The 40,574-nt window shown below is 38.7% G+C and carries 33 protein-coding genes and 1 other RNA gene; 15 read left to right on the top strand and 19 right to left on the bottom strand.

Annotated elements, in window-relative coordinates; all coding sequences use genetic code 11:
- The 9 genes from ACSHXM_RS09980 to pilM form a co-directional block, all read right to left on the bottom strand.
- Positions 1 to 234, bottom strand: a 234-nt coding sequence (locus tag ACSHXM_RS09980) for a DNA adenine methylase (protein ID WP_435688614.1), incomplete at its 3' end; no start/stop codon positions are given.
- A 136-nt stretch (positions 235 to 370) separates the two neighbouring features.
- A complete protein-coding gene (locus ACSHXM_RS09975; RefSeq protein WP_435688613.1) occupies positions 371 to 1,894 on the bottom strand; it encodes an SPOR domain-containing protein in 1,524 nt (507 codons plus the stop codon).
- 58 nt (positions 1,895 to 1,952) lie between these two features.
- Positions 1,953 to 3,020 carry a 3-dehydroquinate synthase gene (gene aroB / locus ACSHXM_RS09970; RefSeq protein WP_435688612.1) on the bottom strand — a complete coding sequence of 356 codons (1,068 nt, stop codon included), beginning with the start codon at positions 3,018 to 3,020 and terminating at the stop codon, positions 1,953 to 1,955.
- Positions 3,021 to 3,058: 38 nt separating this feature from the next.
- Positions 3,059 to 3,574 carry a shikimate kinase AroK gene (gene aroK, locus ACSHXM_RS09965; protein ID WP_235311150.1) on the bottom strand — a complete coding sequence of 172 codons (516 nt, stop codon included), beginning with the start codon at positions 3,572 to 3,574 and terminating at the stop codon, positions 3,059 to 3,061.
- 227 nt (positions 3,575 to 3,801) lie between these two features.
- Positions 3,802 to 5,568: a type IV pilus secretin PilQ gene (locus tag ACSHXM_RS09960; protein WP_435688611.1), complete on the bottom strand. Its 1,767-nt coding sequence runs from the start codon at positions 5,566 to 5,568 to the stop codon at positions 3,802 to 3,804.
- The gene (locus tag ACSHXM_RS09955) at positions 5,561 to 6,097 is read right to left on the bottom strand and encodes a pilus assembly protein PilP (RefSeq protein WP_435688610.1); all 537 of its coding nucleotides are present in this window, start codon (positions 6,095 to 6,097) and stop codon (positions 5,561 to 5,563) included. Before ACSHXM_RS09955 ends, ACSHXM_RS09960 begins: the two co-directional genes overlap by 8 nt.
- A complete protein-coding gene (locus ACSHXM_RS09950) occupies positions 6,097 to 6,723 on the bottom strand; it encodes a type 4a pilus biogenesis protein PilO (RefSeq protein ID WP_435688609.1) in 627 nt (208 codons plus the stop codon). The genes ACSHXM_RS09955 and ACSHXM_RS09950 overlap by 1 nt, the downstream gene beginning before the upstream one ends.
- Positions 6,723 to 7,304, bottom strand: coding sequence for a PilN domain-containing protein (locus ACSHXM_RS09945; RefSeq protein WP_435688608.1), 582 nt, complete (start codon positions 7,302 to 7,304; stop codon positions 6,723 to 6,725). Before ACSHXM_RS09945 ends, ACSHXM_RS09950 begins: the two co-directional genes overlap by 1 nt.
- Positions 7,292 to 8,356, bottom strand: a complete 1,065-nt coding sequence (pilM, locus tag ACSHXM_RS09940; protein ID WP_435688607.1) for a type IV pilus biogenesis protein PilM — start codon at positions 8,354 to 8,356, stop codon at positions 7,292 to 7,294. The genes ACSHXM_RS09945 and pilM overlap by 13 nt, the downstream gene beginning before the upstream one ends.
- A 138-nt stretch (positions 8,357 to 8,494) precedes the next feature.
- Between pilM and ACSHXM_RS09935 the strand changes: the two genes are divergently transcribed.
- The 5 genes from ACSHXM_RS09935 to ACSHXM_RS09915 all read left to right on the top strand — a co-directional run bounded on the left by ACSHXM_RS09935 (position 8,495) and on the right by ACSHXM_RS09915 (position 16,858).
- Positions 8,495 to 11,110, top strand: a complete 2,616-nt coding sequence (locus ACSHXM_RS09935) for a penicillin-binding protein 1A (protein WP_435688606.1) — start codon at positions 8,495 to 8,497, stop codon at positions 11,108 to 11,110.
- 53 nt (positions 11,111 to 11,163) lie between these two features.
- Complete coding sequence (locus ACSHXM_RS09930) at positions 11,164 to 12,858, top strand: NAD-dependent malic enzyme (RefSeq protein ID WP_435688605.1); 1,695 nt, start codon at positions 11,164 to 11,166, stop codon at positions 12,856 to 12,858.
- Between the two features lie 117 nt (positions 12,859 to 12,975).
- On the top strand, positions 12,976 to 13,698 hold the full coding sequence (locus ACSHXM_RS09925; RefSeq protein ID WP_435688604.1) for a substrate-binding periplasmic protein: 723 nt from the start codon (positions 12,976 to 12,978) through the stop codon (positions 13,696 to 13,698).
- A gap of 38 nt (positions 13,699 to 13,736) precedes the next feature.
- Positions 13,737 to 14,103: RNase P RNA component class A (rnpB, locus tag ACSHXM_RS09920), an RNA gene on the top strand.
- Between the two features lie 151 nt (positions 14,104 to 14,254).
- A complete protein-coding gene (locus ACSHXM_RS09915) occupies positions 14,255 to 16,858 on the top strand; it encodes an ATP-binding protein (protein WP_435688603.1) in 2,604 nt (867 codons plus the stop codon).
- Positions 16,859 to 16,891: 33 nt separating this feature from the next.
- Here ACSHXM_RS09915 and ACSHXM_RS09910 read toward each other — a convergent pair whose 3' ends face one another.
- Both ACSHXM_RS09910 and ACSHXM_RS09905 read right to left on the bottom strand, forming a co-directional pair.
- Positions 16,892 to 17,359, bottom strand: a complete 468-nt coding sequence (locus ACSHXM_RS09910) for a DUF6436 domain-containing protein (RefSeq protein ID WP_435688602.1) — start codon at positions 17,357 to 17,359, stop codon at positions 16,892 to 16,894.
- A gap of 56 nt (positions 17,360 to 17,415) precedes the next feature.
- The gene (locus ACSHXM_RS09905) at positions 17,416 to 18,894 is read right to left on the bottom strand and encodes a methyl-accepting chemotaxis protein (RefSeq protein ID WP_435688601.1); all 1,479 of its coding nucleotides are present in this window, start codon (positions 18,892 to 18,894) and stop codon (positions 17,416 to 17,418) included.
- A gap of 223 nt (positions 18,895 to 19,117) precedes the next feature.
- Between ACSHXM_RS09905 and ACSHXM_RS09900 the strand changes: the two genes are divergently transcribed.
- Positions 19,118 to 19,591 (top strand): thioredoxin, encoded by a 474-nt coding sequence (locus tag ACSHXM_RS09900; protein ID WP_435688600.1) that lies wholly within the window; start codon positions 19,118 to 19,120, stop codon positions 19,589 to 19,591.
- Between the two features lie 34 nt (positions 19,592 to 19,625).
- Here the strand turns inward: ACSHXM_RS09900 and yjeH are convergent, their stop codons facing one another.
- Positions 19,626 to 20,897: an L-methionine/branched-chain amino acid transporter gene (yjeH, locus tag ACSHXM_RS09895; RefSeq protein ID WP_435688599.1), complete on the bottom strand. Its 1,272-nt coding sequence runs from the start codon at positions 20,895 to 20,897 to the stop codon at positions 19,626 to 19,628.
- Positions 20,898 to 21,039: 142 nt separating this feature from the next.
- Between yjeH and ACSHXM_RS09890 the strand changes: the two genes are divergently transcribed.
- The 3 genes from ACSHXM_RS09890 (at position 21,040) to ACSHXM_RS09880 (ending at position 23,818) form a co-directional block, all read left to right on the top strand.
- Complete coding sequence (locus ACSHXM_RS09890) at positions 21,040 to 21,468, top strand: Lrp/AsnC family transcriptional regulator (protein ID WP_435688598.1); 429 nt, start codon at positions 21,040 to 21,042, stop codon at positions 21,466 to 21,468.
- Positions 21,469 to 21,506: 38 nt separating this feature from the next.
- The gene (locus ACSHXM_RS09885; RefSeq protein WP_435688597.1) at positions 21,507 to 22,646 is read left to right on the top strand and encodes a helix-turn-helix domain-containing protein; all 1,140 of its coding nucleotides are present in this window, start codon (positions 21,507 to 21,509) and stop codon (positions 22,644 to 22,646) included.
- 119 nt (positions 22,647 to 22,765) lie between these two features.
- On the top strand, positions 22,766 to 23,818 hold the full coding sequence (locus tag ACSHXM_RS09880; RefSeq protein WP_435688596.1) for a hypothetical protein: 1,053 nt from the start codon (positions 22,766 to 22,768) through the stop codon (positions 23,816 to 23,818).
- A 105-nt stretch (positions 23,819 to 23,923) separates the two neighbouring features.
- Here the strand turns inward: ACSHXM_RS09880 and ACSHXM_RS09875 are convergent, their stop codons facing one another.
- The 5 genes from ACSHXM_RS09875 to ACSHXM_RS09855 form a co-directional block, all read right to left on the bottom strand.
- A complete protein-coding gene (locus ACSHXM_RS09875; RefSeq protein ID WP_435688595.1) occupies positions 23,924 to 24,778 on the bottom strand; it encodes an alpha/beta hydrolase in 855 nt (284 codons plus the stop codon).
- A 62-nt stretch (positions 24,779 to 24,840) separates the two neighbouring features.
- On the bottom strand, positions 24,841 to 25,980 hold the full coding sequence (gene nspC, locus ACSHXM_RS09870; protein WP_435688615.1) for a carboxynorspermidine decarboxylase: 1,140 nt from the start codon (positions 25,978 to 25,980) through the stop codon (positions 24,841 to 24,843).
- A 152-nt stretch (positions 25,981 to 26,132) separates the two neighbouring features.
- The gene (locus tag ACSHXM_RS09865; protein ID WP_435688594.1) at positions 26,133 to 27,338 is read right to left on the bottom strand and encodes a saccharopine dehydrogenase family protein; all 1,206 of its coding nucleotides are present in this window, start codon (positions 27,336 to 27,338) and stop codon (positions 26,133 to 26,135) included.
- A gap of 90 nt (positions 27,339 to 27,428) precedes the next feature.
- Positions 27,429 to 28,412, bottom strand: a complete 984-nt coding sequence (locus ACSHXM_RS09860) for an ion channel (protein WP_435688593.1) — start codon at positions 28,410 to 28,412, stop codon at positions 27,429 to 27,431.
- A gap of 63 nt (positions 28,413 to 28,475) precedes the next feature.
- Positions 28,476 to 29,387: a 1-aminocyclopropane-1-carboxylate deaminase/D-cysteine desulfhydrase gene (locus tag ACSHXM_RS09855; protein WP_435688592.1), complete on the bottom strand. Its 912-nt coding sequence runs from the start codon at positions 29,385 to 29,387 to the stop codon at positions 28,476 to 28,478.
- A gap of 147 nt (positions 29,388 to 29,534) precedes the next feature.
- Between ACSHXM_RS09855 and ACSHXM_RS09850 the strand changes: the two genes are divergently transcribed.
- Positions 29,535 to 29,927 carry a hypothetical protein gene (locus ACSHXM_RS09850; protein WP_435688591.1) on the top strand — a complete coding sequence of 131 codons (393 nt, stop codon included), beginning with the start codon at positions 29,535 to 29,537 and terminating at the stop codon, positions 29,925 to 29,927.
- 62 nt (positions 29,928 to 29,989) lie between these two features.
- Here the strand turns inward: ACSHXM_RS09850 and ACSHXM_RS09845 are convergent, their stop codons facing one another.
- On the bottom strand, positions 29,990 to 32,050 hold the full coding sequence (locus tag ACSHXM_RS09845) for a response regulator (RefSeq protein WP_435688590.1): 2,061 nt from the start codon (positions 32,048 to 32,050) through the stop codon (positions 29,990 to 29,992).
- A 481-nt stretch (positions 32,051 to 32,531) separates the two neighbouring features.
- Between ACSHXM_RS09845 and thrA the strand changes: the two genes are divergently transcribed.
- The 5 genes from thrA to ACSHXM_RS09820 all read left to right on the top strand — a co-directional run bounded on the left by thrA (position 32,532) and on the right by ACSHXM_RS09820 (position 39,781).
- On the top strand, positions 32,532 to 34,991 hold the full coding sequence (thrA, locus tag ACSHXM_RS09840; RefSeq protein WP_435688589.1) for a bifunctional aspartate kinase/homoserine dehydrogenase I: 2,460 nt from the start codon (positions 32,532 to 32,534) through the stop codon (positions 34,989 to 34,991).
- A gap of 2 nt (positions 34,992 to 34,993) precedes the next feature.
- Complete coding sequence (gene thrB / locus ACSHXM_RS09835) at positions 34,994 to 36,001, top strand: homoserine kinase (RefSeq protein ID WP_435688588.1); 1,008 nt, start codon at positions 34,994 to 34,996, stop codon at positions 35,999 to 36,001.
- An 80-nt stretch (positions 36,002 to 36,081) separates the two neighbouring features.
- Positions 36,082 to 37,365 (top strand): threonine synthase, encoded by a 1,284-nt coding sequence (thrC, locus tag ACSHXM_RS09830; RefSeq protein WP_435688587.1) that lies wholly within the window; start codon positions 36,082 to 36,084, stop codon positions 37,363 to 37,365.
- Between the two features lie 10 nt (positions 37,366 to 37,375).
- A complete protein-coding gene (gene ung / locus ACSHXM_RS09825; protein WP_435688586.1) occupies positions 37,376 to 38,035 on the top strand; it encodes a uracil-DNA glycosylase in 660 nt (219 codons plus the stop codon).
- A 114-nt stretch (positions 38,036 to 38,149) separates the two neighbouring features.
- A complete protein-coding gene (locus ACSHXM_RS09820) occupies positions 38,150 to 39,781 on the top strand; it encodes an FMN-binding glutamate synthase family protein (protein WP_435688585.1) in 1,632 nt (543 codons plus the stop codon).
- A gap of 357 nt (positions 39,782 to 40,138) precedes the next feature.
- Here ACSHXM_RS09820 and ACSHXM_RS09815 read toward each other — a convergent pair whose 3' ends face one another.
- The gene (locus tag ACSHXM_RS09815) at positions 40,139 to 40,309 is read right to left on the bottom strand and encodes a DUF3545 family protein (protein ID WP_435688584.1); all 171 of its coding nucleotides are present in this window, start codon (positions 40,307 to 40,309) and stop codon (positions 40,139 to 40,141) included.
- Positions 40,310 to 40,574 lie beyond the last annotated feature (265 nt).

The following is a 40,574-nucleotide window of genomic DNA, read 5'->3' as shown; positions in this document are numbered from 1 at the left end:
GTCCTTAATATAATTATCAGAACTTTTCTTAATAATTTTATAAAGGTTGATTAAATCTGGATTGATATCGTTGAGTAAATACTTTGGGTAATCGGTATTTAAAAACACCGAACCTGCGCCGACAAAAGGCTCAATTAACTTATTACCTGCTGGTAGCTGATCACTGATAGCTTCAATAAGATTATATTTTCCGCCGGCCCATTTTAAAAAGGCTCTAGTTTTTTTGTCTTTCATTATGAGTTGTTTTGCGCTACCTACAAACTTACGGAAATGACTGGTTATTGTTTTAATGCCATAAATGCCAATTTACAAAAACAGACCTGAGAGAGAATTGTAACGGCCTAAGCAGCAAACAACAATTAGCTTCTGTCTACAAAAGTGGTATTTCTTGTTGAACTTGACTCACTGGTTTTGCAAAAGGAACATTGTCTAAAAAGTTGACCGGCAATTGCGCAGTTTTTTGCCGAGCTTGTTCAATACTTGAAAAATCTTGGTTATACAATAAAACATACCAATCTCCTCCATACCTTTGTGTTGTGTAAAGCCAAAGGTGTTGGCTTAATTTTTTGTCTGCTACATATTCTTGCAATAACGTGAAATTACTCATGGCAGCTATTTGGATGACAAAGTGACTGTTTGGCAGTGTTGTGAGTAGGGCAGATTGATCTGTTAGCAACTCTGTTTGTAAGACATTTTCAATAGATTTTGAGCTAGGTGACTCAGTACTTTCTGTTTGGGCTTCTTGAGTCAGATTTAAGGGCGTTAGCTCAACTATGGCAACGTCTTCTACTTTATAGTCTGTAACTTCTTTGGAAGTAGATGATACTTCATCATCAGATATTGCAGAGTTTTGTTCATTTTCTTGAGGGATAGTTGATTCTAGAGGTGTGATGTTTTCCTCGTTCGTGCTGAGCTTTTTTATTATATTTTCACGATTATTACTAAGCTCTTCACTCGCTGTTTGCCAATCGGTCACTAATTTTTGACCATCACTAGCGATGTCTTTAACGGGTAAATTGGGTTCTTTAACACTAATAACTTTCTCAACTAGCTGTGTTTCTTGGGCTTTAACTTTACTTTGATTTAAGGGCGTTTCTGAAGGCATTAAAGGTACAGCCACTTCTCTTTCTGGCTGTGGGCTGTTAAAAGAAAATATTTCGAATGTGTTGAGAGAATTACCAAATGTTTGTTTTATTTGGTCTGAATAAAGCCAATAAAGTATCCCTGAAAATGAAACGAAGAATACTAACAAAGCTAAGCTAATACTGGCCCACTTTTTATAAATTGCGGTGTTCGAAAAACGACTTTTTTCGTCTTGATTGAGAGGTTCATAATATCCGAGTTTTGATTCTGGCAACTGTTTGACATTTGTACTTAATGTTTCTGAAACATTGGAATGAAAGCTGTGTCCGTTCAGTAAAATTGGCTTTTCCTTTGAACGGGCGCCAAGACCATTTTTAATTTTCTCTGCCCAATCAGATTTTCCGATTAACAATACGTTTAGGTGTTGCTTATTTTTAGCAAAACGACTTTGTAAAACTAATTCCCATAATTCTTTAATGAGTTTGACAGGTAATCGATCTGCTTGAAAAAGGCTAATTAAAACAGGGCCATCGTGTTTATTTAAACTAACCAACAATTGGTTGAGAGGTAAGTTAAAGTCGGCTATTTTTTCTTGGCTAATCAGTTGCTTGTATAAGGTTTCTCGGTAGCTGACTAAAGGAGTGAGTTCATTGGCTGTAATTATGGCAAGATTGGTGTCTTCATTTTGTTGACCAATAAAGCTTTCTACAATTTGTGATTGCTGTTTCACTTTGTCAGAACAAACAAAAACGAGTTGTGATGAAAAGCTTGTTAAACAGTCTAGTCTATTACTGAGTTCAGATGTCGCCATGATTCCTTTACCTAATTCATTAGGCTTGTTGGGTTAACAACAAGCCTCGTTTAATGAACTAAGATAAAACGGATCGTAACACCTCTTCTGAGACATCTTTGGTGACTACAGATTTGCCAATTCCTTGAGGAATAACAAACACTAGATCGCCAGCCTGTACTTTTTTGTCGTGGCGCATATGTTTGACGAAATCGTCATAAAACATATCACTCGGTGCTTCTATCGGTAAATCGAACGCACTTAACAAGGCTTTAATACGACTATATTCTGACGCTTCGAGCCAATTCATCTTAGTAGCTACTGCAGAAGCAAGAACAATGCCGGCTGATACGGCTTCACCGTGTAACCAGTTACCGTATCCTTGCTCAGCTTCAATCGCGTGACCGAAAGTATGGCCCAAATTAAGAATGGCTCGCAAACCAGATTCTCTTTCGTCAATTGCTACTACTTCTGCTTTTATTTCACAACAGCGGGCAACCATATGTTGCAGAGCCTGTTGATCTTGCTGTTTAATTAATTGTTGATTTTCTTCAAGCCATGCAAAAAATTCATGATCATAAATGATCCCATATTTTATTACTTCGGCCATACCTGCTGAAAACTCAGCCTTAGGCAATGATGTTAAACTGTCTGTATCAATGATGACGGCTTTAGGCTGGTAAAAAGCACCGATCATGTTTTTACCTAAAGGGTGATTCACAGCGGTTTTTCCACCTACTGAAGAATCGACTTGAGATAATAAAGTGGTAGGGATTTGAATAAACGGAATGCCGCGCTGAAAGCTCGCAGCAACAAAGCCCGTTAAGTCCCCAATTACACCGCCACCTAAAGCAATCAGTGTGGTGTCTCTGCCTGCTGACATTTCAAGTAATTGAGATATCACAGATTCAAAAGTTTGTAAGTTTTTGTATTGCTCGCCATCAGGCACCACAATTTTACTGACTTCACAGCCTTCTAATGCTTTTAAAACTTGAGGATAGAATAACGATTCAATTACGTCATTAGTGACTACAACCACTTTTTTTGTGGTTAGATGTGAAGTAAGGACGCCTTTTTGATTTAATAAATTGGCTTGAATAGAGATAGGGTAGCTACGCGCTCCCAACTCAACTTTTAATGTTGTCATTTGCGAGCGCTGCCCTATTTAGAATAGTTTAGTTAAGGTTACAGACCTATTTTTTCGATGATTTGATTCGCTACTGCGCGAGCGCTTTGATCATCTGTATCAACAATATAATCGGCTGCTTCTTCATACATAGGATTACGCTCTTCTGCTAATTTGCGTAAAACTAGTTCAGGATCATCTTTTTGTAATAAAGGACGACGTTTGTCACGTTGAGTTCTAGCAACTTGTTTATCTATTGTTGTCTGTAAGTACACAACAATGCCACGTGCAGATAATCTATTACGCACATTTTTGTTGATAACCGAGCCACCGCCGGTTGCTAGCACTATGCCTTGTTTATCGGTTAAGTCATTGATGACGTTTTCTTCGCGATCTCGGAACCCGTCTTCACCTTCAAGATCGAATATCCAGGCAATATCTGCGCCTGAGCGTTTTTCTATTTCGTGATCGGAATCAAAGAATTCTAAATGAAGTTCATCTGCTAGGTGCCTACCAATTGTGCTTTTACCAGCACCCATGGGGCCTATAAGGAATATATTACGTTTTTCAGCCATTTTTGCTTATTTCACAATTTTGTTTATTTAAGGGGTAGAAAGTGTTGTTCGGCTACCCTTTTATGGATTAACCAGACCTCGTTAAAATTTCGAGACGAGGATTATCTCAGCTTTAACCTGAATTTTGCAAGCTTTGTCATTTTAAACTTCAAGGATTCGGTTAAATAAGTGCAAAAAAAAGGGAAATGAGTACATTTCCCTAATATTTTCGTCTAATTTTGCGAGTTTCAATTACGCGATTGTAGTTTGTCTGTAATTATTTTAGGTGTAACAAAAATCAATAGTTCTCTTTTTTCTATTCTTTCTGCCGAATTTTTAAACAAATTGCCCACTACTGGTAGATCACCTAATAAAGGTACCTTGGAAGTATCATCAGTAGAAGCTTGTTGGAATATGCCACCTAAAACAATTGTTTCTCCGTTTTCTACTAATACTTGGGTGCTAATTTCTTGAGTATCAATTGCTACTGCTGGGCCTGTTGAAGTTGACACTGTGTCACCTCTAGTATCTTGGGTAACCACTAAATCGAGAATGATTCGATTATCTGGTGTGATATGAGGAATAACCTTCATGCTCAATACCGCTTTTTTGAATTCTACGGACGTTGCACCACTTGAAGTAGATTGTACATAGGGTATTTCAGTACCTTGTTCTATGTATGCTTCGTGCTGGTTCGCAACAGTGATCCGTGGACTCGCAATAATTTCACCTTTATTTTCAGACTCTAAAGCTGATAACTCTAAATCAATGATAGTGCCGTCAATTAGTCGAGCTATTTGAACCCCGATTCTACCCGCTGGATTAGCTACAGGTAGAGCGACGTTTAATCGGTCTGATATGGACGGGACAACTCCTGAAGCAATTGAATCAGCACCAGCCAATGAGCCTGATACACCGCCATTGCTTCCTCTGTTGCTCGCTCCCCATTGGACACCTAATGCTTCACTAGCATTGTCTCTTACCGTTACCATTCGTGATTCAATCAAGACCTGTTTAATTGGAATGTCTAATGCGTCAACTAGGTTTTTAGCTTCATCGATAGATGCTTGAGTATCTCTTAACAATAAGGTATTGGTTCGTTCATCAACAGACACGCTGCCTCTTGGAGTTAAAATACTATTTTCGGTTCCTTTTAAAATAGCGGCTAGTTCAACAGCTTTTGCATAATTAATTTGCACATTGGTAGATATTAACGGTGCCAATTCGGCAACTTGCTGTTTTGACTGAAGCTGTTGAGTTTCACGTGCCGTTAACTCTTCTGTTGGTGCTATAAGTAAAATATTACCTTCTAGCCTCTTATCTAACCCTTTGATTTTTAAAATCATGTCTAAAGCTTGGTCCCACGGCACACCAGACAAACTGATAGTCACGTTGCCTGATACTGTATCTGTGGTCACCAGGTTAAAACCGTTAACTTGTGAGATTATTTGTAAAACTTGGCGTACTGGAACATCTTGGAAATCCAAAGAGATAGGTTCGCCCTTATAATCTGTTTGTTCTTCTGTCGGTGTGTCACTGAGCTTTTTACTAATATTGACGATTAATCGATTAGAAGACTTCTCGTGTTTAAAGGTCACTTTATCTTGTAATGAAAACAGTACTCTTGTTTGCTCTTCGTCTTGAAAGGTTTCAATAGAATTTACCGGAGTAGCAAAGTCGATTACATCTAAAGTAAACAGTTGCTCATCGGCTAACTTAGTATTAGGTAACGTTAGCAATAATCCATTCGATTTTTGGCTAAGCTGAAGTTGAAACTCATCATTGTCAAATTCAAACGTAGCTTTTGCGCCGCCACTGGCAAGGCGATTAAATTGAATATCTTGTAATTCAGATTGAAAAACCGATTCAGTTATAGGAGTGGCATCAATTAAAACCGGAGATGCTTCTTGGCTAAAAGATTTGAAAGTGGCAAAGGTTAATACGCCAGCGAGTAACAAAACCCATTTTGTAGGATTTGAGTTTAGTTTTTTGTTAAATATAAAGCGCTCAGACATTATTTTCTCCTGCCTTTGAAAGCATGGTGAGTGTAGCTTGTTTTTTCTGCCAACAGCCAGCACCATCGGGCAACATTTCAGTAAAAGATACTGTACCATCTTGAATTGAATCGATTTTTCCAAAGAATAACCCTAGATAATCACCTATAGTAGCTTTAAATAAAGCACCAGAATTTGATTGAATTAGAGCCCATTTTTTACCTTTAGATACGAACTCTCCGGTGACAGATAAAGCGTCTACTCCAAATTTTTCTAAAGGTTGTTTGGTTCGTTTAAAGTCAGGTTGTGCACAATTGGGTTGAGAGGCAACTTCCTTTACCTCAGCACCTGTATTTCTAGGGTGTTGAAAAGGACTTCGTAATTCTGCAGCCGAGTAGACAAACCTTGGTTTACTTTCAAACTGAGGGTAAGGTTCGATACTAACAGGAGTTGTTTGTTTAACTTCTGCGATAAAAGCTTGTAAGTCATCTACTTTTGGCTCGCAACCTAGCAATACAGCTGCAGACAATACAATAAGAGCTTTATTCATTATTTTTGCCCCTTAGTTGTATTGGTATCTGTAGTATTTTCACCCATAGATGTGCGATAGGTTTTGGCTTGGACTTTTAATTTTAGTGTTTTAGCTTCTTGAGTTACTTCAAAATCATGTACAGTAACTATCCGAGGTAAACCTGCAATTTCCGAAGCAAATTGACCAAAGTTATGATATCCACCAGTCACTTCCATTTCTATAGGTAATTCTGCGTAAAACTCTTTAGGTATTTCTCTTTGCCAATTTAATAATTTAAAGGTGAGTCCAGCGGATGTACCTACGAGCGTAATATCATCCAATAACCCTGGCGTTTCATTACTTGTGGGTAGTGATTTAAGCATAGAAGAAAAATCTTTATGTAATCTTGCTAATTGTTCTTCGTATGCTTTTAGGTTGACTGCGATTCTATACTTAGCGAGATAATTTTGTTTTAACTCAATTTCTTTGTTTTGTGCTGATTCTAGAATAGGAAGTTTAGACTTAACTAACCCATGATAACCAACAACTAAACTGATTATTGCAACAAAAGCAGCTACAACAGCTTTGACTTCGAAAGGCCAAACGGCAATTTGTTCCGGATCTAGGTCATTAATTTCTTTTAATTTATTAAAATCAAATTTCATTATTTAGACTCCTCAGTGATGGCCGAAAAATCAGGCGCAACACTAGGATTAATAGTAAAGGTCAATTTAAAATCACTAACTGCTTCTAACGCTGAAGTATCGGCCACAATTGACGATAACTTGCCACTACTAAATACAGTCGAATCTTCAAGTTGGCGCATAAAGTCGGCTAAGCGGTTGTTCGATTCACTTACCCCTAAAATTTCTATATTATTTCCTTGTCTTGAGAAGCTTCTAAAAGATAATCCTGGCGGGACTAACTTAACTAATTCATCTAAAACAATGGGTACTGCATTTCGACTGGACTCAAGTTGTTCGATCAAAGCCATTCTTTGTTCGATTGCTTGTTTGTCTTTTTTAATATTTTTAATTTGTTCTATTTGTTTGTCTAACAAAACCGTTTGTTGTTGAACAAAGTCATTTCTAACATTTTGGTTTTTAGTTATTTGCTCAATAACATTGGCAATACCAAACATGAAACCAAAACTTAAAACAGCAATTACTGCCAATAATGTTAAATAGCTCTTTTTCTGCTCTGCTCTTTGGCTTTCGCGCCAAGGCAATAAATTTATATGTGCCATGGTTGAAAACTCCTATTCGCTAATCCTGCTGCGATAATCAATTGTGGTGAAACTAAATTTAATGCTTCTTGAGAGACTTTCTCATTGATTGCCATTGATTCGAATGGATTAAACGCAGAAACCTTAATGTTTAAATCACTCGAAAGGTCTTCGGTTAAAGATGACAAGTGACCACCGCCACCACAAATCAGTATTGACTGAGGACGAGCTGCGCTAGTTGCGCTGATATAAACTTGGATTGCCCTATTAATATTTTGTTGTAAGTTTGCTAAAAACATAGGGTAAGAATCTTGCTTCCATGATTCCGGTAAGGTGTTTTCCGTTAACTGTTGTTCAATTTGTGAACGCTCTTGGCTAAACAACATGCTTAAATCTTGAATTAATGAATCCATTCCAAAACTATGGTCTTTGGTATAAACAACTTGTCCATTTTTAACAACACAAAATTGAAGTTGCGTTGCTCCAATATTGATACAACAGACATTTTCTTCTGGCTCGCTAGGATGAAACTCTGCTACAGCCGAACCTAAAGCGTAACTTTCAACATCTACAATTTTGGTTTCGTACCCTACTTCTCCCAATAACGTATTTCTTCTATCCACAATATCTTTGTGAACGGCGCTTAAAAGTACTTCTACTTTATTGGTTTTTGTATCACTAACATTTAACTCTTCGAAGTCTATGTATACTTCGTTTAGTGGATAGGGAATTAGACTGTCAGCTTCAAGTTCGATTTGGCTTTCTAATTCATGGTCTGACTGGCCTGGATCCATGTAAACTATTTTATTAAGCACGGTAGAACCCGATACAGCAATAGCGACTAACTTACTTTTGCTTTTTAGTGCCAACTTAACTTTTTTTAATGCATGACTGACAGCTTCAAAATCTTTAATTTCTCGTTCAGCAAAAGCGTTACCCACAATGGGTTCGCAGGCATAGGCTTGCAGTGTAAAATTGTCTGCTGATTTCTCCAACACAACAGCTTTAACAAATCGCGTACCTATGTCTAGGCCGATCATTTGTTGTGTTTTAGGACTGAATAAGTTCATCAATTTTTCTACTTTTGGTTGAATACAAATAAATTCACACAGCTATTATTACTTAATTTTTTATTATTTATGGTTCTAATAAGCGTACATAGGTATAAAATGTAGATCATTTATTAAAAATTGCCTTGGTATAAAACATCTGTGAAGTATCTTAAACCCGCATTAATCGCTGCTTCTGTACTATTTATTTTAAGTGTTACCGCTATATTAGGTACATATTTCTATATCAAATCTGACCTACCTAGTGTCGATATCCTTAAAGATGTTCGGTTACAAACACCCATGCGCATCTATTCTCAAGATGGTAAGTTAATCTCTCAGTATGGCGTAAAAAGACGAATTCCACTAACTCTGGAGCAAATACCAGATATGTTGGAACATGCCGTTATCGCAACTGAAGATAGCCGTTTTTACGATCATCCCGGTATAGATCCTATCGGCATGATGCGCGCTTTTATTAACTTAGTTACTACGGGAGAAAAAGGACAAGGCGGAAGCACTCTCACAATGCAGATGGCACGTGACTTTTTTCTTACTCGAGAAAAAAAGTATATCCGTAAAATTAGAGAAATTATTATTGCTTGGCATATGGAGCAATTATTAACGAAACAAGAAATCTTAGAGCTATATTTAAACAAAGTTGAACTAGGCCATAGGTCCTTTGGTTTTGGTGCGGCGGCGAGGGTTTATTATGGTAAATCGTTAAATGAACTCAATTTAGCGCAAATTGCCACTATTGCGGGATTGCCTCAATCACCTTCCGTTTTGAATCCTATTAGCCGTCCAGATCGTTCGGTAGTAAGACGACGAATTGTATTATTGCGTATGTTGGATGAAGGTTACATCAATCAGCAGCAATTTGATCAAGCAGCCAATGCCCCGGTCACCGCTAAAAAGTATGGTGCAGAGATTGAGCTTGATGCACCGTATTTAGCCGACACTATTTATAATGAAATGATTGAGCTATATGGTAAAGACGAAGCGGAAACGGGAGGTTATAAAGTTTTTGCCACTGTGACTTCTGATATGCAAAAAGCGGCTCAAGATGCAGTACGTCAAAACCTTCATGATTATGATGAGCGTCATGGATACCATGGACCAGAAAAAATGGTTTGGAATTCAAACGTTGAAAACAACTCAATTTCAACAGATGTTTCAGAACAGCAACCAAACAAGCCACTTTCTGAATCAGAAATGTTAACCATTCTTAAGAACCACCCGACTTTCGAACCCCTAGAGCCTGCAATAGTGGTAAAAGTGAATGAAAAAGATATCATCATTTTTAATCAACAAGGTAAATACAGTGTCATCGATTGGGACGGCTTAGATTGGGCTAGGCCTTTTATTAATGACGCTAAACAAGGAGCAGAGCCCAAAGTAGCCTCTGATATTTTACAAGAAGGGGCGCTTATTCTCATTCGTAAAAGAGCTGAAGATGCTCACTGGCAGCTTGCGCAGTTTCCTCAAGCCAGTAGTGCTTTTGTTGCTTTAAATCCTAAAGATGGGGGCGTGCAAGCCGTGATTGGTGGATATAGCTTTTACCAAAGTCAGTTTAACCGTGCGACTCAAGCCAAAAGGCAGGTGGGTTCAAATATAAAGCCTTTTATTTATTCAGCAGCTTTAGATAATGGTTTTACGTTAGCTAGCGTAATTAACGATGCTCCGATTACACAATGGCAGGCTGGGTCTGGTAACGCTTGGAGACCAGAAAATTCACCTGCAGAATATGATGGACCAATTAGGATGCGTGTGGCACTTAGTAAATCTAAAAACGTGGTTTCTGTTCGATTGTTAAGAGCTGTTGGGTTAGAGAATGTGGTTGAGTATTTACCACGATTTGGTTTTGATAAAGATGAGATCCCTAAAGACGAAACGCTTTCTTTGGGGTCTGGATCGCATACTCCACTCGAAGTAGCAACAGCAATGGCTGCTATTGCAAACGGTGGCTTTTTAATAGAGCCACATTTTATTCAAAGAATTGAAGACGAATACGGAAAACCTATTTGGGTTTCCAATCCTCCGCTGGCTTGCGACCCTTGTGTGGCTGATGTTGTGCAACCAGCTGAAATCAATCCTGACGACATTGAAGCCTTGCTTGCTGCTGAATTTGAGATTGATAAGCCAGTAGAGACCCCAGACAAAGAAGTGTTACAAGCTCCAAGAGTCATCAGTGCTGAAAATGCCTTTTTAGTGGCTGAAATGATGCGTTCAGCTGTGCAAATTAATGGACACTGGGATAATCGCGGAACAGGCTGGCGTACCGCATTGCTACTTAAAAGAGATGATGTTGCCGGTAAAACGGGAACAACCAATGACGTACGAGATACCTGGTTTAGTGGTTATACGCCAAACTTGGTGGCCACAGCTTGGGTGGGTTTTGATGATAATAATCGTCGACTTGGCCGAACTACTCGAAATCAAAATTTAGTGAATAAAAATCCCACAAAGTTTAATTATATTGGCAATGCTTTAATCGGCAGTGAAGCTGGTGCGTTAGCAGCGCAACCAACATGGATCCGCTTTATGAAAGAGGCTTTAGCTGATAAACCTGAACACTTATTGCCAATGCCTACTAATTTAGTCAAAGTGCGAATAGATAAGAGTTCGGGTAAATTAACTGATAGAACTGATAACACTTCTATGTTTGAATACTTTATAGACGGTACCCAACCAGTTGTGTATGCAACAGATGCAGAAGTGATTGAATCTAGTGAAAAAGGCGAGTTAAACAACCAGCAGCTAGAAGATATATTTTAAGTATTATGGGTGCTAGTTTGTGAAATAATATTACCTAAAGGATAAGTGTAGCTATGAGCAAACCTGCGGCAAAAAGTGCATTATATATTCCCCATTCTGGGCCATCATTACTTGAAACACCTTTGCTTAACAAGGGCAGCGCTTTTAGTGTTGATGAGCGTGTTGCGTTTAACCTAACTGGTCTTATTCCACCTAGATATGAATCAATTGAAGAACAAGTCGAACGTGCATACATGCAGTATTCAAGTTTTGATGAACCTATCAATAAACATATTTATCTACGTGCAATTCAAGATAATAACGAAACCTTATTTTATCGTTTAATTAACGCACATATAAATGAAATGATGCCTATCATCTATACGCCAACTGTTGGCGATGCTTGTGAGCAGTTTTCAGATATTTATCGTAGTTCTCGCGGGTTATTTATTTCCTACTCTGAACGTCATCAAATGGACGATATCATTCGTAATGCTACCAAACGTAAAGTCAAAGTGATTGTTGTGACCGATGGAGAACGAATATTAGGTTTGGGTGACCAAGGTATCGGCGGCATGGGGATCCCAATTGGCAAGCTGTCTTTATATACTGCCTGTGGCGGTATTAGTCCTGCTTATACTCTTCCTGTCATGTTAGATGTCGGCACAAATAACGAAAAACTACTCGCCGATCCTATGTATATGGGAGCAAGACACAAACGAATAGGCCAAGCAGAGTACGATGAGTTTGTTGACCTGTTTATTAAAGCTATTTATCGTCGTTGGCCTGATTTAATGTTGCAGTTCGAAGATTTTGCTCAGCCAAATGCTATGCCTTTGTTGGAGCGTTATCGTAATGAAATTTGTTGTTTTAATGATGATATTCAAGGAACCGCAGCGGTCGCTGTAGGTACATTATTGGCAGCTTGTAAAAGTAAAGAGTGCAAGTTGTCTGAGCAAAAAGTGGTGTTTGTTGGCGCTGGTTCTGCAGGTTGCGGTATTGCCGAACAAATTATTTTACAAATGTGCAGTGAAGGCATTTCTGATGAGCAAGCCCGAAAACAAGTCTTCATGGTTGATCGTATGGGGCTGTTATCGGACAAATCTACTGGACTGAGAGATTTCCAGCAAAAATTAGTGCAGTCCAAAGAAACGTTAAAAGATTGGTCTTTTGAAGGTGAATTCGCTTCTTTATTAGAATTGGTTAATAACGCCAAACCAGACATATTAATTGGTGTATCGGGTCAAGCTGGCTTATTTACAGAAGATGTTGTTCGTAGCATGAAGCAGCATTGTGAATTACCTATAATATTTCCACTTAGTAATCCATCACGTCAAGTGGAAGCTCGGCCAGAACAAGTTATTGAATGGTGCGATGGTGAAGTGATTATCGCTACTGGAAGTCCTTTTAAACCTGTCGAATATAAGGGAAAAACTTTCCCAATAGCCCAATGTAACAACAGTTATATTTTTCCGGGAATTGGATTAGGCGTATTAGCTTCTAAAGCGAAGTTAATTAGCGATGAAATGTTAATGGCAACGAGTGCCGCTTTGGCCGAAACTTCACCATTAGCCAAAAGTGGTGAAGGGGCTTTATTACCTTCGCTAGGGGAAATCGCAAGCTTGAGTAAAAAAATTGCATTTGATGTGGGTAAAGTGGCGATGCAGCAAGGTTTAGCGTTAGAAGTGTCTGATGAGACATTACAACAGCGTATCGAAAAAAACTTCTGGTCAGCAGAATATCGACCATATAAAAGGGTGAGCATTTAAAAATTTGTGCCACACTAGATATTAGTGTGGTTATGAGATGGTTTGAGCTTTACTAAATAAGGGAGTAACGAATTGAGATTATTGTGCAGTTTATTAATCTGTCTTTTTTGCTTTGGGGTGCATGCGAAACAGCCTCATTTACCTGCGGATTTAACTTATTACACTGAGCTATACCCTCCTTCAAATTATCTTGAGAATGATGAACTAAAAGGAATGTCAGTTGAATTAATTAAGCTGATTTGGCGAGAATTAAATATACCTGAACAACCTATCCAAATAGTACCCTGGGCGAGAGGGTACCGGATCACAAAAAGCCAAAAAAACAGTGTGCTCTTTACTATGGCTAGAGCAAAAGAAAGAGAACATATGTTTAAATGGGTTGGTCCTATTTATACTGCTAGACATATTTTATTGGCTCGCCAAGACTTTGCACCTCGGATTCGGTCTATTGAAGATGCTTACCAGTACCCTATAGCAGCTATTCGAAATGATATTTCTGAAGTAGCCTTAATAGAAGTTGGCTTTCCGAAAAAGCTTATTGCTCCATTAACCAATTTAAATCAATCTATATTAATGTTAGCCAACGGACGTTTAGACCTGATTATTCTTTCACAAGCTAGTATTAAGGACATAGTGAAAGCTAACAATTTGTCACTCAAGGATTTTAAGATAGTGTACCAGGTTAACGAAGTGGGGAATTATTATGCATTTAATAAAGATACACCTGACTCTACAATCGACTTGTTTCAACAAGCCTTCGAAAAGGTAGAAGGGCAGCGCAGAAAACTTCTGAAAAAATATTCTCTCAATATTGAATCTTTAAGCGTCCATAATTTTTAGTTTGTAACCCGTGCACAAGGTGCGTAGAATCCGCCCTCGGAGTTGGCCTGGTAATCGCCGTTTAGTTTTCATTCGTGAATTTCTAAAGGGAGGAAAGTCCGGGCTCCACAGGGCAGGGTGCCAGGTAACGCCTGGGCGGTGTAAGCCGACGACAAGTGCAGCAGAGAGAAGACCGCCAGTTGGTTCTAGTAATCAATTGGTAAGGGTGAAAGGGTGCGGTAAGAGCGCACCGCACCACTGGCAACAGTGTGTGGCAAGGTAAACTCCACCCGGAGCAAGACCAAATAGGATCTCTTATGGCGTGGCCCACGTTGAGATCGGGTGTGTTGCTTGAGCCAGTGAGCGATTGCTGGCCTAGATGAATGATTACCCAAGACAGAACCCGGCTTATGGCCAACTCCACTCTATTTTTTGCTCAATCTAGCCTAGCAATAATCCCCCTTCTAATTGATAAAGTTTACTTAACCCAAAATTGTGATAAAAAAGTGATCACTCTTTGGTTGTTTTGTGTTTGTATTAATCATTGTCTCCAATTAATTTTTCTCGATAGTAAGATATGAAAGATAAACAGGCTGTAATTTGGACCCCACTTTTTAGAAAGATATTTTTACTAGTTGTAAGCCTATTTAGTTTGGTATTTGTTTTAACCTTATTAAGCATTTATCAAGCGGCTTATAATCAGGCTGAAAGAGAGTTCGTCGCACGTTTAAATGTCGGTAAAAACGTGTTTATGAATGAACTTGTTATTGCTAAACACCATCTAAACCTAAGTGTAGAGACAATCGCCAAAGACTGGGCCTTACGTAGTGCGATAGGCCAAGGTGAAGATACGCGATCGATCAAAAGTGTGCTGTTTAATCATGGCAAGAGAATTAAAGCGGACATTGCTTTAGTGTTAGATAAAAAGTTCATGTTAACCGCTCAGATGGGCGGGGAAGATATGGAAATCAATCGTTCACTTGCCCATGTTTTGGATGCTCATCAACAAGAGAAATCTTGGATAGCCATGGTCGCGGATGAACCGTATATAGTATCTGCAGAACCAATTAAAGCACCAGCTACCATAGGCTGGTTATTAATGGGGAAAAAGTTAAATAGACAATTTTTTGACCGTATTAAAGAACTTATTTCACTAGACATTAATTTAATTATCTCCCGCCAGGATAAGCATAATTTAGTTTTATCCACTATTGATAACCGAGCTTCACTTGGCAAAGAGATTCAATCTCTAGCTTTGCAGCATATTGAATCTGATAGTTCTACTAAGATGTTTATCACGCAGAAAAATGATTCTGTTGTGATGCCGTTTGAGTTGTATGTTGACGACCAACAGCAATTTGTCATCGTGTTGCAAGATTCAATGAGAGCTTGGCTAAAAAGTCGTAATTTGTTCATGCTTGAGTTAGTCCCGTTTTTTATCGTAGGCATACTGTTGGCGCTGTTAGGTTCATTTCTTATCGCCCGAAGTATTAGTCGTCCCATTGGCCGGTTATTAAATGCAGCCAAGTTAGTCGCCGGCGGCAGTTATACCGAACAAGTTCAAGTGTCTGAAAGAAGTGAGTTAGGTGAACTTGCTATTGAATTTAGCAACATGCAATTAGCTGTTATGGAACGTGAACAGAAGATAAAAGATCAAGCCGAAGAAATACGCCAAACTAACACAATAAAATATCAAGTTGAGATGGCGCAAAAAGAGCAACAACTAGCAGCCAGTGCTACAGAAGCAAAAAGCCGTTTTTTAGCGAATGTGAGTCATGAGATACGCACACCACTTAATTCTATCATTGGTTATTCAGAGATATTAAGTGATAGTAATGTCAGCAAGGATGACAAGCTTAAAGCCACTACCGCTATTCATAATGGTGGTCAGTATTTAATGAATTTAGTTAACGATGTATTGGATTTATCCAAAATTGAAGCGGGCAAAATACAATTAAATAAAACGGATACTAGTGTGGTTGCATTGCTAGAGGAGGTCCGTTCGCATATGGAAGGCTTTGCCCTTGAAAAACATCTGACTTTCAACTTACGGCTGCATTATCCAATACCTTATGAATTTAGAACAGATGCCACTCGGTTAAAACAAATTTTATTAAACCTGTGCAATAACGCTATTAAATTTACTGAACAGGGCCAGGTAGATTTACAAGTGCATTTAGATACATTCAAAAAGCGATTTATCTTTGTTGTTTCTGATACTGGACCGGGTATGGATGATGAACAACAGTTACGTTTATTCACTGCATTTTCTCAAGGTAATCAGTCTAGTAATCGTAAATATGGAGGAACTGGATTAGGTTTGTACATTAGTAAACAGTTAACTGAAATGTTAGGTGGGCACGTAAAAGTGACCAGTCAAAAAGGCCAAGGTAGTCAGTTTGCTGTTTACATGCCTTGGGTGGAATCAGAAAACAAAAACATGATGACTTGTGCTACTGATGTGCAAATTTTACTTAAGCAAAGGTTGCAACCTAAAGTAGAGGTTCCTCAACTTGAAGGTCATATTTTGTGTGTTGATGATAACGAAGATAATCGTCAGCTTGTTGCCTATTTAGTGAATAAAACGGGAGCTGATTTAAGCTTGGCCGAAAATGGAAGACAAGCTATAACGTTAAGTCAAAACACACCATTTGACTTGGTTTTAATGGATATGCAAATGCCTGAAATGGACGGGTTACAAGCTACTAAAAAACTATTAGAGCAAGGCTTTGAAGCGCCCATTATTATGTTAACTGCAAATGTTGATTCAAAAAGTAAAAAAGAAGTTATTGATGCGGGCGCGCGGGAGCACTTCGCTAAACCAATCGATACGCAAAGTTTTTATGCATTACTCACTCAGTATTTAGGGAGAGATGACAAGTTTGAAGATCAAGCCATACCTGTGAACGCTCAATTCGATGAATTGATTGAAAACTATAGAAGTAGTTTTGCTGAAAAACTTTCCTCGATTCAACAAGCTGTTGATATAAAAGATTGGCCAGAAATTAGTAAGATGATGCATAACTTAAAAGGTTCTGCAGGCAGTTATGGGTTTCAAGTTTTAAGTGATTTAGCTAAGTTGGTGGAAGAGAAAATAGAGCAAAACAATTTACCAGAGGCTCAAAGGTATTTAGCTGATTTGCAGCTTTGTATGGCACAACTACATCAAGTAGATGAGTAAATAACCTGAACTCGGGATGGCTTGCGCCTCTCTTTATATGTTGCAATAACAGCCTTGTGCCTCGGTAATGAGTACTGAGTTTTCGATTTTCTTAGAAAAAACCTTTTGAATAATATTATCCACTAAACTCGTGCCTGTTAGACAACCATATCCTTCCGCGTACGGCCCTAAATAAATTAATTCTTGTTGAGCGCCAATAATCGCGATGGAAGGAGAAGATGGGATGATTTCTCTTAAAATGGGGTTTTTCTGTAAGTCTATGTAGATGTTTTGAAAACCCTCATCATTTAATTGGCTAGAGAGATTGTTGATGTGAGAGCTAGAGACTATCTGACAAAAACAATCTTCATTAATAAAGTGAACAACTGTTTTATTGGGTAGTTGATGTGATTGACCTATTGCTTGCACTAACTTCTGTTCAAATTTTATATCACTAATGGCAGCAGATAGTTTTAGATCAGGATCAAAATCAACTAATTGTTGAGTGAATATATAGGACATTAGGATTAAACATAAGCTTAACCACAGGCTTAAAATTAGACAAGTCGACCTCAAGGTCATACAGAGAACTGTTTTAACTGCTGTTCTAATTTTTTACATAGCGCAGAAAGTTCGGTGGCTTCTGTATTGACCTTTTTGACGTTTGTTAATTCATTTATAGAGAATTCGCTGAGTAATTGAGTTGACTCTGAAATAGAAGATACATTATTCGCTTGTTTTTTAGCTGACGATGCAACATTCGTAATGTTTTCTGATACCGCTTGGAAATTGTCAACTACGCTATCCATTTTTTCCAATGCTGAGCCAGATGACGTTACTGCGTTGTCTACCAGTTCAACACATTCCGTCATTTGAGAAACCGAGGTATCAGCACTATTAATAAGTTCAGTGGTGATGAGTTCTATTTCTTCAGCGCTCTCTTTAGATTTTATGGCTAAACTTCTCACTTCGTCAGCCACAACAGCGAAACCGCGACCGTGTTCACCAGCGCGAGCTGATTCAATGGCTGCATTAAGTGCTAATAAATTAGTTTGCTCAGCGACTGATTTAATCGATTGCATCACTTCAGAAATATTGTTGCATCTTGTACTCAGCTTTTGGATTGCTTCAGATGCAGTACTAAGTGTCTCCCTTAATTGGCTAATATTTTTACTGGAATTAGTAATAGTTTGCTTGGTATCTAGAGTGTTATTTTTTGCTGTTTCAGCATTTTGATTCGACTGTTCAGATAGTTCCGCCACATTGTGTATGTTGTCGCTAATCTCAGGTATTGAAGAGGCAATAGAGTTTACTTGTTCAGCACTCGAAGTGACTGACTTGTCTAATAAGTCGGAGGATTGGCTCATGGTGTGAGCGGCAGTTGATACACTTTTACTTAGACTGTTTGCTTCTACGATTAACGCTTTAAATGCACTTATGAGTGATACAAATTCTTTAGAACCTTCATTTTCTGGTATTTCAACTTTTAAATCTAAGCTACCTGAAGTGTGCATTATTTGGGATACAGCGTTACTTAATATTAATGCTGACTTGGCCTGTACGTAGCTACTTTTGGCCATAAACCCTAGTAATACTCCCTCCACCACGGCAAATAGGGCATGTATTACTAAGATATAAAAGCTCATTCGCCCCTCTTCAAATACAAACACGGCACTACCATTATATTGCAGGACAAAAAATAAAATGTGATGTATCGCAACCGTAGTAGTACTAATGGCAATGACCTTCCAGTCACGAAAGTAAGATAGAAAAGCCAACATAACAAATATCTCGAAATGCAATTCGGTCATGCCGTAAGCCTGTTGAATATGTAGGGCGGCAAATAATTGAACGGCTATGGCATAGGCATACCGAGTAATGGGCTGGCTAGCTTGAGTGAAGCTTAGAATTAAAGGCAAGGCGAGTATGGGTAAACCTATTAAAAAAGGTTCAACCCAGCTGGAAGTGATAAATGCAATAAATAAAGATATTAGCCATTGAAGTATTACAACAACTCTAAATATTTTATTTGCACTCGCTAACCAAGGATAATTCATTACTCACCTCTTTCGTTAGGTAATATGATTATTATTGTTGAATTATGCAGTTAATCAAATTTCAATGAATCTTCATACTGTTCTTTAGTAGGGGGAGCTGTAATATACATATGATTATCAGTGTGTTAGATGGTGGATTATTAATATTGTTTTGATTCACCTAGTTGCAGTAATATCTATTAGTTTAAATGCTACTTAGTAAAATTAAGAACGGATTAAGTTTATGAGAAATATAATTTGCTGGGTACTAATCATGTTTTCTTTGGGGTGTGCTTCGTCTGAAGAGAGCGTGCATGAAGTAACCATTGGAGAAATCAGTACAAAACAAGTATTGGATGAATTTCCTGTCTTTAAAAAAACTTACCAGTCTTATCAACCGAGTCAAAAGGAGATCGCAGCGGCAAAACGCCTCACAGGAAAGTCCTTAGTTGTGTTATTTGGAACTTGGTGTCATGACAGTGAAAGAGAAGTACCAAGATTATTAAAATTGTTACATGTTGCTGATGTCGAGTTGAAATCTCTCACCATGAGAGCATTAAACTATAGTAAACAAGATCCTGACGGGCTTCATCACACATACAAGTTAGAGTTTACACCCACTATTATACTGTTAGAGGGTGAAAGAGAACTTGGCAGAATTATAGAAGCACCAAGAATCACCCTCGGGCAGGATCTCGCTAATATGCTTGCTCAGTAGCGATTAATAGCAATCCACAAGAATAAGTGAACTCTTATTTATGCGGATTGCTATAAACTAACGTTTCTTTTTTAAATGCTCTAGTCTGCCAATAAAGTAGTGGGGCAGTTAAGCCTATGAGTATAAACGCGTAAAGCATTTTCCAACCTAATCCCCACATAAGGGCAAAACAAAATAGACAACCCAGCAAGATAAGTGGAGTTTGATTTCGATTAAGTAATTTTGCAGCGGCTAACATAGATACCAAGTAGATAAGAACAAATACCCCATTTACCCAAGTTATCAAATCCTCTAGGTGTGTACCTGTTATAAAGGTTGCCGTAATGACCACCGCCATAATAATCAATAAGGTATTTAGCGCTCGTTCTGGTATCCCGTAGTAATTGAGTTTCTTAAAATAAGTTGGTAGCACACCTTCATTGCTAAAACTCCATGCTAGTCTCGCTAGGCTGGCTGTATAAACGTTTACAGTAGCGATACCTCCGGCAATACCTAATAGCCCGATTATTTGAGCGCCATAAGCACCCAATAACTGATTGAATACTCCCACCATCGCTAAGTTATTGTGATTAGGGTGTAGCAGTAGAAGATAGGTGCAGGCTATATAAATTAAACCCACAATGACACACCCAATTATTAATGCAGGCACTAAGTCTTTTTCGGGATTTTCAAAGTCGTTTGCTAAGTGGGTCATAGCTTCAACGCCAAGAAAACTCCAAAACGCTACCCCTGCAGCCGCCATAACTAGGTTTATGTTTATTGGGGAATTCGGAAGATTGTCGACGGCTAGGCCTAAGTTATTGGTTTCTGATTGGCCAAATAATAAAATAACAACAGCAATGATGATTAAAGTGAGCCCGAGTTGCACCTTAGCTGAAATTTGAACCCCTCTGTAATTAAGTAAAAATATTAAAATCAAAATGCTTAATTGAGTCAGCCATTGAAAAACTGGCTGCATGGTGATTAATGAGTCAACGAATTGTAACGTCATAAGTATGGCCGCTGGAGCGCCCAAAGGCACAGCCAACAAAAATATCATGCCTACCGTTCTTCCAGCGATAATCCCAAAGGCTTTTTCTACAAAATATGCTGGCCCAGCAGCATGAGGGTATTTGCCGGCTAGTTGACCAAAAATTAATGCAACAGGAATAATAGCTAACATCAACCCAATCCAGGCAAGTAGTGCCCCTGAGCCAGCAATTCCAATTGTTAGTTGGGGTAATATGAATACACTTGTTCCCAACAAAGTGGTGGCTAATAATGCTGCGCCTTGCCATCGCCCAATTTTATTGTTGTGCTTGTTCATATGTCATATTCTCTTTAATATCAGAGCTTTATTCTATACATTTGGATAAAAGCAATTCGTCATAGTTTTCCAACAAAGTGTGCTTAAAACCAACAATATGACGGAGTAACTTAACTTAAGCGACATTATGATGTAGGTGAATATGGATAAATTTGATCAAGGTATTATTGCAGAGCTTCGCAACAACGCGAGAGTGAGTATTTCCCACATTGCAGAATCGGTAAATTTGTCTCGTTCTTCGGTTTCAGAAAGAATCAAAAAAATGGAACATAGCGGTGTTATTAGAGGTTACCAAGTTTTATTGAGCGAGTCCCAGAAAGAAGGCGTCACTGTATATTTCGAGATCCAACATAGACGTGCCAGATGTTCTGATGTCATTCATTTATTTAAGAATATTCCAGAGGTGGTGACATGTAATGGAATAACCGGAGATATGGATTTGTTGGTATTAGTGAAAGCGGCCAGTATGCGACGTATCCATGAAATTCGAGAGAGTCTAGATTTTGAGGAAGATATTAATAAAATCAAAACTCACGTCGTTATGAGTGAATGGATAGATAACCGTAACTAGATCTATTTTTTTAAACCTGCATTTATGGAATGAACTTAATGTTCGATTTTATTTTCAACACGGCTGATGCTTTCTTATTACTAAATTTTGTCCTTTCCTGCTTGTTACTAGTAGGTGCATGGTATTTTAGAACACTGCTTTCAACCAGTCCTTGGTTTGTATTAATCGGTTTTCTTAATGGCTTTACTATATTTTTAGTCTTTGGTTATTTTCAAACATCCGTTTATTCCATGTCTCATTCGGTCTTAGACTCACCATTGATGGTGATGACCAATGCCGTCCACTTTATTGCTCCTGTGGTTATGATCAGGCTTCTGCAAAAACAACTAACGAGTTCTTCTCACTTTAGGTGGTTTGAAAAAGGTTACTTAATATTAACTGGCGTAATCATGGTTTATTTTATGTATCGATATATTTTTGCCGATTTTTATATGTGCCCATCATTACCGCACTGTGCTGGTAATCACTCAGTGGATTGCAGCAAACAAACTCATTGTGCCGTTAGTGGGTTGTATGGTCTGGCGAGTCTATTAAAGTGTGTGTTTGTAGGAATGCTGATTCGTTTATGGATTAAGCATCAAAAGACCATAAAGTCAGCCCATTGGTTATTGGCTGGGGTTATGCTTTGTTATGGTGTTTATTGGGCATGGCGTTCTTTATCTGCATTGCTGATTATATCCGGTATTTTGCCAATAGATTCTACTGTTGCTTTGTTAGTGGCTATGGAGTTGTTGTGTGGGGGAATATTATTTGCTTGGTTTATTCAATTAGTTTCACAAAGATTGTTAGCTGAGCATGGATTAAAAATAACTGCGGAACAAATTTCGAAACAAAAGTTAGAAAAGAACGTAACAAAATTAAAAAATTATCTAGATAAACATCAGCCTCAGTTTCAAAAAAACTTAACATTGGAGCGTTTAGCCCAACAAGTGGATATGCCTAGTCGAGAATTATCGGCCGTCATTAACCAGCACTTTCAAACTAATTATACTGACTTTTTGAACTCTTTAAGAATCGAACAGGCTCAATTCTTGTTGAAGCAGCAGTCTGAAGTGCTGAGTATTCAGGACATTTTTTCACAGGTAGGTTTTAATAGTAAAACGGCGTTTAACACTGCTTTTAAAAAACAAACAGGTTTGACCCCTTCTCAATATCGTGATCACCAGCCCTTAGTTTAACACCAGAAAATCTAATGAATTTTAGGTGCGGATCTCTGTAATACAGGTATCCGCACTAGTTAAACTGGGTATTTTTAATTGATACTTCTACACAACGAGCCGGTATAGAGAATTACCGGATGTTAATCAAAGTTGGAGAAGTACCCTTGAAGTTAAATATTCGATTAATGGTAACTGTCGTGTTATCAGTAGCATTTTTAGTCCTGTTATTGTCAGGCATCTTATTATACAGCACCCAATATAGTTACTTTATAGCGTCGTTGCATGTGTGGGCGTCTATCTTAGTTATTATTGGAGTGGTATGGCATTTCAAAAACAATTGGCAAGCTTATAAACGTCACTTGAGTTTCAAACTAGGCAAGGTGGTTTTTGTTTTGGTGTTACTTGGTGTCGTGCCCGTGTCTTACGGCATTATTGTTGATCTAGTGCCTTTTGTGAGTGTGATTAAATTTGGTGAGAACCTACGTTCAGCTGGTTCGGTTAGAGAAGGAGACTTTTCTTTGGTTGATTTGTCTGGAGGTCAGCAAGAGGGCTTGTCGATTTTTGTAAAAGCTGGACAGCATTATCAATCTGAGCCACAGCCACTATTTTTAGGTTTTAGTTATACCACAATCCCGCAAATGGCTATCTGGCTTGAAGACTTACAGGGTAACTTTATTAAAACCTTATACGTGACTAATAAATTGTCCAACTCTAGCTTCATACCTAAGCCTGGCGAACCTGATGTTATTCGTAGACCAGAAGCTCTACCTTATTGGGGACATCGTAACGCCGAGCCTTCTATTGACGGCTTGTTTGTGCCTGAAGTGGGTTCGACTAAATACGATGGATTAACTGCAGCCACACCTAAAAGTGATCATTTATTATTATTGGGTAAACAAAAATCAGCGCAGTATCGTGTGATGATGGAAATTAATCGTACTTATGATTTTAACGAGTATTATTCGAAGGACAAATTTCCTGAAGATCCAATTTATAGTGGCAGCGGTTCGTCTGGCCAACCCTCGCTAATTTATTCTGCTGAAATTGATACCAGTGTTCGAGGTGAGGTGTTATTTCGTCTCAGCGGTCATGGCCATCACTCGGGACAAGATGGCGTGTTATACACCGACCTAAACAACATCAGTACTGCTAAAAAGATTATTGATTTTGCGGTAGTACAACAGCATTAGATTAAACTTTGTTGGCACTTATTATTGTCAGTTTCAAGGTTTGTATTATCTCGGCCCGAATGCGATTTCGGTCCGAGATAAATTTAATCGAGTTTAAGTCCGTACCTAATTTTTGAAAAAGTTTTTATCGATTAACCAGTCAGACAATCTATTAGGCCAAGTTTGAATACTTTTAAATTGGGAGCGATTACCCATATTAAAACCATGATCTCCAGCATCAAAAAAGTGTGCTTCAACTGATGCGCCAGCTTCTCTGTATGCTTTGAGTAATTTGAAAATGGATTCCGAACAACAACTGTCTTTATTCGATGCTAGCAGAAACACAGGGGGAGCATTGGCACTGACTTGTTCCGGGATACCTATTGGTCCAGGATAGATTTGAATATGAAAACTTACATTAGCATTAAATGTTTCGATCGGATCACTAGAGTGAATATTGGCTGGTGGTGCATGATAAGCCACGGCGTTGACCACTTCTCCGCCAGCGGAGAAACCCATTAGGCCAATGCGTGATGGGTCAATAGCAAAACGTTTTGCATTAGCGCGTAATAGCCGTAATGAACGAATGGCGTCTTGTTTGGGGTGTTCTATGGTGTATGGGGAGTTAGGCTCTCTGAACAAGCGATATTTGACCACTGCTGCTGTGATCCCAAATTGATTAAGAAACTTGGCCGCTTTAGTTCCTTCTTCATCAAAGACTAACTGTCTATGTCCACCACCCGGAAAAATGAGTACTGCTGCACCATTTGACTCGTCTGCTTGGAAAACCGAGATAGAGGGGTTGTGTACACTCTTTACCCACCAATCTTTGGCTTGTTCAGGTATGTTTTTATGTTCTTCAGAACCTGGGGCGCCATTTTCCCAAAGAGGCAAAATAATGGGTTGCTGTGAGCTTTCAACTTGGGCACAAAATGCAGCTGAAATAACAAAAAACAATGTCAGTAAAATTGAATTTTTCATATTAATAAAACCATTTATTTTGGAGCAGTTGATAAATTAAGTTAACCAGAACTCTGGATAAGTTATGACAATTTATTTTTAAAATCTTCATAGGTGAATTCTCGAATCAATTCAAAACTTCCGTCTTTGCGTAATATGCCAATCGAAGGATGTTCCACCCCATTAAAAAAGGTGGTTTTAACCATAGTGTAGTGGATCATATCTTCGAAAATAATTCTCTCACCCACTTGTAGTTCATGATCAAAACTATATAAATCTATGGCATCTCCGGTTAAACAAGAGTTTCCGCCAAATCTATAGGTGTGCTCTTTTTCGCCGGCTTCACCTGCTCCTCGCACGTCAGGGCGATAGGGCATTTCCAACACATCTGGCATATGTGCAGTAGCAGACATATCAACTATGGCAATTTTGTCTTTATTTTCGACAATATCGACTACTTCACAAACAAGCGGTCCAGTTTGCCAAGCTACGGCTGAGCCTGGCTCCAATATGACGTTAAGGTGAGGGTAACGATCTTTAAATGCTTTTAATGTGCTTATTAAGTGGTCTAAGTCGTAGCCTTTTTTTGTCATTAAATGACCACCACCAAAATTGATCCACTTGAGTTGGCCAAAATACTGACTGAATTTTTCTTCTACCGCGAGTATGGTGCGTTCGGTGGCATAAGAATCACATTCGCATAGATTATGAATATGAAAACCTTCAATACCGCTTATATCAGCTTTAGCCAAATCTTTCGCTAAAACCCCGAATCGCGAACCTGGCGCACTAGGATCATATAGCTCAGTTTCCGTTTCTCTATGTTCGATGTTAAGTCGAATTCCTGGTGAAACCTCGGATTGTAGAATTTGTGGTTTATACCGTTGCCATTGAGTCAAACTATTAAATGAAATATGGTCAACCAAGTCGACTAATTGCTCTATGTCCGTTGACTTATAGGCAGGTGAAAAAGCGTGAACTTGTTTGCCAATGGTTTCTTTTCCTAAGCGCGCTTCCCAAACAGCACTGGCCGTAGAGCCTTGTAAGTACTTGCCAACTAAGTCAAACGTAGACCACATTGCAAATCCTTTGAGCGCAAGGATTATCTCGACACCCGATTCATCTTGAACTCGTTGCATTAATTGTAAATTGGCTTCGAGTTTCGCTTCTTCACATACATAACAAGGTGAAGGGATGGCCGGATTAAGCATAGGATCTTTCATTAAATAGGGGCTTTCATGGCTATATGAATTGGCAGTTAGCATAACTTTGCCAATTCATTAATTAAAGTTAAAAAGGCTATGCGGGTAAACAAAGCCTTTAGTGATGTTAGATAAAGTTAGGTAACGTTAAGATAAGATCGGATAATTACTGGTTAAATATTTTTTTTGAAGGGAGAGTCACATTCGATAACATGCCACGGTAAGCCGTGAATATTTAACATTTCCATAAACGGATCAGGATCGAACTGCTCCATATTCCATACGCCAGCTTTTTTCCACGTGCCATTTAACATTAAACTCGCACCAATCATGGCTGGAACACCTGTAGTGTACGACACAGCTTGCGCACCCACTTCCTCATGACAAACGGCATGGTCACAGTTGTTATAAATGAAGATAGTTTTTTCTACACCGTCTTTTAAACCCGTAATGTAGGTACCAATACAGGTTTTGCCTGTGTAACCGTCGGCTAATGAGCCTGGATCAGGCAGCACTGCCTTCAAGAATTCTAGAGGGACAATTTGTTGTCCTTGGAAATCAATTGGCGCAATACTTGTCATGCCTATGCCTTCTAACACTTTCAAGTGGGTTAGATAAGCGTCACCAAATGTCATCCAAAACCGGGCTCGTTTAATTGTGGGGAAGTGTTTAACCAGAGACTCTAATTCTTCGTGGTACATCAAATAAGAAGCTCTGACACCTATATTTTGATAATCCAGATCTTCTCGTACACTTAATGGTTCGGTTTCAAGCCACTCGCCATCTTGATAAAAACGACCGCGTTGGGTGATCTCTCGTATGTTAATTTCTGGATTAAAGTTTGTAGCAAAAGCTTGGCCGTGATCACCTCCATTACAATCGACTATGTCAAGATAATGAATTTCGTCAAAATAGTGTTTCGCCGCATATGCGGTATATACATTGGTAACACCGGGATCAAAACCGCTACCTAACAAGGCCATTAGCCCCGCTTTTTGAAATTTTTCTTGATAAGCCCACTGCCAAGAATACTCGAATTTTGCCACGTCTTTGGGTTCATAGTTGGCAGTGTCTAAGTAATGTACACCTGTTTCTAAACAGGCATCCATGATCGCTAAATCTTGGTATGGTAAAGCTAGGTTCACCACTAAGTCCGGCTTGACTTGATTAATTACAGCTACCACTTCACTAGCGTGATCAGCATCGACTGCAAAAACACCTTTTACACGATCAGCGCCCACTTCTTGTTGTAAAGCTTCACATTTAGATACTGTGCGGCTGGCCAAATAAATTTCATCAAATAACTCGGGTAAACGAGCACATTTTTTTATGGTCACAGCAGCAACACCGCCCGCACCAATAATCAAAACACGAGACATAAAACAATCCTTCTAAAAAATGGGATATAAATAAAACAGCTGCATGCTATCAGTATTTATTTCATGTGAAAATAAGAAAAAAAATAATGTTTATCGAGTCATTTTTTTAACAAATACCACTACAAACAAAGCTATGGTAAAACTACCAGTAAATGCTTCTAGAGCTGCGATAGCTCTAGATATGCCAACAGGTGTGAAATCACCGTATCCAAGAGTAGTAAAGGTAACAACTGAATAATACAGACAGGATAAAAATAACTGCAGGCTTTCACTGAGAGAGGCGTTAGGATCAAATTTTTGAATTTCACCTGCGTAACTTAATCCTGTCAATGTGTATAAAAAAGCACACAAAATGATCATACAAATTGAAATAGCCACAATTCTAATAGGCGCTTCTCCATATCCGCAAAATAGATCCACTATTTTTGAACTGATACGTTTAGCGCTGTATTTAGGCATTTGAAACCGACGCATAGTCAGCTCTTTTTGAATAAAACGTCCAGACATAGTAAATATGCCTTCATGTTCTGAATGTTTTCGTAAGTCGCGATATATCTCTTCAGCTTGTTCAAATAGATTTAACGATTCTTGAAGCTGTTTACTTTTATTGGCTTGATGCGCTTCGACTTCTTGACGAATTCGTTTACCAATTTTAATGTTTTCTATCTTACTGTCTGCCCACCTTACGCCTAACAAATTAACATGATGCAGAGTGGCGCAATTCAGGTTGGCATTGCGTAAATCAGCTTTCATCAAACTTGCATTGGTTAAATCAATATTGAATAGGTGCGCACCATTTAGGTTGGCTTTGTAAAAATCACTTTCAGAAAAGTCATATCCCATTTTTTGGTGGTGGTTGACTAAGTCAATATTAGCTAGGTCAGCTTGTTTAAGACATAAACCCTGCAACATCCCACCGTTTTTAGCATATTGTTCTAATCGAAGTTTTACATCAGAGCCCGTTTTGTCGCAGTCTTTATCATGCCAAAAACATAAACCAGACTGCCCAGCAGGCTCGGTACATTGTTGATTTTTTGAATTGCAGTATTGGCATTTTGGCTGTTCTTCAATCATATCGGAAGTATAGATAGTGACTGAAAATTTGCTATTTCTTGAATTGATTTTTTGTCGGATTACTTACCTTGCTCCTTGTAAACCTCCAGTATGTAAGGCCAAAATACGACTTCCTTTTGGAAAATAATTTTGCTGTAGTAACTTATCTAAGGCAAAGAATAACTTACCGCTATAGATAGGCTCTATTTCAATTTGATGTTGTTGTTTGAAATTTTGGCAAAATTCAATGAGCTCAACGGTTGTTTTTGCGTACCCTCCAAAATGGAAATCGTGAATGATTTGCCAATTTGAATTATTACAATTCTGTGGGAGTAGCTGAGTTACAAGTTCTTCTAAGTACCCTTGCCCCTTGAGCGCTGCAACGCCTAAAATTTTGGGTGGATTATTTATTGGCCGTGATTCAACAGCGTTTATTAAACCCGCCAACGTGCCACCACTCGCCACTGGAGCAATAATGTAATCGTACTCTTGATGTAACTCATTAATAATTTCAGCCACACCTTGCAGGGCAAATTGGCTGGAGCCACCTTCAGGCACAATGAGTGCGTCTGGAAACTGCGTTTTTAATTCGGCAAGGTAACTAGTGTTTCGTTTTTGGTAGGTGATCTTGTTCACATAACAAATATTTGTATTCCATGAAGTTAAGTCTTGTAGCATCGGACTTGGGTTACGTGAATAGTCTCCGCGTACAACTGCTGTAAACTTCATATTAAGTTGCTGACAACAATAACCCAATGCGTGTAAATGGTTAGAGAATCCTCCTCCAAAACTTATTATGTGAGTCGTGTTTCTTTCTAAAGCTTCAAGCAGCTGATACTTTATTTTTCGCCATTTATTGCCCGAAATAATAGGATGTATTGTGTCATCCCGTTTTATGGACAGTTTAATATCTTGCGGAAAATGGCTATTAAGTTGAATTGTTTGCTCAACAGAAGGGAGCTTGATATTCAGCAAGGATTGTATATTTGATTTCAACTTACCTCCTAACAAAATTGAGTATGGGTTAAATTTAATTGATATTTTACAATAATCTGTTTGGTACCATACCGAAAAGTTGCATATTAAATCTTTGGTATAACAACAGTGTGGTATATTATATTTACCCTTTCGTTCGAGGTGCTTATGACATTAATTAGAATATCCATGCTTATGCTGAGCCTTTTATTTATACAAGGTTGCACTGTTTTAGGTTTGGCTACGGATCTCACTTTAATTACTGCACTTGAACGAGATAGGTGTAAAGGCAGTAATAATAGAGCCAAGTGCAAAGCGGAAGTCGCCCCAGTACTAGGCGATTTAGTTTTTACAGAATTGGGGCTCGAACAAGACATTAAGGTGGTTAAAAAAGTTATTGGTAGTATTCAAGAGCGAAAGCATGAAAGATTGGTTGAGCCTAAGGCGACGATAGTGCCTGCACCAGAAAAACCTAAAGTGGTCGCGTGTAAAAAAGTGATTGATGGTCAACAACAATGTTTTTCCGCTGAATATTACGAAAATATGTACATCAAAGGATGATAGTGAGCTGAGTTAATTACCGCATAAATAATCCCAACTCAGGGGAATTAGTCAGCTAGCGGTTATGACATGGCAGTGTGTTTTTCTAATACTGCATGCAGCGCTTCGATTTCTATGGGTTTAGTTAAATAATCATTCATGCCACTTTTTATACACTTCTCTTTATCACCTTTCATCGAGTTAGCCGTTAAAGCAATGACAGGAATTTTTGCTGTGAGTGAGTCAAGCTGGCGAATTTTTTGAGTGGCTTGATAACCGTCCATATTTGGCATCTGACAATCCATTAGTATTAAATCGTAGTAGCGATTTAAATCCGATTCGGTGGATAGTTTTTCTAAAGCTAGCAGGCCATCACTTGCTATGTCATGTTTAATACCTCGAAGATTAAGCATTTCACTGACAACCATTTGGTTTATTTCATTATCTTCTACCACTAGCACTCTAATTTTGCTCAGATCTGAATTTGTGTTCAGGCTAATTGGGTCATCTGCTTTTAATAAGGCGCCTTTTTGAATTTCGATATCAATTTCAACAGTAAACGTACTTCCTTCACCTTCTTTACTTTGAACTGATATTTCTCCTTTCATTAATTTTGCAAGACTTTGACTGATAGAAAGTCCTAAACCTGTTCCACCAAATTTACGTGTAGTCGATACGTCGGCTTGTCTAAAAGGTAAAAATAGAAATTGTATTTGTTTTTCTGTCATGCCAATACCGCTATCTGCAATATCAACTTTTAATACCGTTCTGTGTTTACTTAGACGTTGAATAGAGCTTGATATTTGAACTTGTCCTTTTGAAGTAAACTTAATGGCATTACTAATTAAGTTTGTATAAATCTGTCTAATCCTTGTCTGATCCGCTAATACAACTATGTCTTCCGTCTTTGAAAAGTCAGAGGTGAGTTGGATAGACTTGTTTTGCGCGGCAATATTGTAAACATCTACACATTTAGTTAATAACTGATTTATTTCAAAAGGTGTACTTTCTAATTCAACTTGATTTGAATCAATTTTTGCGAAATCTAATACATCGTTGATTTGAGCAAGTAACGAATCCGCACTATCTTGAGCCAAGCTGACAAAGTGCTGCTGCTTTTCGTTGAGTCCAGTTTTATCCATGACTTGTAATGAGCCAATGACACCATTAATCGGGGTACGAATTTCATGGCTCATGTTGGCTAAAAAAGTACTCCGCGCTTCTAAAGCCGAGGTTAATTCTAAATGCCTTTTTTCTAATTGCTCACGGTAAAAAACCTGTTTTGTAATATCTTGAAATGCACCGAATAAACGAACACATTGACCATTTTCAAATTCAGCTTTTCCTTGGGCGGCAACCCATTTCACATTGCCTTTATCAGTAATGATTTCAAATTCATCTGAGAAATCTAGGCCATCTATCATCGCCTTATTAACGATTTTTTGAATTCTATCTCTATTGTCGCCGGGTTTATAAAAGTTTATTGCTGTTTCTAAATTTGGCAAATAATCATCGTCTACCTCGTGAATTAAACGAGTGCTTTCTGACCAATGTAATCTTTGTTTCACTAAATCCATTTCCCATGCACCAACACCCGCTAATTTACCTATTTCGTTTAGAATGTTTTGCTGATGTAACATCCTCTTTTCTTGAGCTTTCAACTGAGATATATGTTTGTTTCTGGCAATTTCGTTGCCCACCCAGTGGGATAATAAGTCAATAAACTCTAGGTCAGTTTGGCTAAATGGGGTTTCTTTGGGTTCGCTAGATGAAAAATTTAAAGTGCCATATTTTTGGCCTTCAACTAATAAGGGGGCTCCGATATAGCTCTCTAAACCGAAATCTAAATAACAAGGGTGCTGGGCTATGTGGCTTTTCCCAGCATGATGAAAGGAAGTGGGTTGTTTGGCTTTTAAAGTATGAATACAGTACGTGCTATTGACAGAAAATGTACTGTTAGGTTCGATTACGTTGTCAGGAGAAATGGCATATCGAATGGTATAGGTATCATCTTGTATTTCGCTAATTATGCCTATTTGTAAATCAAAATATTCAGCGCCTAAATTAAGCAACTGAGATATTTTTTGCTCAAAGGAAAGAGCATTGTCAGATGTGATTTTATACAGAATATTTAAATGCAGCATAATAACCTTGGCGTCAAAAATGAGAGAAGCTTTGTTACCCTAACGTTTATAACTGCATTTTTCCAAATAAATTGTCAGTTAAATTTCAAGTTGAAAGACTTAAAACCTAAGATAATGTAAGACTGTTAAATTAACATCTCAACCAGGTACGATTACCTATATGCCTTTGAGTGCTATTACAAAAGATCTGAAAGTCTTATATGTATTCGATTAAAACCGCGCTGCAATCGGTATATCAAATAACAAAACATCTGCACTTGTTGGTTGACATCTTTAGCGCTATGCGGCAAATTGCGCACATGAAAATAAATTTATCTCGCATCACCAGCACGATTATTATCACCATGGAAATGGTGACCGCTGGCTAGTGCATACGCATAACACACTAAAAGCCCGCAACCTAAGCGGGCTTTTTTGTTATTTGCGGTATGAAAAGCGATATAAAAAATATGATAAAACATGAAGTTTGAGGAGCAATAAAATGAAGGTGTTGAAGTTTGGCGGGTCATCTCTCGCTGATGCAGAACGTTATTTGAGAGTAAAAGATATTACTATGGCATGTCACACAGATACGGGTGCTGCGATTGTATTATCTGCTCCAAAGGGCGTAACCAATGCCTTGTCTTTATTGTGTGAAGAAGCCGCTACTGGCAAAGATTATGGTGAGTTGTTTGCTAAGTTAAACATGGTGTTATTTGGTATCTTGGATGATCTTCAAACCAACTTACCTGGGTTTCAACAAAAAGGTTTAGCGGAGTTTATTCAAACGACATTAACTGAGTTAAACCAACATCTTGAAGGGTTTGCATTATTACGTTGTGCGCCTGAGCAGGTTGTGGCAAAAATATTAAGTATTGGTGAATATGTGAGCGTCAATATATTCAGCCAAATTTTGACTACCCTAGGACAAGATAATCGTATCATTGACCCAGTCGATCATATCATTGCCGAAGGTGAATACTTAGACAGTATTTGTGATGTTTCTTCTAGTAAAGCCCGCTTTGAAGATGTGGATAGTTCTGGGAAACAAGTGTTAATCATGCCTGGTTTTGTAGCGATTAATGAAGCCGGTGAAAAAGTCACATTAGGACGTAATGGTTCAGATTACTCCGCGGCAATATTAGCTGCCTGTATCGATGCAGAATGCTGTGAGATATGGACAGACGTAGATGGCGTGTATAACGCAGATCCAAATCAAGTAGAAGGCGCAGTGTTACTAGATAAGTTAACTTATCAAGAAGCCATGGAGTTGTCTTACTTTGGCGCGAAAGTTTTACATCCCAAAACAATCGGTCCAATTGCCCAACACCATATCCCATGTTTAATTCGTAACACATTAAACCCAGCGGCACCTGGAACGTTAATCAGTAACGAAGCCAGTACTAAGTGGACAAGTGTTAAAGGTATTTCTCATCTTGATGATATGACTATGTTTAACGTTGCAGGCCCTGGTATGAAAGGCATGGTAGGCATGGCAAGTCGTGTATTTGAAGTGATGTCGAATGCCAATATCTCTATCAGTTTGATTACTCAATCATCTTCTGAATACAGCATTAGTTTTTGTATTCACAGTAAAGACGCTAGCCGCGCTCAAGACTTACTAGAAGATTCGTTTGCCTTAGAGTTAAGTAACCAATTGCTTGAGCCTATCGAAGTGCGCCATGACCTAGCTATAGTAACGTTAGTAGGAGATGGCATGCGTCATTCTAAAGGTTTAGCGGCTAAGTTCTTTAATGCCCTATCTCAGGCTAGAGTAAATAACGTAGCTATTGCTCAAGGTTCATCGGAACGTTCTATTTCAACTGTTATAGAAGCCAATAAAGCGAAAAAAGCAGTGAAGGTGATCCATCAGAACTTTTTCTCAACTTTGCATTCAATTGATGCGTTTTTAGTGGGATGTGGCACGGTTGGTAAAGAATTTTTAGGTCAAGTGGCTCGTCAACAGGCGACGTTATTAGAACGAAATATTAAGTTAAACGTTTACGGTATCGCTAACAGCAAAAAGGTTCTCCTTGATGCAAACGGTGTTGATTTATCAAGTGATTGGAATGCCGCCTTACAGTCGAGCGAGCAAGGTTTAGACATTGATGTACTGCAAGAATTTGTACATGCAAATAGTTTGGTGAATCCAGTATTGATTGATTGTACTAGCAGTTCAGCGATTGCCGATCAATATCCGGCAATGATGGAAAACGGTTTTCATGTGGTCACGCCAAATAAAAAGGCCAACACCGCCAGCAACGAGTTTTATCAGTTATTGCGCGACACAGTTCAAAAAACCAATCGTCAATTTTTATATGAAACAACTGTGGGTGCTGGTTTGCCGGTTATAGAAAACTTACAGAAGTTATTCTATGCAGGTGATGAACTTGTAAAATTTGAAGGGATATTGTCAGGTTCTTTATCTTTTGTATTTGGTAAATTAGATGAAGGTTTAAGTTTATCTGAAGCCACTAACATTGCTAAACAAAATGGATTTACAGAGCCTGACCCACGTGATGATTTAAGTGGTATGGATGTGGCTCGTAAATTATTAATCATGGCTCGTGAAGCGGGTTTGACCTTAGAGTTAGATGACATTCAAATCGAATCTGTGCTACCCGAAACTTTTGATGCGAGTGGTTCGATTGAAGAGTTTATGGCTAATTTACCTAAACTCGATGCTGAAGTGGCACAAAGAGTTGAAGCGGCTAAACAAGAAGGAAAAGTGCTTCGTTATGTGGGCTCAATCAACGAAGGCAAGTGTGTGGTTAACATTCAGGCAGTGAATGAAGCACATCCTTTATACATGGTAAAAGATGGTGAGAATGCCTTAGCAATACACAGCAATTATTACCAACCTATTCCATATGTAATACGTGGTTATGGTGCGGGCGCTGCAGTGACCGCTGCCGGTGTTTTTGCTGACGTAATGCGCACCATGCCATGGAAGCAGTCTTAGTCATGTTAAAATCAACGTCAGAATCAAACATGCAAAATAAAACACTTACTGCTTATGCTCCGGCCTCCATTGGTAACGTGAGTTTAGGTTTTGATTTATTAGGTGCAGCGCTAAAACCAATTGACGGTAGTTTGTTAGGTGATGAAGTTGACATCGTAATAGCAGATGATTTTAGTCTAGAAGTCAAAGGCCGTTTTGCCGATAAATTACCACCTGATCCAGATAGCAATATCGTCACGCGCTGTTACCAACATTTTATTAAAGTGTTAGAGCAACAAGGTTATGCGCCTGCAGACATTCCAGCTTTGAAAATGACTTTACATAAACACTTGCCGATCGGTAGTGGATTAGGATCGAGCGCTAGTTCAATTGTGGCTGCGTTGCATGGCTTAAACCAATTTTTCAGTGCACATTTTAACAAAACGCCCTTCACAGATAATGAACTTCTATTAGTCATGGGAGAGCTTGAAGGGCAAATAAGTGGCAGCGTACATTATGATAATGTCGCGCCTTGTTTTGTTGGCGGTCTGACCTTAATGGCAGAATACAAAGAGCAGGTTGCTTTGCAGTTACCTGTTTTTAAAAATTGGTACTGGGTGTCTTGTTACTCTGGGATTAGTGTTTCTACCGCTGCGGCTCGCGAAATATTGCCCAAACAAGTATCTATGCCTGATACAATTCAGTTTGGACGTCAATTAGCGGTATTTACCGATGCCTTGTATCGTCAAGATGAAGAGTTGGCAGCAGCTATGATGAAAGACGTGATTGCAGAACCTTATCGTAAATCACTGTTGCCAAAGTTTGATGAATCTCGCGCTTTTGCAGAGCAAAATCGCGCACTAGCTTTTGGTATTTCTGGCTCAGGTCCAACTGTATTTGCTGTTTGTGATGACTTGCAAAAAGCCCAAACAATTAATCAATGGTTAACTGATAATTATATTCAGAATGACACAGGTTTTAGTCATGTCTGTCAGTTAGACCAAAACGGTGCGGTAACGCGCCAGTCATAAGGTTGTGTTGAACGTAATATCAACATAATGATTTAACACAGGTTAATCGTGTTAAAAATAGAAATGAAAAGGTAAAGAATTTGGAACTCGTAAATTTAAAAGACGCCTCTGAAGTGGTTTCATTCTCACAGGCTGTGAAGCAAGGTTTAGGTAAAAAACAAGGATTGTTTTTCCCTACTAAGCTCCCTAAGTTTGAAGATATAGATAGCTTGCTTGCTATGCCATTTGTCGAGCGTAGTGTGGAAATTCTTAGTACGTTGATTGGTGACGAATTATCTCGTGACAGAATAGCGGGCATTGTAGAACGGGCTTTTGCCTTCGAAGCGCCAATCGAAAAAGTCACAGATAACGTGTATTGCCTAGAGTTATTCCACGGTCCTACTTTAGCGTTTAAAGACTTTGGTGGTCGTTTTATGGCCCAGTGTTTAACTGAAATATCTGATGGCCAACCTATTACTATTTTAACCGCGACTTCAGGTGATACTGGCGCGGCGGTTGCACACGCCTTCCACGGAATTGAAAACATCAATGTGGTGATTTTGTTCCCGAAAGGCAAAATTAGTCAGCTTCAAGAGAAATTATTCACAACCTTAGGTGACAATATTCATACTGTTGCAATAGATGGCGATTTTGATGCCTGCCAACAGTTAGTGAAAACTGCGTTTGATGATGTGGATGTACGTGAAGGGTTGCACCTAAACTCAGCTAACTCTATTAATATCAGTCGTTTGGCAGCGCAAGTATGTTATTACTTTGAAGCAGTGTCTCAGCTATCTAAAGAACAACGTGAAGATTTAGTTATCTCGGTACCAAGTGGAAACTTTGGTAACTTAACAGCGGGATTAATCGGTAAAGTGATGGGGCTACCCGTTAAACACTTTATCGCTGGTACTAACATGAACGACACCGTTCCTCGTTATTTAAAAACCGGTGAATGGCAGCCAAATGATACAGTTGCTACTTTGTCGAATGCGATGGATGTGAGTAATCCGAATAACTGGCCACGTATCGAAGCCATAATCGAACAAGGTTACGTAGACAAATCTGTTATCTCAGGTGATAAGGTTGATGAGGAATACACCCAAGTAGCCATGCGTCAATTGGCTCAGCTGGGTTATATTAGTGAACCTCATGCAGCTATTGCTTATAAAGCGTTAGTTAGAAAACTGGAAGAAGGCCAAACAGGTCTGTTCTTGGGAACGGCCCATCCAGCTAAGTTTAGAGAAACAGTGGAGAATGTTTTAGGTCAACCTATTAGTTTACCTCAGCCACTAGCTGATTGTGCTGGTAAAGAAGGCTTAGACGTTGAGCTACCTAATGACTACCAAGCGTTAAAAGCGCATATGTTTTCACTATTAGGTTAAACCTTACTAAGTGAATACTTGGTCTGATTTATTGGCTGCTGAAAAACAGCAGTCTTATTTTCAACAGCTTATGAGCTTTGTTGAGAAAGAAAAATCTGCGGGTAAAGTGATTTATCCAGCTCAAGAGCATATTTTTAACGCATTTGCCTTAACTGAGCTCGCCAAAGTTAAAGTGGTGATTTTAGGGCAAGACCCATACCACGGACCCAATCAGGCCCATGGTTTATGTTTTTCGGTATTACCTGGCATTAAGCCTCCTCCCTCTCTAGCTAATATTTACAAAGAGCTCGCAACAGATATCACTGACTTCGAGATACCTGAACACGGCTTTTTACAAAGCTGGGCAGAACAAGGTGTGCTGTTACTCAATACCGTTTTAACTGTCGAACAAGGTCAAGCCCACTCTCATGCAAAAATAGGCTGGGAACAATTCACAGGGCATGTGATTAATGTATTAAATAATCAATGTGACGATTTGGTGTTTATCCTTTGGGGCAGCCATGCACAAAAAAAAGGAGCGAGCATCGACGCTAAAAAACATCACATATTGGCTGGTCCGCATCCTTCTCCTTTATCTGCTTATCGTGGCTTTTTTGGCTGCAAACATTTCTCAAAGACTAACCAAATTTTAAATAGCTTAGGTAAAACCTCGATTAATTGGCAGGTTTGATTTCACAAAATTAACACCTACTAGGCGTAATTTAGATAAATAACGTTGAAACAAATACTTAGCTGTGTTTTTCTTACCTTAGTGTTTACAAAATATTAATAAAAGGCTAGATACATGAGAGCGCTATTTGTAAGAGTAATTACTATTACTTGGCTGGTTATTTTGGGTATTAGCTTAAGTTGGCCTGGAATATTTTGGCTTACCCTAATCGTTCTGCCACTTACCATTGTTGGTTTTTACGACATGTATCAAACCAAACATGCTCTATGGCGCACGTTTCCTTTAGTTGGCCGGGGACGTTGGGTAATGGAGTTTCTTCGTCCTTTTGTTCGTCAGTATTTTTTTGAATCGGAAACCGACGGTGTACCAATCAATCGCATGTTTCGTTCGGTCATTTACCAAAGAGCCAAAGGGCAACGAGATACTATTCCCTATGGCACTAAAGTCGATACTCAACGAGTAGGTTATGAATGGATTGGGCATTCCATGGCCGCTATTCATTTAGATGAAAATGCCCTTGAGCCGAAAGTAAGAATTGGCGGTGCCGCTTGTACACTTCCTTATTCTGCAAGTTTCTTCAATATTTCGGCGATGAGCTTTGGATCATTAAGCGCCAACGCTATCTTAGCTTTAAATAAGGGAGCCAAATTAGGCGGTTTTTACCATAACACAGGGGAAGGCAGCGTCAGCCCATATCACCTCAAACATGGTGGTGATTTAGTTTGGCAAATAGGTACAGGCTATTTCGGTTGCCGAGATGAAAAAGGTAAATTTAGTCCAGAACGTTTCGCGGACACTGCCACCAAAGACAATATTAAAATGGTTGAGATAAAACTATCTCAAGGTGCAAAACCTGGCCACGGAGGGATTTTACCCGCAGATAAAAATACCATTGAAATAGCTCAAATCAGACATGTTGAACCGGGTACCAGAGTTGACTCACCACCGGCCCACAGTGCTTTTAAAACACCGCTAGAAATGATGGCTTTTATTCAGCAGTTACGCAGTTTGTCGGGTGGAAAGCCGGTTGGTTTTAAATTAGCGGTGGGCAGAAAAAGTGAGTTTATTGCGCTATGTAAAGCAATGGTTGAAACCGACATCAGGCCAGACTTTATAACAGTAGACGGCGGAGAAGGCGGCACTGGAGCTGCACCATTAGAATATTCTAACTCTGTGGGAATGCCTTTACGCGAAGCTATTGTGTTTATTAGTGACGTTTTAACCGGCTTTAATTTGCGTAAAGACATCAAAATTATCGCTAGTGGTAAAGCTTTCACTGGTTTTGACATAGTGAGGAACCTATCACTAGGAGCTGACTTATGTAACAGTGCCAGAGGCATGATGATCGCCTTAGGCTGTGTCCAATCTTTGGTGTGTAATAACAATGAATGTCCCACTGGGATTGCCACGCAAGACCCAATCTTAACAGCTGGTTTAGTGGTAAATGATAAGGCCACACGCATTGCGCGATATCAAAAAGAAACGGTTCGCGCCACAATGGATCTTATTGCTTCTGCGGGGTTGCGTGACCCGAGTCAAATTACTCGATCTCATATATACCGTAGAGTGAGTGAAACTGAAATTAAACGACTTGATCAAATTTATGTGGGTTTAGTTGAAGGCAGTCTATTAACAGGTGAATATCCAGAAAGGTTTGCCCATGAAATGACAGAGTCTTCTGCTAAATGTTTTATGCCCAGTAGTTTTGTAGTGGAATGTTATAGCGGGTTGGAAGAAGTTAAATAACCTGAATACTGGATAAGCCGAACCTCTCGATAACGCTCTTTTTGTGCCTATAGGCGTTGGATTGTCTAGCAATAACACGTTATTACGTACGACAATCCGCCTTGCTAGACACGAAAAATTACGTCACCGAGTAGAATTTAGCTGAGGTAACTTGGTCTGGTGTCACTAAGCTATTGAATTATAGTGTTAAATTCAAATTGGTCGATACTTCTTATCCAGTACTCAGGTTAAATAACCCGAACTCTGACTAAGAAGTATCGCTATTTGAACCTGAAAGGGTTCTTAAACACTTTTAGTACTATGTATACATACAAAAAAGCCCTAATTTAATAGGGCTTTTTTTAATTTTAAAATTTGTTAAATAAACTCTAGTTCGTCTTCTGGTGACATGCCTAATTCACGTAATTCTTGTTTAAGTCTATATCGATCATGAATGGCTTCAATTTCTCGCCATTTTCGTTTACTAGATTTTGACTTGGAATTACGGCTTTCTGAATTTACTGATGAGGATAAATCTGACTTATTCATAACAAACTCCATTATTATTTTTTAGCGCAGCTATAACTACATACTTGTAGCAACTCTAGACTAAAGTCTAAAGCTTGATTAAATATGTACCATATGAAGTTCAAAAATAGAACACTTATTTGAAGGTTTGATTAATAAAATGTGAATAAATTGTGAAATAAGCATAAAGCTCTGTTTTTTGTATAAAAAAAGAGCGACTTAATAGCCGCTCTTTGGATTTTGTTTTGCAGAAATTTTGCTAAAAAATTAGCTATTTGCTGCTCTA

Origin of the sequence: Paraglaciecola sp. (assembly GCF_051252315.1) — a bacterium.
Lineage (GTDB): Bacteria > Pseudomonadota > Gammaproteobacteria > Enterobacterales > Alteromonadaceae > Paraglaciecola.
Note: the sequence above shows the minus strand (reverse complement) of the source record. Positions and strands in the feature narration are given on the sequence as shown.

What these genes read in the sequence shown, in the direction of transcription:
- ACSHXM_RS09850 (WP_435688591.1), top strand. Translation starts at nt 29,535, where the DNA reads ATGACATTAATTAGAATATCCATGCTTATGCTGAGCCTTTTATTTATA.
- ACSHXM_RS09885 (WP_435688597.1), top strand. Translation starts at nt 21,507, where the DNA reads ATGTTCGATTTTATTTTCAACACGGCTGATGCTTTCTTATTACTAAAT.
- ACSHXM_RS09865 (WP_435688594.1), bottom strand. Translation starts at nt 27,338, where the DNA reads ATGTCTCGTGTTTTGATTATTGGTGCGGGCGGTGTTGCTGCTGTGACC.
- ACSHXM_RS09845 (WP_435688590.1), bottom strand. Translation starts at nt 32,050, where the DNA reads ATGCTGCATTTAAATATTCTGTATAAAATCACATCTGACAATGCTCTT.
- yjeH (WP_435688599.1), bottom strand. Translation starts at nt 20,897, where the DNA reads ATGAACAAGCACAACAATAAAATTGGGCGATGGCAAGGCGCAGCATTA.
- ACSHXM_RS09875 (WP_435688595.1), bottom strand. Translation starts at nt 24,778, where the DNA reads ATGAAAAATTCAATTTTACTGACATTGTTTTTTGTTATTTCAGCTGCA.
- ACSHXM_RS09905 (WP_435688601.1), bottom strand. Translation starts at nt 18,894, where the DNA reads ATGAATTATCCTTGGTTAGCGAGTGCAAATAAAATATTTAGAGTTGTT.
- ACSHXM_RS09955 (WP_435688610.1), bottom strand. Translation starts at nt 6,097, where the DNA reads ATGAATAAAGCTCTTATTGTATTGTCTGCAGCTGTATTGCTAGGTTGC.
- ACSHXM_RS09820 (WP_435688585.1), top strand. Translation starts at nt 38,150, where the DNA reads ATGAGAGCGCTATTTGTAAGAGTAATTACTATTACTTGGCTGGTTATT.
- ACSHXM_RS09945 (WP_435688608.1), bottom strand. Translation starts at nt 7,304, where the DNA reads ATGGCACATATAAATTTATTGCCTTGGCGCGAAAGCCAAAGAGCAGAG.
- ACSHXM_RS09915 (WP_435688603.1), top strand. Translation starts at nt 14,255, where the DNA reads ATGAAAGATAAACAGGCTGTAATTTGGACCCCACTTTTTAGAAAGATA.
- ACSHXM_RS09880 (WP_435688596.1), top strand. Translation starts at nt 22,766, where the DNA reads ATGTTAATCAAAGTTGGAGAAGTACCCTTGAAGTTAAATATTCGATTA.
- ACSHXM_RS09815 (WP_435688584.1), bottom strand. Translation starts at nt 40,309, where the DNA reads ATGAATAAGTCAGATTTATCCTCATCAGTAAATTCAGAAAGCCGTAAT.
- ACSHXM_RS09860 (WP_435688593.1), bottom strand. Translation starts at nt 28,412, where the DNA reads ATGATTGAAGAACAGCCAAAATGCCAATACTGCAATTCAAAAAATCAA.
- ACSHXM_RS09960 (WP_435688611.1), bottom strand. Translation starts at nt 5,568, where the DNA reads ATGTCTGAGCGCTTTATATTTAACAAAAAACTAAACTCAAATCCTACA.
- aroK (WP_235311150.1), bottom strand. Translation starts at nt 3,574, where the DNA reads ATGGCTGAAAAACGTAATATATTCCTTATAGGCCCCATGGGTGCTGGT.
- ACSHXM_RS09910 (WP_435688602.1), bottom strand. Translation starts at nt 17,359, where the DNA reads ATGTCCTATATATTCACTCAACAATTAGTTGATTTTGATCCTGATCTA.
- ACSHXM_RS09890 (WP_435688598.1), top strand. Translation starts at nt 21,040, where the DNA reads ATGGATAAATTTGATCAAGGTATTATTGCAGAGCTTCGCAACAACGCG.
- thrB (WP_435688588.1), top strand. Translation starts at nt 34,994, where the DNA reads ATGTTAAAATCAACGTCAGAATCAAACATGCAAAATAAAACACTTACT.
- nspC (WP_435688615.1), bottom strand. Translation starts at nt 25,980, where the DNA reads ATGAAAGATCCTATGCTTAATCCGGCCATCCCTTCACCTTGTTATGTA.
- ACSHXM_RS09950 (WP_435688609.1), bottom strand. Translation starts at nt 6,723, where the DNA reads ATGAAATTTGATTTTAATAAATTAAAAGAAATTAATGACCTAGATCCG.
- ACSHXM_RS09900 (WP_435688600.1), top strand. Translation starts at nt 19,118, where the DNA reads ATGAGAAATATAATTTGCTGGGTACTAATCATGTTTTCTTTGGGGTGT.
- ACSHXM_RS09930 (WP_435688605.1), top strand. Translation starts at nt 11,164, where the DNA reads ATGAGCAAACCTGCGGCAAAAAGTGCATTATATATTCCCCATTCTGGG.
- ACSHXM_RS09975 (WP_435688613.1), bottom strand. Translation starts at nt 1,894, where the DNA reads ATGGCGACATCTGAACTCAGTAATAGACTAGACTGTTTAACAAGCTTT.
- thrA (WP_435688589.1), top strand. Translation starts at nt 32,532, where the DNA reads ATGAAGGTGTTGAAGTTTGGCGGGTCATCTCTCGCTGATGCAGAACGT.
- aroB (WP_435688612.1), bottom strand. Translation starts at nt 3,020, where the DNA reads ATGACAACATTAAAAGTTGAGTTGGGAGCGCGTAGCTACCCTATCTCT.